The organism is Wocania arenilitoris (genome assembly GCF_021728535.1).
In the GTDB taxonomy this organism is placed as follows: Bacteria; Bacteroidota; Bacteroidia; order Flavobacteriales; family Flavobacteriaceae; genus Wocania_A; species Wocania_A arenilitoris.
In genome coordinates this window covers 1-57,671 of the sequence record NZ_JAKKDU010000009.1, presented here as the reverse complement: position 1 = coordinate 57,671, position 57,671 = coordinate 1, and the positions used below count along the sequence as shown (strand labels likewise).

At 32.1% G+C, this 57,671-nt stretch carries 53 protein-coding genes and 1 tRNA gene (1 of these 54 running past the window's edge); 26 read left to right on the top strand and 28 right to left on the bottom strand.

Features of this window, described 5'->3' with window-relative positions; all coding sequences use genetic code 11:
* The 14 genes from L3X37_RS08985 to L3X37_RS08920 form a co-directional block, all read right to left on the bottom strand.
* Window positions 1-819, bottom strand: partial view of an MBL fold metallo-hydrolase gene (locus L3X37_RS08985; protein WP_237239842.1) — the 5' portion only. It extends 594 nt beyond the left edge of the window; 819 of the gene's 1,413 nt are visible here — the first part of the coding sequence; its start codon is at window positions 817-819; the stop codon falls past the left edge of the window.
* A 92-nt stretch (window positions 820-911) separates the two neighbouring features.
* Entirely contained in the window at window positions 912-1,712 is an 801-nt protein-coding gene (locus tag L3X37_RS08980; protein WP_237239841.1) for a sulfite exporter TauE/SafE family protein, read from the bottom strand.
* A complete protein-coding gene (locus L3X37_RS08975) occupies window positions 1,713-2,126 on the bottom strand; it encodes a DUF6691 family protein (RefSeq protein WP_237239840.1) in 414 nt (137 codons plus the stop codon).
* 3 nt (window positions 2,127-2,129) lie between these two features.
* The gene (locus L3X37_RS08970) at window positions 2,130-2,687 is read right to left on the bottom strand and encodes a YeeE/YedE family protein (RefSeq protein ID WP_237239839.1); all 558 of its coding nucleotides are present in this window, start codon (window positions 2,685-2,687) and stop codon (window positions 2,130-2,132) included.
* A gap of 117 nt (window positions 2,688-2,804) precedes the next feature.
* A complete protein-coding gene (locus L3X37_RS08965; protein WP_237239838.1) occupies window positions 2,805-3,434 on the bottom strand; it encodes a Crp/Fnr family transcriptional regulator in 630 nt (209 codons plus the stop codon).
* 100 nt (window positions 3,435-3,534) lie between these two features.
* Complete coding sequence (locus tag L3X37_RS08960) at window positions 3,535-3,720, bottom strand: YgaP family membrane protein (protein WP_237239837.1); 186 nt, start codon at window positions 3,718-3,720, stop codon at window positions 3,535-3,537.
* Window positions 3,721-3,739: 19 nt separating this feature from the next.
* Window positions 3,740-4,045 (bottom strand): hypothetical protein, encoded by a 306-nt coding sequence (locus L3X37_RS08955; protein WP_237239836.1) that lies wholly within the window; start codon window positions 4,043-4,045, stop codon window positions 3,740-3,742.
* A gap of 152 nt (window positions 4,046-4,197) precedes the next feature.
* Window positions 4,198-7,392 carry an efflux RND transporter permease subunit gene (locus L3X37_RS08950; RefSeq protein WP_237239835.1) on the bottom strand — a complete coding sequence of 1,065 codons (3,195 nt, stop codon included), beginning with the start codon at window positions 7,390-7,392 and terminating at the stop codon, window positions 4,198-4,200.
* Window positions 7,393-7,499: 107 nt separating this feature from the next.
* Window positions 7,500-8,576 carry an efflux RND transporter periplasmic adaptor subunit gene (locus L3X37_RS08945; RefSeq protein WP_237239834.1) on the bottom strand — a complete coding sequence of 359 codons (1,077 nt, stop codon included), beginning with the start codon at window positions 8,574-8,576 and terminating at the stop codon, window positions 7,500-7,502.
* A gap of 8 nt (window positions 8,577-8,584) precedes the next feature.
* Window positions 8,585-9,895 carry a TolC family protein gene (locus tag L3X37_RS08940; protein WP_237239833.1) on the bottom strand — a complete coding sequence of 437 codons (1,311 nt, stop codon included), beginning with the start codon at window positions 9,893-9,895 and terminating at the stop codon, window positions 8,585-8,587.
* Between the two features lie 542 nt (window positions 9,896-10,437).
* Complete coding sequence (locus L3X37_RS08935; RefSeq protein WP_237239832.1) at window positions 10,438-10,584, bottom strand: hypothetical protein; 147 nt, start codon at window positions 10,582-10,584, stop codon at window positions 10,438-10,440.
* A 232-nt stretch (window positions 10,585-10,816) separates the two neighbouring features.
* Entirely contained in the window at window positions 10,817-10,957 is a 141-nt protein-coding gene (locus L3X37_RS08930; protein WP_237239831.1) for a hypothetical protein, read from the bottom strand.
* Between the two features lie 23 nt (window positions 10,958-10,980).
* The gene (locus L3X37_RS08925) at window positions 10,981-11,142 is read right to left on the bottom strand and encodes a hypothetical protein (protein ID WP_237239830.1); all 162 of its coding nucleotides are present in this window, start codon (window positions 11,140-11,142) and stop codon (window positions 10,981-10,983) included.
* Between the two features lie 12 nt (window positions 11,143-11,154).
* Window positions 11,155-11,313, bottom strand: coding sequence for a cytochrome c family protein (locus tag L3X37_RS08920; RefSeq protein WP_237239829.1), 159 nt, complete (start codon window positions 11,311-11,313; stop codon window positions 11,155-11,157).
* A gap of 304 nt (window positions 11,314-11,617) precedes the next feature.
* Between L3X37_RS08920 and L3X37_RS08915 the strand changes: the two genes are divergently transcribed.
* Window positions 11,618-11,691 (top strand) — tRNA-Arg (locus L3X37_RS08915).
* Between the two features lie 504 nt (window positions 11,692-12,195).
* Here the strand turns inward: L3X37_RS08915 and L3X37_RS08910 are convergent.
* Window positions 12,196-13,539 (bottom strand): OmpP1/FadL family transporter, encoded by a 1,344-nt coding sequence (locus L3X37_RS08910; RefSeq protein ID WP_237239828.1) that lies wholly within the window; start codon window positions 13,537-13,539, stop codon window positions 12,196-12,198.
* Between the two features lie 277 nt (window positions 13,540-13,816).
* On the opposite strand from L3X37_RS08910, the gene sqr reads away from it, so the two are divergent.
* The 4 genes from sqr (at window position 13,817) to manA (ending at window position 17,460) form a co-directional block, all read left to right on the top strand.
* Window positions 13,817-15,058 (top strand): type III sulfide quinone reductase, selenoprotein subtype, encoded by a 1,242-nt coding sequence (gene sqr / locus L3X37_RS08905; RefSeq protein WP_237239827.1) that lies wholly within the window; start codon window positions 13,817-13,819, stop codon window positions 15,056-15,058.
* A gap of 23 nt (window positions 15,059-15,081) precedes the next feature.
* Window positions 15,082-15,390: a TusE/DsrC/DsvC family sulfur relay protein gene (locus L3X37_RS08900; RefSeq protein WP_237239826.1), complete on the top strand. Its 309-nt coding sequence runs from the start codon at window positions 15,082-15,084 to the stop codon at window positions 15,388-15,390.
* A gap of 23 nt (window positions 15,391-15,413) precedes the next feature.
* Window positions 15,414-15,887 (top strand): DsrE/DsrF/DrsH-like family protein, encoded by a 474-nt coding sequence (locus L3X37_RS08895; protein WP_237239825.1) that lies wholly within the window; start codon window positions 15,414-15,416, stop codon window positions 15,885-15,887.
* A gap of 370 nt (window positions 15,888-16,257) precedes the next feature.
* On the top strand, window positions 16,258-17,460 hold the full coding sequence (gene manA / locus L3X37_RS08890; protein ID WP_237239824.1) for a mannose-6-phosphate isomerase, class I: 1,203 nt from the start codon (window positions 16,258-16,260) through the stop codon (window positions 17,458-17,460).
* Between the two features lie 19 nt (window positions 17,461-17,479).
* On the opposite strand, the gene L3X37_RS08885 is transcribed toward manA, so the two are convergent.
* The 3 genes from L3X37_RS08885 to L3X37_RS08875 all read right to left on the bottom strand — a co-directional run bounded on the left by L3X37_RS08885 (window position 17,480) and on the right by L3X37_RS08875 (window position 20,766).
* Window positions 17,480-17,632, bottom strand: a complete 153-nt coding sequence (locus L3X37_RS08885) for an SsrA-binding protein (RefSeq protein ID WP_237239823.1) — start codon at window positions 17,630-17,632, stop codon at window positions 17,480-17,482.
* A 669-nt stretch (window positions 17,633-18,301) separates the two neighbouring features.
* Window positions 18,302-20,404: a M56 family metallopeptidase gene (locus tag L3X37_RS08880; protein ID WP_237239822.1), complete on the bottom strand. Its 2,103-nt coding sequence runs from the start codon at window positions 20,402-20,404 to the stop codon at window positions 18,302-18,304.
* Window positions 20,405-20,406: 2 nt separating this feature from the next.
* Window positions 20,407-20,766 (bottom strand): BlaI/MecI/CopY family transcriptional regulator, encoded by a 360-nt coding sequence (locus L3X37_RS08875; protein WP_237239821.1) that lies wholly within the window; start codon window positions 20,764-20,766, stop codon window positions 20,407-20,409.
* A gap of 190 nt (window positions 20,767-20,956) precedes the next feature.
* On the opposite strand from L3X37_RS08875, the gene L3X37_RS08870 reads away from it, so the two are divergent.
* Both L3X37_RS08870 and L3X37_RS08865 read left to right on the top strand, forming a co-directional pair.
* Window positions 20,957-21,907 carry a calcium/sodium antiporter gene (locus tag L3X37_RS08870; protein WP_237239820.1) on the top strand — a complete coding sequence of 317 codons (951 nt, stop codon included), beginning with the start codon at window positions 20,957-20,959 and terminating at the stop codon, window positions 21,905-21,907.
* A gap of 149 nt (window positions 21,908-22,056) precedes the next feature.
* A complete protein-coding gene (locus tag L3X37_RS08865; RefSeq protein ID WP_237239819.1) occupies window positions 22,057-22,407 on the top strand; it encodes a ribose-5-phosphate isomerase in 351 nt (116 codons plus the stop codon).
* A 124-nt stretch (window positions 22,408-22,531) separates the two neighbouring features.
* Here the strand turns inward: L3X37_RS08865 and L3X37_RS08860 are convergent, their stop codons facing one another.
* Together L3X37_RS08860 and L3X37_RS08855 are read right to left on the bottom strand one after the other, a co-directional pair.
* The gene (locus L3X37_RS08860) at window positions 22,532-22,828 is read right to left on the bottom strand and encodes a putative quinol monooxygenase (RefSeq protein ID WP_237239818.1); all 297 of its coding nucleotides are present in this window, start codon (window positions 22,826-22,828) and stop codon (window positions 22,532-22,534) included.
* Between the two features lie 124 nt (window positions 22,829-22,952).
* Complete coding sequence (locus tag L3X37_RS08855; protein WP_237239817.1) at window positions 22,953-23,975, bottom strand: glutamine synthetase beta-grasp domain-containing protein; 1,023 nt, start codon at window positions 23,973-23,975, stop codon at window positions 22,953-22,955.
* Between the two features lie 271 nt (window positions 23,976-24,246).
* Here L3X37_RS08855 and L3X37_RS08850 point away from each other — a divergent pair, with 271 nt between their 5' ends.
* Window positions 24,247-26,433, top strand: coding sequence for a glutamine synthetase III family protein (locus L3X37_RS08850; protein WP_237239816.1), 2,187 nt, complete (start codon window positions 24,247-24,249; stop codon window positions 26,431-26,433).
* A 235-nt stretch (window positions 26,434-26,668) separates the two neighbouring features.
* On the opposite strand, the gene L3X37_RS08845 is transcribed toward L3X37_RS08850, so the two are convergent.
* From L3X37_RS08845 to L3X37_RS08830, 4 genes are all read right to left on the bottom strand, one after another.
* On the bottom strand, window positions 26,669-27,532 hold the full coding sequence (locus L3X37_RS08845) for a class I SAM-dependent methyltransferase (RefSeq protein WP_237239815.1): 864 nt from the start codon (window positions 27,530-27,532) through the stop codon (window positions 26,669-26,671).
* An 8-nt stretch (window positions 27,533-27,540) separates the two neighbouring features.
* A complete protein-coding gene (locus L3X37_RS08840; RefSeq protein ID WP_237239814.1) occupies window positions 27,541-28,032 on the bottom strand; it encodes a DinB family protein in 492 nt (163 codons plus the stop codon).
* 12 nt (window positions 28,033-28,044) lie between these two features.
* Entirely contained in the window at window positions 28,045-29,001 is a 957-nt protein-coding gene (locus L3X37_RS08835) for a carbon-nitrogen hydrolase family protein (RefSeq protein ID WP_237239813.1), read from the bottom strand.
* An 81-nt stretch (window positions 29,002-29,082) separates the two neighbouring features.
* The gene (locus L3X37_RS08830; protein ID WP_237239812.1) at window positions 29,083-30,138 is read right to left on the bottom strand and encodes a nickel-binding protein; all 1,056 of its coding nucleotides are present in this window, start codon (window positions 30,136-30,138) and stop codon (window positions 29,083-29,085) included.
* 271 nt (window positions 30,139-30,409) lie between these two features.
* Here L3X37_RS08830 and L3X37_RS08825 point away from each other — a divergent pair, with 271 nt between their 5' ends.
* Both L3X37_RS08825 and L3X37_RS08820 read left to right on the top strand, forming a co-directional pair.
* Complete coding sequence (locus tag L3X37_RS08825) at window positions 30,410-31,588, top strand: AIR synthase related protein (protein WP_237239811.1); 1,179 nt, start codon at window positions 30,410-30,412, stop codon at window positions 31,586-31,588.
* A gap of 73 nt (window positions 31,589-31,661) precedes the next feature.
* Complete coding sequence (locus tag L3X37_RS08820; RefSeq protein WP_237239810.1) at window positions 31,662-32,633, top strand: DUF3078 domain-containing protein; 972 nt, start codon at window positions 31,662-31,664, stop codon at window positions 32,631-32,633.
* On the opposite strand, the gene L3X37_RS08815 is transcribed toward L3X37_RS08820, so the two are convergent.
* Window positions 32,630-33,292, bottom strand: coding sequence for an ATP-binding cassette domain-containing protein (locus L3X37_RS08815; RefSeq protein ID WP_237239809.1), 663 nt, complete (start codon window positions 33,290-33,292; stop codon window positions 32,630-32,632). The two genes, L3X37_RS08820 and L3X37_RS08815, sit on opposite strands and share 4 nt — an antisense overlap.
* Window positions 33,293-33,698: 406 nt before the next feature.
* On the opposite strand from L3X37_RS08815, the gene prfA reads away from it, so the two are divergent.
* The 3 genes from prfA (at window position 33,699) to L3X37_RS08800 (ending at window position 36,520) form a co-directional block, all read left to right on the top strand.
* The gene (prfA, locus tag L3X37_RS08810; protein ID WP_237239808.1) at window positions 33,699-34,775 is read left to right on the top strand and encodes a peptide chain release factor 1; all 1,077 of its coding nucleotides are present in this window, start codon (window positions 33,699-33,701) and stop codon (window positions 34,773-34,775) included.
* Between the two features lie 13 nt (window positions 34,776-34,788).
* Complete coding sequence (pyrF, locus tag L3X37_RS08805) at window positions 34,789-35,610, top strand: orotidine-5'-phosphate decarboxylase (protein WP_237239807.1); 822 nt, start codon at window positions 34,789-34,791, stop codon at window positions 35,608-35,610.
* Between the two features lie 94 nt (window positions 35,611-35,704).
* Window positions 35,705-36,520: an ABC transporter substrate-binding protein gene (locus L3X37_RS08800; protein WP_237239806.1), complete on the top strand. Its 816-nt coding sequence runs from the start codon at window positions 35,705-35,707 to the stop codon at window positions 36,518-36,520.
* Between the two features lie 178 nt (window positions 36,521-36,698).
* Here the strand turns inward: L3X37_RS08800 and L3X37_RS08795 are convergent, their stop codons facing one another.
* Complete coding sequence (locus L3X37_RS08795; protein ID WP_237239805.1) at window positions 36,699-36,896, bottom strand: Lacal_2735 family protein; 198 nt, start codon at window positions 36,894-36,896, stop codon at window positions 36,699-36,701.
* A 182-nt stretch (window positions 36,897-37,078) separates the two neighbouring features.
* On the opposite strand from L3X37_RS08795, the gene L3X37_RS08790 reads away from it, so the two are divergent.
* Window positions 37,079-37,585 carry a hypothetical protein gene (locus L3X37_RS08790; RefSeq protein WP_237239804.1) on the top strand — a complete coding sequence of 169 codons (507 nt, stop codon included), beginning with the start codon at window positions 37,079-37,081 and terminating at the stop codon, window positions 37,583-37,585.
* Window positions 37,586-37,620: 35 nt separating this feature from the next.
* Here L3X37_RS08790 and L3X37_RS08785 read toward each other — a convergent pair whose 3' ends face one another.
* A complete protein-coding gene (locus L3X37_RS08785; protein ID WP_237239803.1) occupies window positions 37,621-38,325 on the bottom strand; it encodes a DUF4197 domain-containing protein in 705 nt (234 codons plus the stop codon).
* 260 nt (window positions 38,326-38,585) lie between these two features.
* On the opposite strand from L3X37_RS08785, the gene L3X37_RS15265 reads away from it, so the two are divergent.
* The 3 genes from L3X37_RS15265 to L3X37_RS08775 all read left to right on the top strand — a co-directional run bounded on the left by L3X37_RS15265 (window position 38,586) and on the right by L3X37_RS08775 (window position 40,114).
* Window positions 38,586-38,828: an MBL fold metallo-hydrolase gene (locus tag L3X37_RS15265; RefSeq protein WP_262910800.1), complete on the top strand. Its 243-nt coding sequence runs from the start codon at window positions 38,586-38,588 to the stop codon at window positions 38,826-38,828.
* Window positions 38,829-38,904: 76 nt separating this feature from the next.
* On the top strand, window positions 38,905-39,243 hold the full coding sequence (locus tag L3X37_RS15260) for an MBL fold metallo-hydrolase (RefSeq protein WP_262910799.1): 339 nt from the start codon (window positions 38,905-38,907) through the stop codon (window positions 39,241-39,243).
* Between the two features lie 229 nt (window positions 39,244-39,472).
* Window positions 39,473-40,114, top strand: a complete 642-nt coding sequence (locus L3X37_RS08775; protein WP_237239802.1) for a TlpA family protein disulfide reductase — start codon at window positions 39,473-39,475, stop codon at window positions 40,112-40,114.
* 12 nt (window positions 40,115-40,126) lie between these two features.
* Here the strand turns inward: L3X37_RS08775 and L3X37_RS08770 are convergent, their stop codons facing one another.
* A complete protein-coding gene (locus L3X37_RS08770) occupies window positions 40,127-44,233 on the bottom strand; it encodes a hybrid sensor histidine kinase/response regulator transcription factor (RefSeq protein WP_237239801.1) in 4,107 nt (1,368 codons plus the stop codon).
* A 274-nt stretch (window positions 44,234-44,507) separates the two neighbouring features.
* Between L3X37_RS08770 and L3X37_RS08765 the strand changes: the two genes are divergently transcribed.
* The 9 genes from L3X37_RS08765 to L3X37_RS08725 all read left to right on the top strand — a co-directional run bounded on the left by L3X37_RS08765 (window position 44,508) and on the right by L3X37_RS08725 (window position 57,588).
* Entirely contained in the window at window positions 44,508-45,875 is a 1,368-nt protein-coding gene (locus L3X37_RS08765) for a choice-of-anchor J domain-containing protein (protein WP_237239800.1), read from the top strand.
* A 16-nt stretch (window positions 45,876-45,891) separates the two neighbouring features.
* Window positions 45,892-49,050 (top strand): SusC/RagA family TonB-linked outer membrane protein, encoded by a 3,159-nt coding sequence (locus tag L3X37_RS08760; protein ID WP_237239799.1) that lies wholly within the window; start codon window positions 45,892-45,894, stop codon window positions 49,048-49,050.
* A 10-nt stretch (window positions 49,051-49,060) separates the two neighbouring features.
* Complete coding sequence (locus L3X37_RS08755) at window positions 49,061-50,644, top strand: RagB/SusD family nutrient uptake outer membrane protein (protein WP_237239798.1); 1,584 nt, start codon at window positions 49,061-49,063, stop codon at window positions 50,642-50,644.
* Window positions 50,645-51,070: 426 nt separating this feature from the next.
* Window positions 51,071-53,068, top strand: a complete 1,998-nt coding sequence (locus L3X37_RS08750) for a beta-N-acetylhexosaminidase (protein WP_237239797.1) — start codon at window positions 51,071-51,073, stop codon at window positions 53,066-53,068.
* A gap of 14 nt (window positions 53,069-53,082) precedes the next feature.
* On the top strand, window positions 53,083-54,483 hold the full coding sequence (locus L3X37_RS08745) for a Gfo/Idh/MocA family protein (RefSeq protein ID WP_237239796.1): 1,401 nt from the start codon (window positions 53,083-53,085) through the stop codon (window positions 54,481-54,483).
* Window positions 54,484-54,510: 27 nt separating this feature from the next.
* Window positions 54,511-55,437, top strand: coding sequence for a phosphodiester glycosidase family protein (locus L3X37_RS08740; RefSeq protein WP_237239795.1), 927 nt, complete (start codon window positions 54,511-54,513; stop codon window positions 55,435-55,437).
* Window positions 55,438-55,439: 2 nt separating this feature from the next.
* Window positions 55,440-56,309, top strand: a complete 870-nt coding sequence (locus L3X37_RS08735; protein WP_237239794.1) for a nucleoside phosphorylase — start codon at window positions 55,440-55,442, stop codon at window positions 56,307-56,309.
* Window positions 56,306-57,034 (top strand): sugar-binding protein, encoded by a 729-nt coding sequence (locus tag L3X37_RS08730; protein ID WP_237239793.1) that lies wholly within the window; start codon window positions 56,306-56,308, stop codon window positions 57,032-57,034. The genes L3X37_RS08735 and L3X37_RS08730 overlap by 4 nt, the downstream gene beginning before the upstream one ends.
* Window positions 57,035-57,054: 20 nt before the next feature.
* Window positions 57,055-57,588 (top strand): sugar phosphate nucleotidyltransferase, encoded by a 534-nt coding sequence (locus L3X37_RS08725; protein WP_237239792.1) that lies wholly within the window; start codon window positions 57,055-57,057, stop codon window positions 57,586-57,588.
* The last annotated feature ends 83 nt before the right edge of the window (window positions 57,589-57,671 follow it).

The following is a 57,671-nucleotide window of genomic DNA, read 5'->3' as shown; positions in this document are numbered from 1 at the left end:
TAAAGCGTCTTCTTGATTGGCAGTGATTTCAAAATCTTCAGCACTTAAAGCTACATCTCCCTTTTGCAAAACCGTTTCAAAATTATCGTAGCCAGATTTGTTCATCATGGCATTTTTTGCAAAATATTGTGGTGGCGGTGGAATACCATCAAGCACTTCTTCTACAAACTCTTCCTTAGTCATATCTTCTCGTAATGCATAATTAGTTTGCTTCTGCTCACCAAGAACACCAACAGTTTCTTTGCTTAAATTTTTACCACAAGCCGAACCTGCACCGTGAGCTGGATAAACTATAACATCATCTTCTAAAGGCATTATTTTATTACGCAACGATTCGTATAACATACCTGCTAAATCTTCTTTAGTGAGGTCTGATTTTATGGCTAAATCTGGTCGTCCAACATCACCTAAAAATAAGGTGTCTCCTGAAAAAATGGCGTGATTTTTCCCGTTTTCATCAATTAAAAGAAAGGTAGTAGATTCTAAGGTATGCCCTGGCGTGTGCAAAACTTTAATAGTTACATTGCCTAGTCTGAAGGTTTCATTGTCCTCAGCTTCATGAATGTCATATTCGGTTGTAGCACCAGGACCAAAAATAATTGTTGCGCCTGTTTTTTTTGCTAGATCGACGTGGCCAGAAACAAAATCTGCATGAAAATGTGTTTCAAAAATATATTTAATTTTTGCATTTTCTTTATTAGCTTTATCAACGTATTGCTGGGTTTCGCGCAATGGGTCAATTATTGCAACCTCGCCATTAGATTCGATGTAATAAGCGCCTTGAGCTAAGCAGCCTGTATAAATTTGTTCTATTTTCATTTTTAAACTTTTTTCATTTCCTCTAAAGCGAAAATTATTTCAATAAATCATTCAAAAATATAAAACCTAAATGGTTTCGTTTGTGACTTTTATCACATTAATAAATTAGTTTCTTTGTATATAATATAAATAGCCATAATTAATGTAAAAAAACCAAAGCTCTTTTTAAGCTTATTACCACTTATAAATTTTGAAAGGAAAACACCTAGTATAATTCCTATTACAGATATAAAAGTAAATAAAAGTAGAAAAACCCAATCAATTTCTAGTGTTTGCATATCGCCTGTAAACCCAATTAGTGAATTAATAGTGATTATAATTAACGAGGTACCTACTGCTTTTTTCATGGGGATATTTGCCCAAATTACAAGTGCAGGAACATATAAAAAACCACCGCCAGAGCCTATTAATCCTGTTATTGTTCCAATTATTAATCCTTGTATAAAGGTTTTGTAATAAGCTTGTTTTTCTGGAATTGCATCTATTTCTTTTTTCTTTTTAATCATTGAAATGGAAGCTAAAAGCATAATAATGGCAAAAAATACCATGATGCCCATTTCTTTAGTTAAAGAAAAATTATTAATACTAAAAAGGGTATCTGGAATTCTAGGTACTAAATATCGTCGAGATAAATAAACTGCTAAAAATGAAGGAAATGAAAATGCTAACCCTGTTTTAAAATCAACTAAACCTTTTTGATATTTTTGGAATGTGCCAACCATTGATGTTGCACCAACAACAAATAACGAATATGCGGTTGCAACAATTGGGTTGTAGCCTAATAAGTAAACTAATAAAGGTACGGTAAGTATTGAACCACCGCCACCAATTAGCCCTAAAACTAATCCTACTATTAAAGCGCCAATATATCCAAGGAGTTGGGTGTTATCCATTTAGTGAGGTAGTTTGACTTTTAAAGCACCATAAATGAATGTGCCCAGTAAAGCTGCAGCTATTACAATAAGCATACTGTAAATACCTGTACCTAATAAAATGTACATAGGCCCTGGGCAAGCGCCTATTAGCGCCCATCCTAAACCAAAAATGGTGCCGCCAACAATATATCTAATAAGACCGTTTTCTTTTTTAGGAACAAAAATATTAGCGCCTTTGATGCTTTTTATGTAACCTCTTTTGGAGATTTGTAAAAAAAGAATACCTGTCGCTATTGCGGTGCCAATAATACCATACATATGAAAAGACTGGAAACGAAACATCTCGTAAATACGGTACCAAGAAACGGCTTCGGATTTTACTAATACAATTCCGAAGAAAATACCAACTAATAAAAATTTTAGAAACTTCATAATTTAAAATATTAAGGGTAAAATGAAATTAACCATAATAAGACCTCCAATAAAAAAGCCAATAACAGCAATTAAAGAGGGTTTTTGTAAGCTGCTTAAACCTGTTATGGCATGCCCAGATGTACAGCCATTGGCATAGCGTGTACCGAAACCAACCAGCAAACCGCCTAAAACGATAATTATTAAGGCTTTAGGAGATACTAAAACATCTAAATCGAAAATTTCGTTTGGCACTAGTGTTTTTCCTGGGTTATTAAATCCTATATTTTGTAGTTCTGTTATTGTTGTTGGATTTAAATCTGTCCTAGCATCATTGGATAGAAAGTTAACAGCAATGTAGCCACCAACTATTGAGCCAAACACTACGGTTAAATTCCAAATTTGATCTCTCCAGCTAAAATTGAAAAAATCAACAAATTTACCTGCTCCAGCAATAGTACACATGGTTCTTAAATTTGAAGACATACCAAATGTTTTACCAAAGTAGAGTAGGAGCGCCATAACTAAGGCAATAAGCGGACCTGAAATATACCAAGGCCATGGGTTTAATATATAATTCATATTTAATGTTTGTATGCAAATTTACATTGAAGTTTACTTTTTACGTGTTAATTGTGGTATTAAAAACTTTTTTAAGAATTTTAATGAACGAAAAAAGACCTTTTAAAAGTGAAAAACTTATATCATAACTATTTTATTTCGTCCCAATTTAATTTTACGTTCGTTCTCTAATTTCTTTAAAAGTCTAGAGATAACCACACGAGAAGTATTTAAATCTTCGGCAATATCTTGATGTTTTATGAATATGGTATTAGATTCATCAATCATAGCCATGTTTTTTAGATATTTGTATAAACGTTCATCCATTTTCATAAAGGCAAGACTATCTATAGCTTCAAGCATTTCTTCAAAGCGAATTTGGTAGCTTTGTAAAATAAAGTTTCTCCAACTAGCATTACTGTCAAACCACTTTTGCATATTATCAACAGGAATCATAATTAAACTAGAGTCTTTTTCGGCTACAGCTCTAATTTTACTCTTTGCGATACCCAAGCAGCATGTTAGAGACATAGTGCAAGTCTCCCCAGCTTCAAGAAAATATATAAGAATTTCATTGCCATCATCATCTTCTCTAATGATTTTGATATCTCCAACTAGTAATAAAGGAATGAAATTTAATGGTTGATCAATATCAATTATAATATCATCTTTCTTGAAGTTTTTAAATATCCCTTTTTTTGAAATTTCAACTATTAATTCGTTATCAAAAATATGGGAAAACTTTTGTTGTAATAAATTATAATCCATACCCAAAAATAACAATTTAAAATGTATTAAATTATTATTTGGGTTTAATAACAAACGTAGTAATATAATTGCTGATTATAAAGAAGTACGGGCGCAGATCTTATTTTTTTACTCCTAATTTTTGCAATATAGTTTCTAATAAACACCATTTTGTGAACGCCGATTGCATCATATTTACGCCAATAAATACTGTAAACCAAACCCAATTTGGATGTAAAAACACGGTTAGAACTACACTTAATAGTATCATAAAACCAACAATTACTCTAAAATATGTATTTAACATTTTACTTAATTTTTTAAGATTATATAATTTTTTCAATAGGAACTACAACCGCTCTTAAGGGATTATTAGTTTCTAAGTTTGTATTAAATTTTTTAATTAAATGGAATAATGCATCAATGTTTTTGTCTTCTGTAAATGAAAAAAATAGACTTGATTCATTACTTCCTTTTTTACCTGAAAACCAATTAGAGGCCATTAATAATGAGGTGCCACTTTTGTATCCATCAATTTCCGAACTACTAAAGTTTTCAATATTTGCTTTCTTAAAAAGTTTCAAAACATCTTTTTGAAACTGCTCTACTGCTGTAACGATGACTAATTTCATGTGTTTATATTTATTGTTATTCAACGGTCACATGTAACATCCTAAATAATCATTCCGCTGTGTGTCTAAAAATTAGACATGGATGTTTCATTGTTATTTAATTTTATATCAATTTAGTTATAGGTCCCTATCGTGCTCAACCATACAAGTTATTATTTATAATTTTTTTTCTCTATCATATAATAAACAAGTGGTACAACCAATAAGGTTAAAACTGTTGAAACTATAGTGCCTCCCATTAGCGATATAGCTAACCCTTGAAATATAGGGTCAAAAAGTATAACAAACGCTCCAATTACAACCGTACCTGCTGTTAACAGAATGGGTGTTGTACGTACTGCTCCAGCTTCAATTGCGGCTTGTTTTAGCGGAACCCCTTCTGCAGTTCGTAAGTTGATGAAGTCAATGAGTAATACCGAATTCCTTACCATAATTCCTGCCAAAGCAATCATTCCAATAAAAGACGTAGCTGTAAAAAAAGCGCCCATGAGCCAGTGCCCTAAAATAATTCCGATTAAGGATAACGGTATAGCCACCATCATAACTATTGGTGCTTTAAAATTTTGAAACCATCCTACAATTAAAATGTAAATAAGAATAATAGCTCCTAAAAATGCGATGCCTAAATCTCTAAATACCTCTAAGGTGATTTGCCATTCGCCATCCCATTTTACAGTGTAATTATCTTCAAAATCTGGCTGACCTAAATACATTTCGTTAATCTCGTAACCTATTGGTAATGGAATGTCTTTCAATTTTTCTTCCATGCCTAAAATGGCATACGCAGGACTTTCCAATTCTCCAGCCATGTCTGCCATGACGTAGACTACACGTTTTTGGTTTTTACGGTAAATATTTTTTGCAGTGGTTGTTTCAGAAATCTTTACCAAGTCTGAAATTGGCACCATATTACCTTGTTTAGATTTTACCTTTAATTGTGAAATATCATTAATTGTAGATTTTTCTTTTTCATCTAAAGCTAACAATAAAGCAACTTGATTAACAGCATCTTCATCATATAAGTTTGTTAGCATTCTGTTAGACAGAGCTATATTCATGGTATAAACTATTTGTTGTGGAGTAACTCCATATAACATCGCTTTTTCTTTGTTAATTTCGAATTGATATTCGGTCTGATCCGCTTCTACCATCCAATCGATGTCCACAACATCGTTGGTGCTTTTCAAGATACCTTTTATGCTGTTTGCAATTTCAATTTGCTTGTTATACTCGGGACCATAAACTTCTGCTACTATTGTTGATAAAACCGGAGGTCCTGGAGGTACTTCAACTAACTTCACGTTTGCATTATATTTTGAAGCTATTTTTTGAATGTCTGGGCGCAATAACTTAGCAATATCATGACTTTGAGAAGAGCGTTCTTTTTTGTCCAATAAGTTTACCTGAATATCGGCCATATTGCTTCCGCCACGTAAATCATAATGACGTACCAGTCCATTAAAGGTTATTGGTGCTGAGGTGCCAATGTAGTTTTGATAATTCACTACTTCTGGTCTTGTTGATAAAAACTGAGCAATTTCTTGAGCAACAACACCAGTTCTTTCTAATGTTGTGCCTTCAGGCATGTCTATGACTACTTGGAATTCATTTTTATTATCAAAAGGCAGCATTTTTACTGCAACCGATTTTGTAAAAAATAAAACCATGGTTCCTATTAATAACAAAAATGTTCCTCCTAAAAACATCCAACGTTTTGCTTTGCTTTCTAATAATGGTCTTTCATACTTGTTATATATTCTATAAATAAGGATGTCCTCAATTGCTTTTTCTGGTTTATCTTCAACGCCTTTTTTATCTTTTTCTTTCAAGAAAATATAACCTAAATAAGGTGTAATTGTTAACGCTACGAATAAGGATAATATCATTGCAATGGAAGCTCCAATGGGCATTGGTGCCATATATGGCCCCATTAATCCAGAAACAAACGCCATAGGTAAAACGGATGCTATTACGGTAAATGTTGCTAAAATGGTTGGATTTCCAACTTCGTTTATAGCATATAATGCAGCCTGTTTAAAAGGCAAGCGCTTCATTTTGAAATGCCTGTGCATATTTTCGGCAATAATTATGGAGTCATCCACCACAATTCCGGTTACAAAAACTAAAGCAAATAGGGTAATTCGGTTTAATGTGTAATCCAACATATAGTAACTCAAAAGTGTCAAAGCAAACGTAATGGGTACAGATAAAAACACAACCAATCCTCCTCGCCAACCCATGGCTAGCATAACCACAATAGTAACGGCAATAATAGATCCTATAAGATGTAAGAGCAATTCTGATACTTTGTGTGAAGCCGTTTCACCATAGTTTCTTGTAATTTGAACATGGACATCATCTGGGATTAAAGTTTTTCGAAGATGTGATACTTTATCAATAATAACTTCGGCAATTTTCATGGCATCAGCACCTTTTCTTTTAGCAACAGAAATGGTAACTGCAGGATACTCAGATTGGTATTCTGAAGCTTTTTCACTGCCTTTACCAAAGCCTAAACTTACATAGTTTTGTGGTACTTCTGGTCCGTCAATAATAGTAGCGATTTGCTTTAAATAAATAGGCTGATTTTGTTGTACACCAACCACCAAATTCTCTACATCGGCAACCGATTCTAAAAACTTTCCGGTATTTACTAAAAATTCGGTGTCATTCTTATCAAAACTCCCTGAGTTTAATTGACTGTTGTTGGCGTTAATCATTTCAGAAACCATCAAGAAATCTAGTCCACTTGCGGCCAGTTTGTCTTTATCTAAAACTACACGTAATTGGCGATTTCTTCCGCCAATTTTATGAGTTATGGCTACATCGTTTATCTTTTTAATTTCAGCTTCAAGCTCTTGTGCTATTTGGCCTAATTGGTAATCGTCGTAGTTTTTACTCCATAAGGTTAAGCCTAACATCGGCACATCGTCAATGGCACGTGTTTTAACCAATGGAAATGTTACACCTGCAGGCATTTCGTCCATGTGTTTATTAATTTCGTTGTAAAGTTTTACGAAACTACGCTCAATATCTTCACCAACATAGAACTGCACGATTACCATACCTTGCTCTTTCATAGCTGTAGAATAAACATATTCTACACCTCTAATATTCGAAATGAGTTGCTCTAAAGGCTTAATAACGCGAGATTCTACTTCCGTAGGGCTTGCTCCAGGATACCCCACAAAAATGTCGGCCATAGGTACATTAATTTGTGGCTCTTCCTCTCGCGGAATTAAAAACGAACTATATACACCAACTACCATAAAAACAATCATTAACAAAACTGTTAACTTCGATTGTATAAAGATTTTAGCAATTTTACCTGCGATTCCTTCTTTCATAATTAAAGTTCCTTTAAATTTTCCCAAAGAGGAAAAATTATTAGGGGATATTTATTAGTTAATACTTATATTTTCAATCTTAAATGGATAATGGTAAATGCAACTGCTTATTGAACACTTACTTTTGCGCCATTAAACAATTTTCCTTCGGCAGAAACAATGTAAGCTTCGTCTGCTTTTAATCCAGATAATACTTCTATTTGATTACCAAATGTTCTGCCTAAACGCAGCCAACGTAACAAGGCTGTATTGCTTTGGCTTACAGTATAAACTCCAGATAGTTGCCCATTTGTTACAATAGCGTCTTGAGGTATTAAAACCATAGGTGATTTAGTTTTCTTTTCTACTGAAAATTGTACGGTAGCAAACATGCCAGATAAAATATTGGTTTCTGTTCTGTCTAAATCTATTTTAACTAAATATTGCCCTCCTGTATTTTTTGCAGATGAACTTACTTCTGTCACCTTTCCTTTAAGAGTTTTGTTGACGGATTTCACCAAAACATTAACGGGTATTCCTGTTTTAATGCTTGAAATTTCTGTTTCAGGCACCATAGCCATCACTTCGAAAACATCTGGTGTTTCTATGCTTATTAAGGGCATTCCAGGATTTGCCATATCACCAACTTTTACATTTTTGCTAGTAATAATACCGTTAAAAGGAGCAGAAATATTACTGTATGTAAATTGTGCCTTAATTTCGTTTTTCATTTGGTTTGCAGCTTCTAAACGTGCTTTAGCTATTTCAAAATTAGCGGTAATATCGTCCATTTCTTTTTGTGATGCACTACTGCTTGCAAATAAGTTTTTAAAACGGTTATAATCTTTTTGGGCATTGTTAAAAGCAGCTGTAGCCTCGGTAATTCTGGCATTGACTTGTGCTTTTTTAGCTTGTAAATCGGCATTATTAATAGATACTAATAATTGCCCTTTGCTCACTTGGTCTCCAACATTTACATGTACTTTATTAACGTATCCCATCATTCTAGTGCTTAAATCGGCACTATTTTTAGCTTGTATTTTTCCGCTAGCAGATAAAAACGGACTATTTCCACTTGCTTCCACTTGGTTTACTTTAATAATAATTGCTGGTGAATTATTAGCAACGTTATTTTTGTCTTCGCTTTCACAATTTGATAATATTAGTGTTACCAAGAGTGTTAGGATTGTATATGTTTTTTTCATTTTAAAAATTATTCTTTAGTTAAAAAATGTAAATACGCTTGTGTATAATTGTATTCAAAAATCGTTTGATAATATTCTAATTGTTTTTGGGCGTATTGTGTTTCTGCCATTAATAAATCGGATGTTTTTTCTAAACCTTCTTTAAATCTGTTTGTTCGTATTCGTAAAGATTCATCTGATTGTTGTAATGCTAATTCAGTAAGTTTTAATTTGTTTTCTGCATCTAAAAATGCGCGTTTTACTTTATTTAATTCTAATTGACTTTGTGATACATATTGCTTATATTCTAGCTTAGATTTTTCGAATTCTGCTTTGCTCTTTTGTGTTTTTCCAAAACGTTTAGAGCCTTGAAAAATATCCCAACTTATTTGTGCTCCAAATAAATAGCCATTAGCATTTGCTTGGAATATTTGATCGTCATACATCTCATAACTACCGAAGGCATTTAATTTTGGTAGGAATGCCATTTTATCTGCTTTATTCATGGCTTCAAAAGCGTTTGATGTAAATTGCATCGCTTTAATATCTGAACGGTTTTCTGAAACTGTTTTGTCTTCCAAAGTAGAGGCAGATACAGTTAATTCTTCTGTTGACACGTAAACAACAAATCTTTCATCATTCATTAAAAAAGACAAATAATTTGATGCGTTTCGCACGTTACTTTTTGCCATTTGTAACTGGTTCTGAACTTCGGTTACGCGTACTTCTACATTAAGAACATCGGCGCGTTGTAAATAGCCTTGTTTAAAACTATCATCTGCTAAATTTTTGTTGGCATTAGCAGCTTCTAGTGCTTTTTCTAATACATCAACCGCTTTATAAGCTAATTGTAATTGCATGTAAGCCTTATCTACTTCTAAGGATAAATAATCTTGCGTGCGTTCTGTTTTTAAAGCCATAGCCTCCATTTTAGATTTGGAAGCTTTTCGTTGAAACATACTTTCTAGATTAATTAAAGGTTGCTGAATTTCAAGTTTTGTTGCGAAATTTTCAATTTGAGATGGATTGTTTAACAATGTAGAATTAAAATCGTTTTGCGTTAAAATTTCCTGATTTAGTTTAGAGCCAAAAGCCATTAACGGATTAGTAGTTGCTATTGCTGTATGACTTGCAGTAATATTTGGTAAAAACACAGCGTTTGTTTGTCTGTAATCTGCTCGAGCTTGTTTAAATTCTTCTTTAGAAATTTTAATACTAGTATTTCCTTCAAGTACTTTATACAAAACCTCTGTTTTGGTAATAGGTACTATAACTTGAGCTATTAAAAATGTATGTCCAGAAAACAGAAGCACTAGTGCGATATGAATCTTGTTTTTCATTGATTAAAAATTTATAGCGCAAAAATACATCTAGCTAATAGGGAAATATGTAACCTATGTTACTTACTAAAACAATCACTTATATAAAAAAAGCACTCCTTTTACAGAATGCTCATCATCAAACCAAATCATAAGAATGGCGTTTTTTTAATCTAAAAGAATTCTCCGAGGCTTACCTCGTGGGCAAAAGACGAAAGTTTGAAAACCTAATGATTTCATCAAACTAAAAATAAATTTTTCTCCGTTGAATACCTCGTGGGCTTGCCTCGAGGGTTATTTATTACCTTTTCTTTGTCTCATCACTACCCTTATTACCACTCATCATAAATTTTACTAAAAAATCAATAAGGAATAAACAAGCAAGTGCAAAAACAGCTATTATTAATACACCATTTCTCTAGTCGAACAATACTATGTTTTTAGTTATCATAATTATATATTTTTTTAACTAGGCTGAAAGTATTAATTAGGTATTATGAAATATGATATTTGTCAGCATGTAACAACTTAGATGAAAATTTATCAAATTATCATTCTTAATTTTACTTAGTAAAACTAATACGCCAAATTCCCTTTACTTTATTAATATCATATCTAATTGCTTTGTAAATCGGATATAGTTTTTTCAGTTTATCTAAAGAGGTTATTTCTAAAGATTCACTTGTTTTTTTATGACATTGAAAACACATTGCGTTTGTAACTATTGGATAGTAAACAAGTATGCTATATTCTATTTCTTTAACAACAGGTTTTGGTTCATTATTATTAGAAATTACTTCATTAAAATTTTAATATAGTCCAACTCTTCAGGGTTAGCGGTATTGTTATTATTTCTTGGTTTATTTGAAACTCGTTTTATAAAAGTATTATGCATCTTAGTCATACTATCTGTTAATGGGTATGCGCGTTCATTACAAAATGCTATAGCTTTAATGTTCCTTTTTTTTGAGTGGTACCCATTAAATTCTTTCCAAGTATTGCTTTTGTTGAAAGAGCATATTTTAAACCTCGTTCAGCATATGGTAAATCTTTAAAGTTTGTTTGCATGTGTTTTTTACTCATATTGTTTTTCTTGCCTTTTCCTGTTATTTACCCTGTTGCTTTCCTTTTTTCTCGTTAAAATAATCTTCAAACCAATCCGGGTGTTTATTATTATTGTGGAACATATAGTCTGTAATTTGTCGAATGGTTTCTTCAGGGTAAGGTGTTTTGCGCATTACACCAAACCTTCTTGCAGCTCCGAACATTTAGCATTTTTATCATTTGGTTTTTTTTAATCCAAGCTTGTAACGATTCAATAAATTGTTCTTTTGTGTAGCATCATCTATATAGTGCTTTTTTATGGCTATCATTGGCGGTGCTATTCTGTTACCGTGGTTCACTGAAGGACTATGGCACAAATAGCAATTGGTTTCCATTAATTTTTTTTCAGGAGGTTGTTAGCTTTATTCTGTTTATTATTGATAGAATAATTTGACTTATTAGAATTATTACAACTTAAAAACAAACTAAGAAAAAGAAGGAGTAGGGGAATACAAGTTTTTTCATTCTTCTAATATTAAAACTTAAAATTAGTATATTATTTAGTGATACATTGTAGCTTTAGTTACTTATAGATTATTTTATTTCAGTAAATATTAGTAATCAAAATTTTATTGAAATTGAAAGAAATTGTTTGGTAGTGTTTTAATAAAAAATGTATATTTGCAGCCACTTAAAAAAGGCCACGTGGCGCAACTGAATAGCGCACTTGATTACGGCTCAAGAGGTTGCAGGTTTGAATCCTGCCGTGGTCACGAATTATTAATCCCAATTAACTGATTTCAAGTCGATTGGGATTTTTTGTGTTTTGAATTGAGTCATTTATCGTGATACTTTTCACGAGATTGGTTATCTAGCTTAAATATTATCAAGTAATTTAATAGGAACAGCTAAGAAATAAACTTCGGACATTTTTTATTTAACAAATTTTATTTATTAAGCTTTTCTAGGATAAATACTCCTGACAAAGGAGAATTCATTTCAAAAAAAAATTCTGGTTCGAAAAGTTCATTTTTTTTGAAGGGGAATGGTTAAAAAATTGGTAAGATGGGGCGCCTTTTATTTTGGGGGTCTTTTTTGTCATGTATAATAGCTACTTAAAAAAAATTGAAATTACTATATTAGACTGGACATCAAGATGCGAAAAAGCAGTAAAAACTATGATTGAATCAACGTTTTACTGCTTGTGTTTTTTATGTTACTTTTTCAGTCCCCTCTTTTCAGACAGCCTTCTTTTTATTTGTTATTAAAAATTTGTATCACTTTTTTTTTGTAAAAGTATAACTAATACCAAATTGTAACATTGATGTAGTCATATTATAGGTTACAGATGATTTTGGAAATGCGCCTAAAGGGTTGTTTTGAGAAGACATAAACGGAGATAGGATTTTACCTTCTGTTTTACCGTTACTATCTCCATAATGATAAACTGCATCGACTTTCCATGTGCTATTTACTGCATAGCTCAACCCAAATTGGCAAGCATTTTTTATAATAGCTGTAGCAGGCACATTAAAAAACACCACTTCTTCTGGAATAGGGTTTGAACTATAGGTGTATCCAACACGTAACGGTAATTTGTTAATCCCCTTATATTGAAAACCAGTTGAAATAATAGAAATATTCTTCCAACCAAAACCAGAGACAGCACCTGTATGAGTCCATCCTGTTTTTGAGAAGCCATCAGTGTTTTCATAATCAACTCTTCTAAAATCAAAAGCAAAATCGAAAACATCTGTTGAGTATCCAAGTCCTAGAGAGAAAATAGCTGGATAGTCCATTTGAAATTCGCTATTATTTTTTGAGTTATCTAAATAGGTGTTATCAAATTTAAAGTCATTAAATTTTTGAGTTGTTTTGTAAGAAGTTCCCATTTTTAATCCAACCCCAGTATCATAAAAGAGTCCAAATTGCGTGCCAAAACCTATTGCAGAGGCTTTGTTTGTTGATGGATATCCTGCCGTTTGAGACGGGTTAGCTGTTGGATTTGGTATTAATTCTAAAGTAGCATAATCTATATTTGGTTGTATACCAATAGATAGTTTGTTAGTAACTTCATAAGCATAAGATAGTCCAATTTGTAATAAAATATAATCAGATTCTATATGCCCAAAACCACCTGCCGTTTGTGGAAAATTAACAGGGTTTGAAGACTGTGCTGAATTATAATTAGGGTTTGGGGTACCTATCATATCTTGAGGATAGTTTGAATCCTCTGGAAAGGTTACACCAAAGCCACTAATGCCAAATGCAGAAACCCCAAAAGTATGTTTGCTTTCAGCTTTACCCCAAACTATGGCTAACGCGGGCATAGGAGAGGCTCCTCTATCATCTTTTGTAGTACCAGATAAAGATCCAATAGAAGACGATAATTCTGGAGAAGAAAAAAACAAGCCAACATCAAGTTTAATAATCTTGTTATTAAAAACCGAGGTAGAAGCGGGGTTCCAGTGTAATGCTCCAGAAATGTCTAATGGTTGAGAAGTTGAGGCTCCACCCATAGACATATTAGTTGCACCTACGCCTTGCATAATATGACCAGCTTGCGAAAAAATTGCTGTATTAAACAGCAAAAACAGATAACTAATAAGATTAATTTTCATAATTAAAATATTTAGTAACATTCTGTAAAATAATCAGAATAGTAAAATATTTTTACAGAATATAGAAGTTAAATAGTTGTAAGTCAAAGTTACTATTAAGATCTAATTTTAATTATGACTTTTGTCAGCTTTTAATTAATCCTGAAATAACAATTGTTTGTGTAACCTTTGTTACACAAGGGTTTTCATGATTTTTGTCATGTTTTTTAAAAGTTATTTGATTTAATTTAGCTCAAAACAAAAATCACAGTAGTAGTTGATTTTAAATGTATAAAAAATGAAAAGTTTACTAATATTAGGAGCAGGCACATCAGGAACTATGATGGCGAATCATTTGGTATCTAAACTTCCCAAAAAAGAGTGGAAGATTACTATTATAGATCAGCATAAAACACATTACTATCAACCTGGTTTTTTATTTCTTCCTTTTGATATTTATACAACAAAGCAAATTAAGAAAAACGGTAAAAAGTTTATTCCAAAAAAGGTTAATTATATTCAAGAGAAAATTGAACTAATCAAACCAAAAGAAAATAAGGTAATCTTAGGTAATGGGGATGTTTTAAATTATGATGTATTGATTGTTGCTACTGGAACTGATATAGCACCTGAAGAAACTGAAGGTATGAGTGGACCGGAGTGGCATAAATCTATATTCGATTTCTATACTTATAAAGGTGCCAAAGCCTTACGAAATAAACTAAGAGATTGGCAAGGGGGCAAACTAGTAGTTCATATTACAGAAATGCCAATTAAATGTCCTGTAGCTCCATTAGAGTTTGCTTTTTTAGCTGATTCTTATTTTAAGCATAAAGGGATTAGAGATAAGATTGATATTACATTTGTAACCCCCTTAGATGGTGCATTTACTAAACCAAAGGCTACCGAAGCCCTTCATTATTTGCTAGAAGAAAAAGATATTAAAGAAGTAACCGATTTTAATATTGAACGAATTGATTATGAGAATAACAAAATAATTGACTATGCAGATATTGAAGTAGCGTATGATCTTTTAGTCACTGTTCCAACAAATATGGGAGATTCTCTTATTCAGCGTTCTGGTATGGGAGATGATTTAAATTATATTCCTACAAATAAATCGACATTGCAAACCAAAGATTATGAAAATATTTTTGCTATTGGTGATGCAACAAATCTACCAGCATCAAAAGCAGGATCTGTAGCGCATTTTGAAGCAGAAATATTAACAGAAAACATACTTCGTTTTATAAAGGGAGAACCTTTGAAAGAAGAATTTGATGGTCATGCCAATTGTTTTATTGAAACTGGAGAAGGAAAAGCGTTATTAATTGATTTTAATTATAATCAAGAACCCGTTAAAGGCACATTTCCGTTTCCTGGAGTTGGTCCTTTGAAATTGTTAGAAGAAAGTAGAACAAACCATATGGGAAAAATGGCTTTTAGATGGATTTATTGGAATATGTTAATAAAAGGTATTCATATTCCATTTGTGTCAGCAACTATGAGTAAACAAGGAAAACAATTAGATGAAGCATAATAATAAATTTAAATATTTAAATAATGAAAAAAATAATAGCAAACAAAGAAATTGATGTAAACGAAGAAGGATACTTAGTAGACTTTAGTCAATGGGATAAAGAAGTATCTGAATGTATTGCAGGTGAGTGTAATATAGTAATGACAGATAAACATTGGGAAGTTATAGAGTATTTACAAGATAAACATCATAAAGAAGAGGCGTTATCAATAAGAGGTATAAAAAAGAGTGGTGTTATAAATATTAAAGAGTTTTATAATTTATTCCCAGGAGGACCTTTAAAAAAGTCAACGTTAATTGCTGGAATTCCAAAGCCAAAAAGTTGTATTTAGTTAAATTTTAAAAATTTCAAACCATGGAATCAAAAGTTAAAAAGATGCTTTTCATATTATCTAAAGCTACAATTGAGAATGCCTATGCAGCATTTGTAATGGCTAATGGAGCTAGAATGGAAGGTATAGAGTCCGAGATATTTTTCACGTTTTTTGGGCTAGAGGCTATACAAAAGAAAAAATTAGAGCATTTGCATGTTGCCACTGTTGGTAACCCTGCAATGCATATTCCAACAATGTTAGGCGGTTTACCTGGAGTCGAGGCGCTTGCAACCAAAATGATGAAAAAAGAAATGGAAAAACTTGATATGCCCCCAATAGGTGAGTTTTTAGAAATATTATCAGATTCTGGGTGCAAACTATGGGGGTGTAAATTAGCAGTAGATATGTTTCATTTAAAACGAGAAGACCTAATTGATGAGTTAGATGGTATTTTGACTATTGGCGATTTTTATAGTAGAGCAGATCAAGAGGGGTGTCAAATAGTTTTTATCTAAAAAGATTGATTTATCATATTTAATTAAACGGAAGAGACTTTCTAAAAAGCTGAATATAAACAAGAAAATTTATTGGTTTTTTAGAGAGTCTCTTTTTTTTTGTGCTGATTTTTTTTTAGAACTTATCTTGACTTTTTGTTTTTAACCGAAAATGAGTTGAAATTTGACCAGATGAGGCATTTTTTGAAAGCCATAGCAGTCCTACGGGTAAGAAAAGTAATAAAATATGGGTGAATTTCAGCCATTTTTTTAGGAAATAGAAAAAGTCAAGATGAGTTCTTAATATAATTTTCAATGTATTATTCTAATTTTTTTCCTTATTAATGGCTTTAGTTTAAATTTGCTGGTAACTAATCAATAACACAAAAGTATGCCAAAGTTATTTGCTCTTAAAGGAAAAATTCAAAATTACGCTTGGGGCGGAACCCATTTTATTCCTGAATTATTAGGAATTAAAAGTAATAATATAAAATGTGCAGAATATTGGTTGGGCGCTCATGTAAATGCACCTTCTGTAGTATCTACACCAAATGGCAATCAGAATTTAGATAGTTATTTAAAACATAATATAACAGAAAGTTTAGGTGAAAAGGTTGCTGAAAAATTTGGACGTTTATCTTTTTTATTCAAAGTATTAGATGTACACGATATGCTCTCAATTCAAGTACATCCAACTAAAATAGAAGCCGAAAAAGGCTTTAAGCTTGAGAATGAATTGGGCATTCCATTAACTGCGCCTCATAGAAACTATAAAGACGATAACCATAAACCAGAAATTATGGTAGCATTAAGCGAGTTTTGGTTGTTACATGGGTTTTTGACTGAAGATAAATTAATTGAGAGATTAAAAGAAACTCCGGAGTTTGCTGATTTACTTTCTGTATTTAAAAAAGCAGGATATTATGGTTTATATAAAAAAGTGATGGAGGAATCTTCTGAAGACACTAACCGTATTTTAGCACCATTATTAAAACGTATTATGCCTTTGTATTTACAGGGAAAATTAGATAAATCTAGTCCTGATTATTGGGCTGCTAAAGCTGTAGATTCATCGGAAGATAAAAACCTTTTAGATAAAGGTATTTACTCCATCTATTTCTTCAATATCGTTAAAGCTGAAAAGGGTGAAGCCGTTTTTCAGGATGCAGGAATTCCGCATGCTTATCTTGAAGGCCAAAACATGGAGCTTATGGCAAATTCAGATAATGTATTGCGTGGTGGCTTAACACCAAAGCATGTTGATGTTCCTGAACTCTTGAAACACGTTGCTTTTGAAGAAACTATACCTCATGTAATGCAGGGCGATATGCAAAACGATGGTATTGAACGCATTTATAAAACACCAGCTCCAGATTTTGAGTTGAGTAAGATTGATTTAAAGCAAGAACAAATCTATCAGTCTAAAACAAAAACAGCACAAATTTTAATAGTTATAGAAGGTGATGCCAAAATAGTTGAAGGTGATAATGCCTTGAAGATTAGTAAAGGTGAATCAGTTTTTTTAGAAGCCCATTGTAAATATAATATATCTACATCATCTATGGCAACTATATATAAAGCTACAACACCTTAAAGCATAATTGTTTTAAAAATCAATCCAAAGCATTTTTTGTAACAAACCATCTCCAGCCTATAATTGCCATTTGTAGTTTTGTGGCTTTTGTTAAGTCCAATTCTTTTTTGGAATAACTCGGTAAGATAACTTTATTAACCTTTGCTAAAAACTTAAATACTTGCTTTTTCATATTTAAAAACCCTTATTAAAAGGTAAAAATAGTAAAACTTATTCTAGACTAAGTTTTACTTGTTTTTTTGGATTTATATAATCGAGAAAATAACAAAGATAATATCGATTATAAACTTAGCAAGTGTCATCATAATTTCAAGATTTTAAAGGTTAGTAAATGGTTGATACCATTTCTAACTCAAAATAATTTGTTAAAAATTGTTCTTTTTTCCTGATGCTTCAAAATAAAAAGAAACCGTAGCTTGGGCTATGCTTTCATTTTCTTTATCGCCTAATAAAAAAATAACTACTTTTTATTCAAGTCATTTTAAATCAGAAATGGTATTATTTTATCAATGTTTTTTGAAGATATATTTTTTCGAATATACCCGCCAAATGTTATTAAATAAATCTGTGAAATTGGATATAGATTTGTAAGTAAAAAAATGATTTATATTTCAATATTTATGTGAAGCTCTTAATATAAGTTTTAAAATGTAATTATAAGTTGTTGTAATTATTATAATTTATAATAATTGTAGGCACTTTTTGTGGTTATTTTTATAATCCAAGGGCTTTTTTGTTAAAAAAATAGATGTTTTTAGCATTTTCATCTTTTAATTTTAAAATAGGGCATAAAAAAAGCACTTTTTAAAAGTGCCTTTTTTGTATTGGAAAAGTTGTAGATTTAGTTTTTCTTTTTGGTGGTAATTTCTATAACACCTTTTTTTGCTTTTTTGCCATATTTTTTAATGGCTTTTTCTCCTTTTAAAACGGATATGCTTTCGATGTTTTCAGCAGGGATTTTTTCTGCCTTTTTTAAAGAAGATTTTTTCCCGTCAATAAATATTAGTCCAATATTACTTTCTTTAACATCAAGCATCGCATGACCTCTTAGACTAAAGCTTCCTGTTTTTTCATCTAAATAGCCTTCGGTACGTTGATTACTATTGTTCATTTCAATGGAGTAGGCTTTATTAGAATTAAAAGGTTTTCCAACTTTAAATTCAGTATCCCAATCTTTTTTTGTGGTAATAATTACTACACCATCTTTTGCTTTTTTGCCATATAATGCAGTAGTAGTTTTATCCTTGAGTACAGTTACTGATGCAATTTTACTTGGATTTATGTTGTGAATTTCCTCTTCAGAAATTTCAATATCATCTAAAATATAAAGTGGTTTTTCTCCATTTATTAATAAGGAATTACCAAGAGTTTTTGTATTTGGAATTGGGTGACCTGTTTTCCAAGAAATGGAATCAGTAGTGATGGTATTTCGGTCAAAATAAATACTATCAGTTGAAATAGTTTTTCTGTCAACAGTGTAAAAAATAGAATCTGAAATTGTATAAGCAAAACCTTGTTTGTTGTTTGAATATATGGTATCAGTGATTTTGCCATTTTTAGATACTATATACTTGCTTTTTATCTTTATAGTATCATGTGGTGTTGTTTGACCGACAGAATATCTGTAAACTGTTTTTGTTGAATCTGGTGCTAATATGTATGTATGTGTGCTTTCGGTAGTTTTCTTGTTGTTTAAGTTTGAATTAAAATTATAATCTAAAGTTTTGGAGCCACTAAAGTCAAATTCTTTATCAACTTCCTTAAGGTCTTCTAAACGCCCAACTCCACTTGTTTTTCCGTGTCTAAAATAATAAAAAGGCTCTATTGGAGATTTATCTGAACTGTAGATACAATGGCCTCCCTTAGTTTCAAATTTGGCTATAATTTTAGTAATTTCTCCTTTTACATTTCGATTTAATTCTTTGTAAGTAAAAGTAATATTCATTTTCTGTAACTTTTTCTTAATCTTTTGTAAATCGTTGACAGATAAGTCTTTTCTAAAAATAATTTTGATTTTATCATCATTAGAAGTCATTTCGTGTTGTTCTGTTTTATTCTCAGTTTCAACAGAATTAGCATCCTCTAAAACCTTAGCAACATATACTTCCTCAGTATTAAAGCTCATTAAAAAGATTGCAAGCAAGGGCAGTACTAAAGCATACTTAAATAGGTTTCGTTTTTTCGATTTTGATTTGTGTAACATAACGATTCGTTTTTTAGTTAATGATGAATAAAAATTATTGGTTAAAGCCATGTACTGACTAGATAAGCTTGTTTTTAATAATAAATGTTGATAGCTTTTTTTGCAGCTTGTAGAGTTTTGAGCTTTATTATCTGCAATAAACTCCAGGTTTTGCTGTAAATCTTTTTTGTAAAACCAAGTAATGGGGTTAAACCAAAACACAATGGCGGCCAGTTGTGATAGTATAATATCTATAGAGTGGTACTGGTTTACATGCACTTTTTCGTGGGCGATAATATGTTGTAAATCGTTGCCGTTAAACAGAGATGGGTTGTAAACTATCCATCTAAAAAATGAAAAAGGCAGTGCATTGTTATCTGTTTTTACATAAGTAAATCCGTTTTGCTTTTCACGTTTACTTTTTATAATAAGTAACCCTAACGATAGTAATTGTACACAAAACCGAATAGCGAAAATAACAACGCCAATACTGTATGCAGTAAAGAGATAGTTAAAAATATTAAAAGGTTCTTCTTGGGTAATTTGAATAGGGGCAGACTCGCTAATGGCAAAATTATGTATAGGCATTGGGGTGTATTCAATGTAAATAGGAATCACCACATAAGGTAAAGTAAAAGCAGTAATTAAACCAAGCAATAAAAACCAGCGGTTAGACTCAAAAAAGGTGTCGCGCTTTAAAAACAATTTATAGCACACATAAAAAATGGTAATAACAGCACTAGCTTTAAGTAAATATTCCATGGTTATTTTTGTTTTTCAATTAATGCAATAATCTCTTTAAGTTCCTCGACACTTATTTTTTCCTCTTTAGCAAAAAACGATACCATATTTTTGTAAGAGTTGTTAAAATAGTTATCAATTGCTGCCGTCATAAAACGTTTTCTATAGTCTTCCTTTTTAATAATTGGGTAGTATTGGTGCGTTTTACCATAAGCATTATAAGCCACAAAACCTTTCTCCTCTAAATTCCTAATAATTGTAGATAAAGTGTTGTAATGTGGTTTGTCTTCCTTAATTTCAGCAAGTACATCTTTTACAAAAGCCTTTTTAAGCTTCCATAGAATATGCATAATTTCTTCCTCTTTGTTTGTTAGTTTTTGCATGGGTTTAATTTTACTTTCCAAACTTATAACTATTTTTATAGTTATACAACTAAATTAGTAGTTATTTAACTAAATTTTAAGTTTTAAGGTTGGTTAATAAGTAAACATCGTTGTGTTTGGGTTAACAAAAACTTTTAACTTTTAACTTCTAACTTTTAACTTTAATTTATCTTCGCAAAAAATAATAGTTATGAGCTTACTTTGGGTTATACTAGGGTTTATATTATTGGTAATAGGGGGCGAGTATTTAGTACGATCGTCTGTTGCCTTGTCATTTAAATTTAGCATATCTAAAATGGTAATAGGTATGACGGTGGTTTCATTTGCAACTTCGGCACCAGAGTTGTTGGTAAGTTTGCAAGCGGCACTATCAGGTTCTCCAGCAATAGCTATAAATAACGTAGTAGGTTCTAATATTGCTAACATAGGTTTGGTGTTAGGTATTACAGCTATGGTTGGTGCTATTTCGGTTGATAAATCGTTTTATAAAGTTAATTGGCCAGTAATGATGTTGTTTTCGTTAGCACTTTATTATTTTTTAAAAAACGATAGTTTACTAACTGCTTTTGAAGGTTCAATTTTATTTATCGGACTTATTTTATTTCTATATCTATTAATTAAAAACACAAAAAAAGACATAATTGTTGAAGAGGTAGATGACAGTTTAGCAATAGTTTCTAACTTTAAGATTTTGCTATGGTTGGCTATTGGTGCTACGGCTTTATATTTTGGTAGTGAATGGTTAGTTTTTGGTGCTAAAGATATTGCTACTTCTATTGGAGTAAGCGAAGCTGTTATAGGCGTGTCTTTAATAGCAATAGGCACTAGTGTGCCAGAGTTAGCAGCATCTGTTATAGCTGCAGCAAAACAAGAAAAAGCTATTTCGTTAGGTAATTTAATAGGGTCTAATATATTTAATATAGGGTCTGTTTTAGGTTTAACATCTATTATTAAACCAATTCCAGTTACAGAACCGCAAATACTAACAAGCGATATTTTTTGGATGCTTGGTTTTTCGGCAATTTTAATACCATTGATTTTTATACCAAAGCGCATGAAAATAAGTAGAGTTAAGGGATTTTTACTTGTATTTGCTTATGGAGTATTTATGTTTTTGGTGTTTACTAAAGGTAAGTTTTAGTTTGTAAAATATTCGAACGATTCTGTAACCGAATCACACAGCCTAGACTTTGGTAATTAGCAAAAAAACAGACAAATGACCGAAGGGGAGTTAAAAAGAAATTTCTGAAACGGTAAAATTTAAAAGCGGATTAAATAATTTTTATAGAAATGCCCAAAGTCGAGTATAGAATATATGTGATAGAATTATCAAAACGAGTTTTTTCTGAAAATGCGAGGTTTAGGGCATCAAATCCACAATTTAATGGAGTTTTACAATGCCTATATGTTGGAATGACTAGTAAAACTCCCAAAGAAAGATTTCTACAACATAAAACAGGATATAGAAATAAGAAAGGTTATAAACTTTCTTCAAATATAGTTGAGAAGTATGGTATGTATTTAAGACCTAGTCTATATAATCATATTGATCCATTGCCTACAAGAGCTGAAGCACTTAAAATGGAAGAATTGCTTGCGCTAGAATTAAGAAGACAAAGATATGCCGTATGGTTTAATTAAGTGTGAAAACATGTTTATCAATTAAAGGCCAGTTACCAATAATTCTTATAAATTATTATTACAAATTTTATATGAAATCTTCCTTTTTAATTATGTCTTGATAAGCAAAGCTTAACAAATAGGATTACCCAATATGTGTCATTTCATTTAAAATGACTTTTTCTATTGCTCCATCTGTTAATTTCTGAAAATCTGCCAAATGTTTACTATTCATATGTAATTGCCATAAGACCTTACTTTCCCAATTCTCATAAAACAAAAACAGATTTTTTTCTTGATTATCTTGATGTAAATCATAGTTAATACATCCTTCTTCAGCTTTTGTTAAAGTAATTAATTTAAGGAGTTCTTTTTTTACTAAATCTAGTTTTTCAGGTTTTACCAAAATTTTTGCAATTATTGTCAGTTTCTCATTTTTCATTTTCCCTAATTTTTATTCTGTGTTTTATGGTTTAAATGTAATTGTAATTTTGTTCATAAAAAAAGCACTTAAAATATAATTCTAAGTGCTTTTTTTATGAACAAAATTATTAATCTAACAATAATTAAATTTTAGCAGATTTAACAGTTTCAATAATTCTACCTGCAATTTTATACGGATCTCCGTTTGATGCAGGACGTCTGTCTTCTAACCAACCTTTCCAGCCTTTTTCAACGGTAATAATTGGAATTCTTATTGACGCCCCTCTATCAGATACTCCATAAGAGAAATCTGTTATGGCAGCAGTTTCGTGTAAACCAGTTAAACGTTGGTCGTTAAACTCGCCATAAACAGCAATATGTTCGCTAACAACTGGACGGAAAGCTTCACAAATTTTCTCGTAAACTTCTTGAGAACCACAAGTTCTTAAGGTTGTGTTAGAGAAGTTGGCGTGCATACCAGAACCGTTCCAATCCATTTCTTTACCAAGTGGTTTTGGATGATACTCAATGTAGTAGCCATATTTTTCGGTTAATCTGTCTAGTAAATATCTGGCAATCCAAATTTCGTCTCCGGCTTTTTTAGCGCCTTTTGCAAATAATTGAAACTCCCATTGTCCTGAAGCTACTTCTTGGTTAATGCCTTCAAAGTTTAAGCCAGCTTCTATACATAAATCTGCATGTTCTTCAACTAAATCTCTTCCATGAGTGTTTTTACCACCAACAGAGCAGTAGTACATACCTTGTGGTGCAGGGTACCCGCCAATTGGGAAGCCTAAAGGAAGCTGAGTTGCAGTATCCATTATAAAATATTCTTGCTCGAAACCAAACCAAAAATCGTTATCATCATCATCAATAGTTGCTCTTCCGTTTGATACGTGAGGTGTTCCATCTGCATTTAAAACCTCCGTCATAACTAAATAACCATTTTTTCTTGCTGGATCTGGGTAAATAGCAACAGGCTTGAGTAAACAATCTGACGATCCGCCTTCTGCTTGACGCGTAGAAGATCCATCAAAAGACCAATTACCAATTTCTTCTAAAGTTCCTTTAAAATTTTCATGCTCTTCTACTTTGGTCTTACTTCTCATGTTTTGAGTAGGGAAGTATCCATCTAACCAAATGTATTCTAATTTAATTTTTGCCATAATGAATAATTTATAAATACTATACTAAATATTAAAGAAGCAAATATAAAATATTATAAGTATGCATGGTATTTTGTAGGGGTGTTTTAGTTAACAATGTGCATATTTTTATTTAACCCCTATTTTTTGTGGGTTTATTTTATAAAAAAGCTATAATTTTATAATAAAAATAAAAAATTGTTAATAAGAAAGTTTTTTGTTTTATGCTTTTGTTGTTTTGGGTGATTATTTTTGCCCTGTGTTTTATTACAACCTTTTAAAAATTTTATAAATGTCAACTTTAAGATTTCATGCTGTAAAAAAGTCGCTTTCGTCTAAGCCTATAATTGTAGAGGAAAAAGAACGTCGTTCAGATTTATTTGGTAAAAATGTGTTTAATGAAAATACCATGCGCCAGTATTTAACTAAAGACGCTTTTATTGGTGTAATGAATGCCGTACAATATGGTAAAAAAATTGACAGAACTATTGCCGATCAAGTATCTTCTTCAATGAAAGATTGGGCATTATCTAAAGGTGTAACACATTATACACATTGGTTTCAGCCATTAACAGGTACAACTGCCGAAAAACACGATGCTTTTTTTGAAACTATTGGTAATGGTATGTCTATAGAAAAATTTGGAGGCAGCCAATTAGTACAGCAAGAGCCTGATGCCTCAAGTTTTCCTAGTGGAGGTATTCGAAATACGTTTGAAGCTCGTGGATATACAGCTTGGGACCCTACATCGCCCGCATTTATTTACGGAACCACTCTCTGTATTCCAACTATTTTTGTAGCGTATACGGGTGAAGCTTTAGATTATAAAACACCATTATTAAGAGCATTACACGCTGTTGACGATGCTGCAACGGCAATTTGTAAATATTTTGATAAAAATGTAAAAAAGGTAACCTCGTCTTTAGGTTGGGAGCAGGAATATTTTTTAATCGATAAAACACTGGCAGCAAGTCGTCCAGATATTACGCTAACCGGCCGAACATTATTAGGGCATTCGGCTGCAAAAGGACAACAGCTAGACGATCATTATTTTGGCTCAATCCCTACTAGAGCTTTAAGTTTTATGCGCGAGTTAGAAACCGAATGTATGCTTTTAGGCATTCCTGTAAAAACCAGACATAATGAGGTGGCACCAAACCAATTTGAGTTGGCGCCAATTTTTGAAGAAGCTAACTTAGCAGTCGATCATAATTCCTTACTTATGGATATTATGGGTAAAGTAGCGTCTCGCCATAATTTTAAGGTGTTATTTCATGAAAAACCCTTTGCAGGAATAAATGGTTCTGGTAAGCATAATAATTGGTCGCTAACAACAGATACAGGTGTTAATTTGCTGGCTCCAGGAAAAACACCAATGAGTAATTTACAGTTTTTAACATTTTTTATTAATACTATAAAAGCGGTAAATACACACGAAGCACTTTTAAGAGCAACCATTGCATCAGCTAGTAACGACCACAGATTGGGAGCTAACGAAGCGCCACCAGCAATAATTTCTGTATTTATTGGTGAGCAATTAACCAAAGTTTTAGAAGAGTTAGAAGGTGTTACTAAAGGTAAATTATCTCCAGAAGAAAAAACAGAACTAAAATTAAATGTTGTTGGTAAAATCCCCGATGTTTTATTAGATAATACAGATAGAAACCGTACATCGCCATTTGCATTTACAGGAAATAAATTTGAGTTTAGAGCAGTAGGATCTAAAGCTAATTGTGGCGACCCTATGACGGTTTTAAACACCATTGTCGCAAAACAATTAAAAGATTTTAAAGTTGAAGTTGATAAGCTTATAGATGAAAAAGGGTTAAAGAAAGATGAAGCTGTTTTTAATGTTTTGCGTGAGTATATAAAGTCTTCTAAACGTATTTTATTTGAAGGAAATGGCTATGGAGAAGCTTGGGAAAAAGAAGCCGAAAAAAGAGGTTTAAGTAATAATAAAACCACGCCAGAAGCTCTAAAGGCAAAAATATCAAAAGACAGTATTTCTTTATTTGAAGAGATGCAAGTTATGAGTAAAATTGAAACCGAAGCACGTTACGAAATTGAGGTAGAGGCTTACATTATGCACATCCAAATAGAAGGTCGTGTTTTAGGTGATATAGCTCGTAATCATATTGTACCTACAGCGGTAAAATATCAAAATACATTAATTGAAAATGTAAAAGGCTTAAAAGAAATTTTCGATAAAAAATTTAAAGAAGTATCTAAAGAACAAATCAATTTAATCGAAGACATATCAAGTCATATAGAAGGTATTAATGCCAATGTTACAAAAATGATTAATGAACGAAAAAAAGCAAACGCCATTAATGATGCCGATAAAAAAGCACATGCCTATTGCTTTAATGTAAAACCGTTGTTTGAAGATATTCGTTACCATTGCGATAAATTAGAATTATTGGTAGACGATGAGGTTTGGCCGCTAACAAAGTACCGCGAGTTGTTATTTACTAGGTGATTTTTTATTTGGGCGTTACCTAAAGGTCGGGCTTTACGTTACAAGTCCGCGCTCGTACCTCGCTGTGGGCTTTCCACTACAATCCCTAACGCACTTTTTTGCTAGTGTGAGTTTTTAAAACGTAACGCTGTTTTGTTTTTGGGAAGGTTCGTTTAGCGGTCAAGGCTATACTTCTGTGCCGTTTCTCGAATATAGGAAATTTACGGCATGAAGTATAGCTAATATTTAGGTAGTTTTATTCTAACGGTTTTTGCCCAACCCCAACTACTAGTTCACACGGACCTGAGAATCCATTTTCATCTTCAAATTTCGATAATTCAACACGTATTTCTTCCCACGCTGCAGTTTTTTCACGGTCTGACAATCCACCAAGCATTTGGTGTAACGCAGCAAAAGACTCATACTCAAATCTCACGCAATCTTCTGCTTTTTCCATTTTAACTGGAGCACTAACGATTTTTGACTGAACATTGGTAAAACCAGCTTGCTTGAAAGCATCGTCCAACACTCCTTCCGCGCTTAAACTAAAAGGACCTGGTTGTCCAGCTAATGGTGGAGGTAATTGTGCACGTCTTCTAATTACGGAAACTGGAGTTGAAAAGAATTGATTTTTATCTACAGTGGAATAAACAATAGCCGCTACGAATCCACCAGGTTTTAACACGCGCTTTATCTCTTTCAGCGCTTTTTGCTGGTCAGGAAAGAAAATCAACCCTACTCTGGAAATTACAGTGTTGAAAGAATTATCAGGAAGCGTCAAGTTTTCACCATCTATTTCTTGAATTTCAATATTGTTGATTCCTTTTTCATTTGCAAGCTCTAACGCGTAATCCAGAATCTTTGGGGCAAGGTCGGTCGCCAGTACATATCCGTTTGGACCAACTTTTTCAGCTGCAGTGATTGATTGTTCTCCTGCACCTGCTGCGATATCCAATACACGGTATCCTTCTTTGACCTCTGCCATATCAAGCATAAGATCTGTTGCAGGTCCTAGCCAGCTTTTTAGTGTTGGATGCCATCGATGCCATGCTTCTGCGGCTGTTTGCCATTGTTCTCTAGTTGTTGTTTTATAATGCTGTGGGTCAAATACTTTTTTCATAATTGAAATTATTTTTTAATTGTGTTTTTAATTTTTTCGAAATGGTGAAAGCTATGCCGAAGCGCGTGATCTTCAATAAAGAACTGAGCTGTCAATGGTGCATTTGCGTTCAATGATACCTTAGCTGACTGATCTAATTCTGCATCCGTGAATGCCCGAATCGATTCTGCAGCGATCTTACTGTTTTGTCGCAATAATGCAATAGCTTCTTGTTTGTTTACTCCTGCGAATTCCTTCGCGTGATCAGCATTCATTTGATTTACTACCTCCATTGTTGCTTCTGTAATTGGATTTCCAGAGGCTAAAACCTGTGCTAGTTCTATTTCCAGTGGATAAACATTTGCAACGTGGTGAACTACAACTCCAATGGTTCTCCCATCACCCAAAACGGGTTGGTTCCATTGTGCATCGGATAATCCTTCAGCGAATGTGGCAAGTGTGTTGGCTCCTAAAAGTAGTCGCTCAGCTAGTGCGTTCGCTCGAGTGTTTGAATTTGTCATTTTATGGTTGATTTATTGGTTATTGTTAACTGAGAAATTGAATACATCAGGTCTTGCATAATGCCCTACAACGTCGAACATGCGTTTAGCCTCTGTAATCGTGTTGAGATCAATATCGGCATAAATAATTCCTTCCTCAGCTTCTAATGGGCCGGCAATTATTTGCCCTTTTGGATCGATGATACAGCTATTGCCAGTGTTTATCCATTCTCTTCCTTCTGGATATAAATTCTTGAAATCGTATTCATCAGGGATGTCATTTTTACGCAATGCCATACATGTACTTACTACAAATAAGCCGCCTTCTCTAGCATTGTGTTGCATCGACTGCAACCAGTTTGGACTTTTGTCCCATGTAGGTGCTGCCAATATTTGTGCACCTGTTTCATAAACTGCGTTTCGAGCGAGAGGCATGAAGTTTTCCCAGCAGATTAGACCTGCGATTTTACCTGCTACTGTGTCGTAAGATTTAAATGTAGTTCCATCACCATGAGCCCAAATTAAGCGTTCACCTCCTGTTGGCATTAATTTGCGGTGTTTACCTGTTATTTCTCCCTGATCATTAATGAATAGGATACTATTGTATAAACTAGTTCCGCTCGTTTCTGAGTTGCGTTCATGCATGCCCATTACGACACTCACACCAGATTGTTTAGCTGCTTCACATAATTTGTTTGTTGAGTTGTCTGGAATTGTAACTGCGTTCTCAACGAGATCGATGTAAAGAGCATTCAACTCTGCACCTTTGCTATTTGGGATAAGCCAAACCCAATCAGGATAGCCTGATATAAATGCTTCTGGAAATACAATTACCTTAGCTCCATTATTTCCTGCTTCTATAATTGCTTCACATGCTTTTTCTACCGTTTTCTCTTTGTTAAGGAATACTGGCGTCAATTGTGCTGCTGCTATTTTTGTTTTCTTCATCATGTTGTTTCTTTTAGTTGTTAATGAAACTCTATGATGCAAAGTTGCAACACGTAAGGGCAGAACTATTTCACGATTGATTCAAAAGATGAAACAATTGATTCAAATTCTATTTTTTAGGTACTATGCTAGTTGTTTGGAGAAGTCTGTTGGAGAAACACCAAATCTTTTCTTGAACACACGGGTGAAATATGTTGGACTGTTGAAGCCAGATTCATAACCAATTTCGGCTATGGTCTTATTGGCTTTAATCATGGTGCTAACAGCTCTCAGTAATCTTGATTCTTGGATTAATTGATTCGGCGCCATGTTCGTTAAGGATTTAATTTTCCTGCTAGCTTGCGATTTGCTAAGGCCTAAGGCGTTGAATAAATCTTCTGTGGTGAAATCAGAACGAGTGAAGTTGTCGCTCACAATCTTGGACAAATTCATCGAAAAAAGAAGATCATCACTGTCAAGAATGGTGAAGTTGTTTTGTTTTTCTTTTTGATCTGACATTTCTTTATCAGATAAGACGATAGTTTCTTTATCAAGGTATAATTGACTGTTGAGTCCAAGAGCGCAAAGCCCATTTACTCTCAACTTTGTTTCTTCAAAGAATGTCTCACCTTCTTCATCAACTGGTTTACCACTAACAACCGCTAAGTTGAATTCAAGATTATCCGAAGCTTTATCGAGCAAGTTTTTAATTGATGTAGCACATGAGATTGCATCGTTGGCATACATGAAAGTTGCCATAGTTTGGTGATCTGGTTCACGAACAATAATACCGTTGTGCTCTTTGATGACTTCCATTATTCGCTTTAGGTGATCTTGTTCTTTCTTTGTAAAACTGACAATGTTTGTCAAAAGAATAGTTCGATAACCAGGATCCAGTTCGCCAGAATCAGTTTTGGCGAGATCATCAACATCTGTACCTTGCCCCATGAACAAATTATATTCGTTGTCTGCTACTTCAATAATATTACACGCGGTATTTCCATGAGATTGTAGATGTACCTGATTACAGGCATCCTTGTCCGGACCCTCCATTAAACAGAAGATTGTTTTCGCCTGTTCATTCACCCAATACTTCAATTGTTTAACACCAAATTGATCTTGAATAGCAAGGTCTTCCATATGAGCTTTAACAACATCTTCTGCCGAAAATTCGTCAGAATCAACTGTGTGGATATCCATGTATAGTGGCATTCTATTTTTTGTTTACTGTTATCGTTTAATTACCTACAATGATTTTAGGATATAAACTGTCTGCTAATATGGTTTATATCCGCCGTTAAACGAAGGTCGGCAATTTTTCTGATAAAGTCAAGAAAATATATTCTCTGTAAATGGTTTTATTTCAATTCATAGTTTGTTTGAAAAACCGTTAATAAATACTTGTTTCATTTTTAATGAAAGAGCGTCAATTTTAAAATATTACTTTACTTTTGCATCACAATAATTTATTATGAGTCAAGAAGTTTCTAAACGATATGCACAACGCGGTGTTTCGGCATCAAAAGAAGATGTGCACAATGCTATAAAAAATATAGATAAAGGGTTGTTCCCAAAGGCATTCTGTAAAATTGTTCCAGATTATTTAACAAATGATGAAGATTATTGCTTGATAATGCATGCCGATGGCGCAGGAACTAAATCATCGTTAGCTTATATGTATTGGAAAGAAACTGGAGATATTTCAGTTTGGAAAGGCATTGCACAAGATGCACTTATAATGAATATAGACGATTTGTTGTGTGTTGGCGCGACCGATAATATTATGCTGTCTTCAACCATTGGAAGAAACAAAAACTTAATTCCAGGAGAAGTTATTTCAGCAATTATTAATGGTACTGAAGAGTTACTTGAAGATTTAAAATCGTTTGGAGTAACCATTCATTCTACGGGTGGAGAAACTGCCGATGTTGGCGATTTGGTGCGCACCATTATTGTAGATTCTACCGTTACTGCACGCATGAAACGAAGTGATGTTATAGATAACGCAAATATCAAATCTGGAGATGTTATTGTTGGTTTAGAAAGTTTTGGGCAAGCTACTTACGAGAAAGGATATAATGGCGGCATGGGAAGTAATGGTTTAACATCGGCAAGACACGATGTGTTTAGTAAATATTTAGCTGAAAAATACCCTGAGAGTTTTGATGCTTCAGTTCCAGAGGATTTAGTGTATTCTGGTGGTGTTAAATTAACTGATAAAGTTTATAATGCGCCAATTGATGCAGGTAAGCTAGTATTATCTCCAACGCGTACTTATGCGCCAATAATTAAAAGTATTTTATCAAAATATAATGCTGAGACCATACATGGTATGGTGCATTGTTCTGGTGGTGCACAGACTAAAATTCTTCATTTTGTTGATGAATTTCATATTATAAAAGATAATATGTTTCCTATTCCTCCATTATTCAAATTAATTCAAGAGCAAAGTAAAACAGATTGGAAAGAAATGTATCAAGTGTTTAATTGTGGGCACAGAATGGAGCTTTATGTAAGCCCAGAAATTGCAGATGATATTATTGCAATATCAAAATCTTTTCATGTTGATGCTAAAATAATTGGTAGAGTTGAGGCTTCTAAAACCAAGAAGCTTACAATAAAATCTGAATTTGGAGAGTTTAATTATTAGAATCCCTTATTTTTTGTTAAACTGGAATGATTTTTGATATGAATCGTAATTTAAATTATATCCAACACTAATTATGAAAAAAACGCTTATAGCTTTATTTTGCTTTTGCATTCAATTTGCTTTTGCTCAACCAGATTCTTTATTTATTAAACCTATTCAACCTAAAGACGAACTCAAAGAATTGAGACCAGAATGGACAAGAAAAAATAGGGCTACTTTCGATTTAAGCGAAGTTGCTTTTGTTAATTGGAATGCTGGTGGTAGTAACTCGATTTCTGGTTTGGTTGGATTTAGGTCTGAAGCTAATTACAAAGACAAGTATTTTTTCTGGACTAATAATGTTTTAACGCGCTACGGAATAAACAAACAACAAGGTAGAGAGATAAGAAAAACTGATGATTTGTTCGAAATCAACTCTAATATTGGTTATAAGCCAGATGAAAAATCTAATTGGTTTTATTCGGCAAAGCTTAATTTTAGAACACAGCTAACAAACGGTTATAAATATCCAAACACCGATAATCCAATTTCTAGGTTAATGGCTCCGGGTTATTTGTTTTTTGGTGGAGGAATGGAGTATGGTAAAGACATTGAAGAGTTATCTTTTTATTTCTCGCCAATAACATTAAAAGCAACATTTGTTTTAGATGAAGATTTAGCAAATGCAGGGTCTTTTGGTGTTACACCAGCTGTTTTAGATGTCAATGGTGATGTAATTGTAGATGGTGAACGCATAAGAGAAGAGGTAGGTATTTTGTTAACAAACAGCTACAAAATGCAAGTAGCGGAAAATGTAACCATGGTGCATCAAGTAAATTTATATACCGATTATATTAATAATTTTGGTAATGTTGATATGGATTGGCGCGTAGATTTCGACTTTAAAGTAAATAGTTTTATAAGAGCTACTTTTGGCTCTCATTTAAAGTATGATGATGATGTAAAAACTACACAGCCAACAGATGTTGAAGGTGAGTTTGAAGAAGCTGGAGCAAAAATACAATGGAAACAGTTTTTAGGTGTTGGTTTTGCTGTAGATTTTTAGTTTATTGTTCCTGAACTTAAATATTTATAATCTTCAAGTTCTGTTAAATCATTAATAAGTTTGGTGTGTCCGCCTTTAATAAGGTAAATGTTATCTGATGTATCAATAATATGGCGATACATATGATCGGTTATTATAATAATTTTATGTTGTTTTTCTTTTGAAATTAAAGCTTTTACTTTTTCAATATGTAAAGGTGCTAAATGAGAAAAAGGTTCATCTAACAAAATGATTTTTTTATCACTTTTTAGAATAATATAAGTTTCTATTAAACGGCGCTCTCCACCCGATAGTTTATTAAAACTAACGTTTTTGAAAATCGAAAACGATTCAAAATCAGCTATAAAGTTATTCCAAGACACCTTAAAAAGCTTAAAAGCCGTTTTAATTCTCATACTATTTGGCACAAAATGATGCTGAGGTAAATAGGCTACCAGTTTTGTTTGATAAAGCGGTTTTAAAATAGGTTTACTATCTATTCTTACAAATTTGTATTTTGGTTTTAAACTCCCAAAAATTATTTTTAACAAGCAACTTTTTCCACATCCGTTACTTCCTAAGATTCCAGTTATTTTTCCAGTTTCAGTTTTTAAATAAACACCATTAAGAATTCGTTTGACTTTAAAATAAAGTTCAACATTGTCTATTTCTAAAATCATAAAAACTCTTTAAAAATTAAAAGAAAAGGAATACTTAAAAGTAAATCGATAAGGTATAAAAAAGAGAATAATTTTAAAGTAGAAACCCCTAAGTTTTTATAGAAAACGAGTAGTCGTTTTGCGGTTGTTTCGTTTATAATGTACCATAAAAAACATACAAGAATCAGCTTTAAGCTCAAAACTAATAAAATATCACCCTTGCACCAAAGAAGCAGTATAGGGTTTAATACTAAAGACATTATTACAAAACGTTTGTAAAATGATAATATGGAAAATAATTGTTGCATAGCCTAGTATAATAACGTACATATTTAAAAATTATTCTAACAATTACCCTATAACAATGTGCTAATAGTACTAAAAATTCATAAATTATCGTATTTTTGGCTACCAATAAAAAAGGCAGATGCTAGAGAAATTACAAATAGTAAAACAACGTTTTGATGAGGTTAGCGATTTAATTATCCAACCCGATATAATTACCAATCAAAAGCGTTATGTAGAGCTTAATAGAGAATATAAAGACTTACGAATTCTTATGGATAAGCGCGAGCAATACATAGAACTTACAAATAATTTAACAGAAGCAGAAGCTATCATCGCTGATGGAAGTGATGATGAAATGATTGAAATGGCTAAAATGCAGTATGACGAAGCTAAAGAAGGCATTCCTAAATTAGAAGAAGAAATAAGATTGCTTTTAATACCTAAAGACCCTGAAGATTCTAAAAACGCAGTAGTAGAATTGCGTGCTGGAACAGGTGGAGATGAGGCAAGTATTTTTGCTGGTGATTTGTTTAGAATGTACACCAAATATTGCGAGAGTAAAGGCTGGAAAGTAAGTACAGTAGATTTTAGCGAAGGTACAAACGGTGGTTTTAAAGAGATTCAATTTGAGGTTTCTGGTGAGGATGTTTATGGCACATTAAAATTTGAGGCAGGAGTACATCGAGTACAGCGTGTACCACAAACTGAAACTCAAGGACGTGTGCATACAAGTGCAGCTACCTGTATGGTGTTTCCAGAGGCTGAAGAATTTGATGTAGAAATCAATCCTAAAGATGTAAGAATAGATTTTTTCTGTTCGTCGGGTCCTGGTGGGCAGTCGGTAAACACAACCTATTCTGCGGTGCGATTAACACACGAACCAACAGGATTGGTGGCGCAGTGTCAAGACCAGAAATCACAACACAAAAACAAAGAAAAAGCTTTTAAAGTATTACGCTCAAGGTTATACGATTTAGAATTGGCTAAAAAACAAGAAGAAGATGCTGCTAAGCGTGGTAGTATGGTAAGTTCTGGCGATAGAAGTGCTAAAATCAGAACCTATAACTATCCACAAGGGCGTGTTACCGATCATAGAATTGGTTTAACGCTTTATGATTTGCAGAATATTATAAATGGCGATATTCAAAAAATAATAGACGAATTGATGTTAGCTGAAAACACTGAGAAGTTAAAGGCTAATGATGATGTAATATGACAAATTATATTAAGTGAATACAACACAACTAGTTCAAGAAATTAAAAAAAAGAAATCCTTTCTATGTATAGGATTAGATGTCGATTTAAATAAAATACCACAATATCTTTTAGAGGAAGAAGACCCCATATTTGCATTCAATAGAGCTATTATTGATGCCACACATCATTTATGCGTAGCTTATAAACCCAATACAGCGTTTTATGAAGCATATGGTTTAAAAGGGTGGAAATCTCTAGAAAAAACGATTAATTATTTAAACAAAAAGTATCCTGAAATCTTTACCATAGCTGATGCAAAACGTGGTGATATTGGCAATACAAGTACCATGTATGCCAAAGCTTTTTTTGAGGATTTAGCTTTTGATAGTGTTACTGTAGCTCCATATATGGGGAAAGATTCTATAGAACCGTTTTTAGCGTTTGAAGATAAGCATACAATTCTTTTAGCGTTAACATCTAATCAAGGTGCATATGATTTTCAAACCAAAGCTGTTGATGGAAAAGAATTGTACAAGCAAGTTTTAGAAACATCAAAAACATACAAAAACTCTAAAAATTTAATGTATGTAGTTGGTGCTACCAAAGCAAAGTTTTTAGCAGATATTAGACAAATTATACCAGATAGTTTTTTACTGGTTCCTGGAGTTGGAGCACAAGGCGGGAATTTACAAGATGTTTGTAAATACGGAATGAATTCCCAAGTAGGACTACTTATTAATTCTTCTCGAGGTATTATTTATGCATCTAAAGAAAAAGATTTTGCACAAGCCGCAGCTTTAAAAGCGGAAGAACTTCAAAAGCAAATGGCTGTGGAATTGAACCGTCATTTTTAAGAGTGATAAAAGCTTGCATTGAGCGCAGCCGAAATGTGGGAATCTTTACAAACGATTGTGAGATAGCCACAGAAAATTATAAATTTTCTTCGCTATGACGAAACAAATTCAAGACCAGCTTAATCGTAAACTTTATCTAAAAAATACACCAAAACGAATCGTATCTCTAGTGCCAAGTCAAACCGAATTGTTGGTAGATTTAGGTTTAGAAACTAGTATTGTTGGTGTAACTAAATTTTGTGTGCATCCTATTCATCTAAAAAAATCGAAAACAATAGTTGGTGGTACAAAGCATATTAACATTGATAAAATACAAAGTTTAAACCCAGATATAATTCTTTGTAATAAAGAAGAAAACACAAAAGAAATTGTTGAGGCTTGCCAGAAAATATGTAGCACACATGTATCAGATATATTTAATATTGAAGATAGCTTGCAGCTTATAAGTCAATACGGATCACTTTTCGATAAAAAAGAAGAAGCTTTAAAAATTGTAAACAAAATTCAAAAAGAAGCGGACGATTTTAAAACATTCATTCAAAAAAAACCAATATTAAAAGTAGTTTATTTTATTTGGAAAAACCCATGGATGGTTGCCGCAAATAGTACTTTTATTAATTATGTTTTGGGCTTAAATAACTTTGAAAATGTTTACGAAACTAAAACGCGTTATCCAGAAATAGAGTTGAATAACTCAACAATTTACAAAGATGTAGATGTAGTTTTATTATCAAGCGAACCTTTTCCTTTTAAAAATTTGCATAAAAAAGAACTGCAAACATTTTACCCCAATGCAACTATAGAATTAGTAGATGGAGAAATGTTTTCGTGGTACGGGTCTAGGCTTACAAAAGTGTTTACTTATTTTAAAAACTTGCGCTTAAATCTTGAGGCGTTTCAAGCTTTGTAGTATCCTCTACAAAATTTGCAATTTTAATTTCTAATTCCTTTAGACTCATAAATTTACTTAGGTTGGGTTTAATTTTTCCAACTTTACAAAAATGTTGACTCATAACGTTCTTTTTTATATATAAAGTACGTGTAAATCAGTTTTTTAGATGTTGTGTAAACGTTAAAAAATTGCAAAACTAAGCAGGAGTTTGCGTTAGTTCTCTTGATAAATACTTAAGTCTGTTAAGTTTATTTAGAAGTTTTATAGCTTTATATTCAGAAATATCACTCAAAGCAGAATCAGTTTGACGAAAATTATAGGCTTGCTCAATAAGTTCTTTATAACGTTCATTAAGCTTTGTTTGATTGCTCTTTATAATATCAATTCTGTTCATTTTTAAGTGTGAAAGTAACGTTAATAAATATGCATTTTTTTATTTAAAACGAAGAAAAGGCTGGTCATTAATTTTTTTGATTTTCAAATAAATAAAGATGAATAGTGATAATGTTTTGTTAATATGAAGCCTTATTGCATGCCTATTTAATAACTTTAAAACACTAACTAAACTTGTTTTACATGAAAACTTTAGTAAGCTCTTTAATGATCTTGTTTGTATTGGTTTCTGGCTTTTCGCAAACTAACAATTGTGGGTGTTGTACCGAAAAACATGCAGAATTCGATTTTTGGATTGGCAACTGGAATGTTACTAATCCTGACGGGACTGCTGCTGGAACAAACCAAATTGATAAAATTCAGAATAACTGCATCCTTCGTGAAAATTGGATTAGTGCTAAAGGGAATTTCACAGGAACAAGCAACAATTTTTATAATGCTAAAACTAAGCAATGGGAACAAATATGGATTGATAACCAAGGAGGAAGCTTACATTTAAAGGGAAATAGAGTAGGCAACCAAATGATTTTAAAAACCGATATTGCCAAAAATCAAAAGGGTGAACCGTTTTATCATCGTGTAACTTGGACAAAAAATGATGATGGAACCGTACGACAGTATTGGGAAACCATTACCAATGATAAAGATATTACTGTGGCTTTTGATGGGTTGTATAAGAAAGAAAATTAAGTTCTTCCCAACGGGAAGGATTTTTAAAATGTGTTTTAATCCTGCAATGCAAACACACGCTTCAATAAATCGGTTGTTCTAGATGAGACTTTATTACGTATTTCTTTTTCTTCAACCGCAATCATGGTATATACACCTTTTAGTGCTTCACCAGTAACATAATCGGTTAAATCAGGATTCACATTATTGGTAAATGGAATACTGTTGTATCTGTTAATTAAATTCTCCCATATTTGGTCTGCTCCAACTTTACTAAACGAGTTTTTAATTACTGGATTAAATTTATCGTATAAAGCCATTTCTGTTTTGCTAGTTAAATATTGCGTTGCTGCATTATCAGAACCTAGCAATATGTTTTTAGCATCTGCAAACGTAATGTCTTTAACAGCATTTACAAAAATTGGTGTGGCTTCTTTAACGGCATCTTCAGCAGCTCTGTTTAGTACTTTTAAACCTTCATCGGCTAAATTTCCTAAACCAATATCACGTAATGTTTTATCTACTTTTTGTAATTCTTCTGGTAATAAAATCTTTACCAGTTTGTTTTTAAAAAATCCGTCTTTTTGTGTTAGCTTAGTTACTTGTTTGTCTATTCCAAAATCCAAAGCTTGTCTGAGTCCAGAAGCTATTTCAGCATTGCCTAAGCCTCCACTTTGAGGTAATTGTTTTGCTATTTCTTGTAATTCTGCACAAGCAGTAAGGTTGAATATTAAGAAGATTGCTAAAAACTTACGAATCATAATTTTATGTTTTATATATTTAACAAAGATATATTTTTAATAATGAAGTTATTTCAAATACTATGCCTAATATGTTGTGTCACTATCTTCAATTGTAAAAAAAACAAAAAGAATAGTATAGAAAACCTAGCCAAAAAAACAAAACAATATATTACAGTTTTAGGCATAGTCCAAGACACAAAGTTTTCTCAAATTAATTGTAATAAAATTTGTTGTGAGGCTTTTTACAACGGCAAAGAGCCAAAAAAATAATTTCATCTTTGGGTTTAATTGATTTAAGACAAAACACAAAATGGCTATTTGATGCTACTCCAGATATTACTGAGCAAATAAAAAGATTAAGCAACCATTTAGATAATATAAAAGTGATTGATGGTGTTTTTTTAATACATGCACACATTGGGCATTACACTGGGCTTATGTATTTTGGGAGAGAAGCTTTAGGCGGAAATAACATTCCTGTTTATGCCAATGCCAAAAATGAAAGCGTATTTAGAAGATAATGGACCATGGAGCCAAATTGGTAAGTTTAAAATAATATTAATTTAAATACTCCTTGAAAACGACTCTACAATTGTATTGCATTCAAATTTAAAAACCACCCCTTTTTTAGTGCCACATCTTGATGAATATTCTGAAACCGTTGGCTATAAAATTGAAGGACAAAATAAATCTGCGTTATTTATCCCTGATATTGATAAATGGCATGTTTGGCATAAAAATATTGTTGATGAGGTTAAAAAAGTTGATTATGCTTTTTTAGATACATCTTTTTTTAGAGACGCCAAACTAGATAGGGATATGAGTAAAATACCTTACCCTTTTACTACCGAGACAACAACATTATTTAAAAATGAATCAAAAGAAACAAAAAATAAAATTCACCTATCCATTTTAATCATACCAATCCTACATTAAAAAATAAACATAGATTAAAAGAGATCATTAAAAATCTTGGATTTAATTTTGCTAAAGAAGGTGGTGTTTATGGGCTTTAATTAATTAAACTCAAAATATTTTTATTTAAATACTATTTTAGCATAATAATTGTTATACAATTACCATCAATGAACTATAATAGTTTGTTTTAGCTAACAGTAACAAATTTTAAAACATAATTAAAAAAAGATATTTTAAATTTAAGCATGTGAAAAAGATAAAGCCTTTAGTTTGTTTGTTATGTGTTTTATACCCCATAATTTTTTTAGGACAGATAAAAGTTTCTGAAAAAATTCAAGATTCATATCTCGCTACCCAAGATGAAAATGCGCTTTATTTTATTGATTTTTGGGCTACTTGGTGCACACCGTGTATACATGTGTCAAAATATTTAGAGATATTACAAGCTCAACATCCCAATAACTTTTATATACTTTCGTTGTCGCAAGAAAACCCAGACATAGTTAAACGTTTTATGAAAAAGCATAAAATAAATTTAGCTGTAGCTATTGACTATAAAGGAGAAACATTTAAAAAAAATAATATACAAACTTTGCCCTACGGAATTTTATACAATGCACAAGGAAAAAAGCTTTGGGAAGGTCACCCAGCAGAGTTTAAGACATTTCATATTCAGAAGTTTTTAAATAAAAACATCAAAAAAATTACTGTAAGCAAAATGTTTGAGCTACAATCAGACTATACAGAGGTAACCTTAAAGCCCTTGGTGCCTAAAGCCGATTTTGAGTATGCTAATGTAATAACTGAAACTTATGGATTACAAGTTGCTAAAGAGCTTACTCATTTAGAGGTTCAAGGTACTTTACAATGGTGGCATGTATTGATATGAGAAAAGGTTAAATTAACCCTGATTCTCTTTAGAAAACTCACTTGGAGGAAAACCATGTTTTTTCTTAAAACAGGTACTAAAATAACTAGGATTAGAAAAACCAGTCATATCACTAATTTCATTAATATGATAATTGCTTTTAAGTAGAAGCTGTTCTGCTTTGGTTAGCCTTATAGATTTGATAAACTCGGTAATGGTTTGGCCAGTTATAGCTAAGGTTTTTCTATACAATACTGAGTGACTCATACCTATGCTTGAAGCGAAGTCAGATACTGAAAATTTTGAGTTTGAGATGTTTTCTTCTATAATACTAATTATTTTTTCGATAAAAACTTCATCAACATTGTTAATTGCAATTTCTTTGGGGTTTAATAGAGTCTCTTTTTTGAATTTATCTCTTAAAATTTGTCTAGATTTTATTAAGTTTTTAACTCGAACATTTAGAACGTCAATATTAAATGGTTTGGTTACATAGTCATCAGCTCCATATTCAAAGCCTTCAACTTTAAATGTGTGTGAACCTCTGGCGGTTAAAAGAATGATTGGGATGTGAGATGTTCTACTGTCAGATTTAAGTGTTTTGCATAATTCTAACCCATTAAGTTTTGGCATCATAATATCTGATATTATAATGTCTGGTATAGCGTCAAAAGCTTTCTCTTTACCTTCTAAACCATTAGTGCTAGTAATAACTTTAAAATGATTAGAGAAATTGTTTTTAATGAGGTTTCTTATTTCAAAATGATCTTCAATAATAAGGAGTATAGGCTTAGTTTTTAAAGAGTCACCTTCAGTATCTGTACTAAGGAGAAGCTCCTCTTCACTAGTATTATCAATTAATACGGTTTCAGAGTCAAGACTACTAATGTCTTTATCGTTATAATACGATTTTACTATAGGAATAATGACATTAAATATGGTATATACATTAGGTTCACTTTTAACTGTAATACTTCCACGATGCACATCTATAAGGTTTCTAGTTATGGCTAATCCTATACCAGTACCGGATGTAGAATCAGAATCGTCATTTATTTGGTAAAAATTTTCAAATATTTTTGTGACTTCCTCTTCGTTTATTCCTTTGCCATTATCTTTTATTTTTATAATAAGGCGTTCGTCCTTTTCATCTAAATCAATATTGATATCAATTTTATCTTTGGTGTGTTTAAAGGCATTAGATAAAATATTGTAAAGGATAATTTCTAGTTTATTTGCATCAAGCCATCCCTTTTCACAATTATTAGATACCGATAATTGAAATTTAATGTCTTTTTCTTCTGCATATTGATAAAAAGGAATGCATAGTTCTTTAAAGAAGGCTTTAAGATTAATTTCTTTAATGTTTAATTGTGTAGTTGACGATTCTATTTTTCTAAAATCTAGAATTTGATTTATTAAACTTAAAAGACGTTGACCGTTTCTGTTCATAGTCATAATTAAGTTTGTTGCTTTATTATTTGTTTTTACATTGGATAACTGTTGCAAGGGAGATAAAATGAGTGTTAAAGATGTTCTCAATTCGTGAGAAATAGTTGTAAAAAGATTGATTTTAGATTTATGCAATTCTTCATCTTTTTCGTGCTTGTATTTTTCAATAAGAAGTTCATTTTTTAATTGAACACGATCTCTTACACTCTTATAAATAAAATAAATGAAACCACTAATAAATAAAAGGTATACAAAGTATGCCAAGTTTGTTTGCCACCAGACAGGTGTAATTATAATAGCAATATGTTTTTCAGAAATATTATTAGAATCAAAATTGTTTTCATCAAAGGCTTTTACTTTAAACGTATAATTTCCGTGCGGAATATTTGAATAGTTTGCATAAGGAAGCTCAGACGATGTTGTAATCCATCGATTATCAATGCCTTCTAATTGGTACTGGTATTCAATATTATGCGGTGCGCTATGACCTGGAACAGCAAATTCAAGACCAAAATTATTAAGGAAATAGGGTAGTTTTAAGGTTTTTTTATGTGAAATAGACGAATCTAAAGGTTGATATTTTTCAATTTTATCTAATACATTTACAACATTGTTAAATACCTTTAAATTGGTTAATTTTAAATTTATAGGTCTTGGAGTGTTTATAAGTTGTTCAGGGTAAAAAGAAACTAGGCCTTTTTTACTTCCAAAAAACAATTTTCCATCTTTGGTTTTGGCATTAGCACCAGATTCAAAATCATTGGTTGGTAAACCATCATTAGTATTATAGATGTGTATTTTGTTGTTATCTAGATTATATGAAATAAGACCTTTATTGGTACTAAACCAGTAAGTTCCATAATTGTCTTGTATAATACCATAAAAAGCATTACTTGGAAAACCGTTTTCTGTATTTAAATGATTTATAGATTTTTCTTTTTTGTTAATATAAAAAAGACCTCCACCTTCGGTTGCAATCCATATTAACCCATGAGTATCTTCATAAATGTCTTTTATTGGAAATTTTAAGTTGGGATTAATCATTATTCCAATATCTGATAAAGAATAAAATGTATTGGTATCTTGATTGTAAATACTGATGCCTTTATCTAAAGTGCCTATCCATAAATTATTTGAAGAATCAGCAAAAATACTTAAAATGGTATCTGAATTTAATTGATTATTTGTGTTAGAATTAGTAAAATGTTGAAATTCAAATGTTTGTTTATTGTATTTAAATAAACCATGATTGTATGTGGCAACCCATATATTTTGAGTAGCATCTTCAAGCATATCAAATATAGATAAGGCTTCAAATTTTTGAGCAAAAGGAGAGGCTATTTTGGCTTTTAAAAAATCATCAGAGTTTTCTCTTTTGTAACCTACAATACTATTCTTAAAGTTTCCTGTCCAAACATTTTTTGCCTTGTCTTCAAATACATTCATCACAATATTTGACGGAATGGATTTGTCATTATTTAGATCCCTTTTGTAAATATAAAATGCACCTGTTTTTAAATCGAATCTATTTAGTCCGCCTGCACCTGTACCAACCCACAAATATTTGGTTCCCATATACAGTGAAGTAACAGCATTAAAACTTAAACTATTTAATTCTTTAGATAATGATGTTTGATAAATTTCGAAAGGCGAACTAGTAGTTTTGTTAACCGTTCCATCATTCATGCCCAGCCAAAGTGTATTGTTATCATCAACAAATAAAGAATAAGAAAGATTGTATGTAACGCTATATGGATTGTAATTATCTTTTTGATAACTAGTAACCTTATTAGTGCTAATATCAATAGCATTAAGTCCATTATAGGTTGTTACCCATATTATTCCAGAGTTAGAATATTTTATATCTGTAATACCGTTAGAGCTTAAAGTGTTTTCTATATTTCCTTGTTTAAAATGTTTAAATAATTTTGTTTTGATATCGAATTTATACAAACCATCATCTTCAGTGCCTATCCACACATTTTTTAAAGCGTCTAAACAAATACGCTGACCAGTTCTAGTACTTTGGTAATTGATATTATTGTAAGTATAATGAGAGAAAAATTTTGTTTTTGTATTATAATTATCAAGTGTTCCAGCTCTGGTGCTAATCCATACATCATTATTCTCTATAGCTATTGAGAATACATAATTGTTACTAATCGAATTTTTGTCAGTTTTATTATGGGAATATGTAATATGGGTATTGTCGGTTTTGTTTAATACATACATACCATCTCCATAAGAGCCAATCCATATAGTATTATCATTCCCTGTTATACAAGTAATATAATTCTCCTTGTAAATAGAATTTTTAGTGTTTTTATAATTTAAAAAGGTTTCGGTTTTTGGGTTGTATTTATTAATACCACCTTGTTTGGTACCAACCCATATATAACCTTCATTATCTTCATATAAAGAGATAATGTTGTTGTTACTAATTGCATAAATGTTATTAGGATTTACTTTAAAGACTTTAAATTTATAACCATCATATCTATAAAGGCCATGTGTGCCTCCAAACCACATAAAACCCTCACTATCTTTTAGTATACAATTAACAGAAGCCAAACCATCTTCAATAACAAACTCTTCAAACTTTAAAGTGCCGTTTTGAGAATAGGCAAAAGTGGATATAAAAAAAATATTACTTAAAAGCAGGATTAATATGTTGTGCTCTTTATGCATATACTAAAAGGTCTTTTATCTTCTTGTAATATAGTAAATACAGAGATTAGACGAATTATTTAAATAACGAATTTTTTACGTTTTTAGTAAATAGATGAAAAATTAAAAGCTTTTGATGAAAAATTAAAACTCGCAAACAGGTTCTTGCCTATAATTTTACAACATAAACTTAAAAATGAATATTAACCAAAAAAACATTTTGAACTATGACGAAACAATTACTTACAACTAAAAAAAATAAACTATGTTAAAACAATTTCTAAAACTAAAAAAAATGAAAAAGACTTTGACCTTAATAGCATGTATTGCATTGCTATATAATATATCATGTGATAAAGATGATGATATTGTTGTTGCACCAATAGCCTCACCAGAAAATGCAACAAACCTTCAAGCGTCTGAAGGAGACCGAAAAGTAACTTTAAGTTGGGCTAAACAAGAAAATGTTGTAGGTTATAAACTAACATATTCTCCTGGTGGTTCAGATCCTATATTTTTAAGAAGGGAAGTAACCTCTTATGAGATTATACCATTAGAAAACGATCAAGAATATACTTTTACACTTTCCTCAGCAGCAGGAGAAAGAGAACCTTTTGTTTATTCAGAAGGAGCAACAATTAGTAGCACTCCTGTAGCGCCTCCTAAACTTGCATCTTTTTCAGAAGATTTTGATGGCGCTTGCCCTGATTTACCAGAAGGGTGGGTAAGTTTTTCTGAAACCAGTAATAAAGATTGGCACTGTGTAGGTGATTTCGATGGAGGCTCTGCTTTTGAGGTAAATTCTTATGGAGGTGATGAGCCATCTAAAGATTGGCTAATTACACCAGCTTTTGAATTATCTGATGTGAATATCGCGGAGTTAAGTTTTGATTATTTTTCCAAATGGGGAGACGCAGATGGTTTTGGATTAGATGTAATGATTTCAGCAGATTATAGCGGTTTAGGAGACCCAACGGTTGCCACTTGGGAATCGATTGATGCTGATATAGATAATGCATTGAATAATAATACGGTTTATGCTAACTCTACAACATCCTTATCTCCTTATTCAGGAAGATCTTTGTTTATTGCTTTCGTTTATACTAGCAGTGGAACTGGAGGTGGACAAGGTGTTCAAATGAGAGTAGATAATGTAAGTCTTAAAGAGCCTTTGTTAGTAGAAAATTTTGATGCTACATGTCCTGATTTACCAGATTTTTGGACAAATTATTCTGAAGCCAGCAATAAAGATTGGCACTGCGTAGGCGACTTCGATGGTGGCTCTGCTTTTGAAGTAAATTCTTATGGAGGTGATGAGCCATCTAAAGATTGGCTAATTACACCAGCTTTAGAACTACCTACTGACAATGATATCAAATTAACTTTTGATTACTTTTCAAAATGGTCAGATGCAGCAGGTTTTGGATTAGATGCAATGATTTCAACAGATTACAATGGCTCAGGAGATCCTACTTCAGCCACTTGGACATCCTTAAATGCAAATATTGACAATGCGTTGAATAATAATACGGTTTATGCAAGCTCTTCAGCATCTTTATCAATGTATTCTGGAGAAGCTTATGTTGCCTTCTTTTATAGTAGTAGTGGAACTGGAGGCGGACAAGGAGTTCAAATGAGAGTAGATAACATAAAAATAAAATAATATAAATTATTTAGATATGAGAAAAATATATCAAAAAAGGGGGCTATTCTCTTTAATAGAAGTTAATTTAAAAATGAAATTAGCAGCTTTATTTACAGTAGCAATATTATTTACTATGAAAGCAAATAATAGCTATTCAGAATCTTTGATGTCTGAAATACAACAACATCAAGTGGTTGGTATTGTAGTAGATAGCAATGGGCAGCCCTTACCAGGAGCAAATATTCTTGAAAAAGGAACAGCTAATGGTGTTCAAACAGATTTTGATGGCAAGTTTTCAATTGCAGTTACAAATAAAAATGCCACACTTGTTGTATCTTATTTAGGGTTTTCAACACAGGAAATTGTTGTTAATAATCAATCAAATATTTCTGTGATATTGGTTGAAGACACTGCTTTGTTAGACGAGGTTGTTGTTGTTGGTTATGGTACCCAAAAGAAAGTTAATTTAACAGGGGCGGTATCCTCAGTAAGTATTAAGGATATTGAAAACAGACCAGCGCCAAATGTGTCAACATTATTGGCAGGACAAGTTCCAGGGTTGGCTGTTATACAACAATCTGGAAGACCAGGTGCGAGCGCAGGACAATTGAGAATTAGAGGGATTGGGACTTTAGGCGACGCTTCTAAAAACAACCCCTTAATTTTAGTAGATGGTATAGAAGGAGATATGCAAGATGTAGATGTAAACGATATTGAAAACGTTTCGGTATTAAAAGACGCATCGGCCGCTATATATGGTGTAAGAGCTGCAAATGGAGTTATTTTAATTACAACAAAAAATGGTCGTAAAGGAATTCCTGTAGTAAAATATCATGGCGGTGTAGGCACTCAAGAGGCTTTTAAAGTGCCAAACAGAGTTAACTCGTACAATTATGCTAAATTGTATAATGAAGCAAGAATAAACGATGGACAAGCTCCTTTGTTTACAGATGATGATTTGTCAAAATTTAGAGATGGTACAAGTCCTCAAACACACGCCAATATAGATCACTTTAAAAAACTGTTAGAAAGTGGTAGTCCATTGAAGTATTTTCATAATGTAAGTGTAGCTGGCGGTAATGATAAAACAACATACAATTTATCTTTTGGTTATCTTGATGAAGGTTCTTTAATTAAAACATTTGGTTATAACAGAAAAAACTATCGTGTTAATATAAACCAAAAAGTATCTAATAAATTAGATGTAGGTTTAAAGTTGGCAGGGTCTTTTGGAACAACAACAGGAAATATTCAATCGGTAGGTCAAATTATTACAGAATCATATAGAGAATTTCCTGGAGAAGTTGATCAATTTGAAAATGGTCTTTGGAAAAACATGGGAGAATTTGGTGTTGGTCGAAGAAATATGCTAGCTTATTTAGAATTACCATTAGGGACTGATGTCGATAAAAACACAGACTACGTAACTACTGCTTTTGCAGAGTTCAAAATAACTCCAGATTTAAAAGTGAGAGGTCAATTTTCTGCAAGAAACGACAATAGACTTCAAAATAGAAAAAGAGACGTGGTACAATGGCATAGATACGATGCTGCAACTGATACTTATAATGGTAGTAATATAGCCTCTGGTTATTTAGTTAGAAGAAATGAAACCGTTAAAGATTATACGTCTAATTTACTTTTAACTTATAATAAATCATTTAACAATCATAATGTAAAAGGGTTGTTAGGTTTTGAACAGCGAGATAGAAATTGGTCTATGGTTGAAGCAGGTAGGTTTAATCTTTCTTCAAGTAATGAGTTAACTGAATTAGATGGTGTTGCTGATGGAAGTGATGGTACTAAAGGTAATGCTACTGAATATACATTAAGATCAGTTTTTGGGAGAGTTAATTATAACTTTAAGGATACTTACTTTATTGAAGGCATAGTAAGATACGATGGAACGTCTAGATTCACAAAAGAAAACAGATTCGATTATTTTCCTTCATTTTCTGGAGGATGGAAAATTTCTAATGAGGAATTTTTTAAATCGGAAAGCATTAGTCATTTATTATTAAGAGGATCATGGGGAATATTAGGAAATCAAGAAATAGGAGATTATAAATTTCTAAATACATTTGGTCCAAGAAATAATTACAATTATTCGTTTGGTGATTCTTCAACTAATGGTGTTCTAGAGAGTGCAACTTTGGGGAATCCTAATATTTTATGGGAAAAGATTACAACAACAAATTTTGGTATTGATGCTAGATTCTTTAACAATTCGTTATCTGTTACTGCTGATTATTTTATAAAAACTACAGACGATATTCTAATAGGTTTAGATCAGTCATATCTTTTAGGAGCAAAGCCTCCGATATTAAATGCAGGATCTGTTGAAAACAAAGGATGGGAAGTTAATGTAAACTACAAAAATGCTATTAATAATAATTTTAATTATTATATAAATGCAAATGTTGGCTATGTAAAAAACCAAATAACAGATTTAAAAGGTACAGATAGTCCAGGGCGTTCTGTGGGAGATCCAATCCAAAACATTTATGGTTATGTAGCTGATGGTTTGTTTAATACTGATACGGAGGCAATTTTTGCTCCAGACCAATCAGCTTTGGGTGGTACTCCTAAAGCTGGAGACGTTCGTTATCTTGACTTTAATGGGCGTGATGCTAATGGAGAGTTAACAGGGCAGCCTGATGGTAAAGTGAATAGTGATGATAGAAAATCATTAGGAAGCTATTTTCCAAAATATAATTTTGGACTGAATTTAGGGTTTGATTGGAATAATTTCGATTTTTCTATGGCTTGGCAGGGGTTTGCAGGTCATAAGGTATTAACAAATGGACCAACAGTACGTCCATTTTGGGGAGATGCAGCACCAGTACAAAGTATGGTTGATAATTTTTGGACACCAACAAACACGAATGCAGATTTCCCTAGATTAGGTTTTGCTAACCAAGGAAGAAATTACCAAGCTAGTACGTATTGGGTTAATAAGGGTGATTTTGCTAAGTTGAGAAACATGCAAATAGGTTATACGATACCAAAAGAGGCTCTAAGTTCTTTAGGAGTTAATAAATTTAGAATTTATTTATCTGGAGAGAATTTACTATATATTTCTAAATTAAAGGATATTGATCCTGAATTTGCACATGGTAATGGCTTTGCTTGGAATAATAATAATTATCCAACAAATAGACAGTTTCTACTTGGGTTTAATGTAACTTTTTAAAACAAAAAAAATGAAAAAAATATTTATATTATATACTTTATTAGCTATAGGAGTCATAAGTTGTAATGACGATTTTTTAGATGTAGCTCCTGGTGATAAATTAACAGATGTATCATTTTGGAAAACAGAAAAGGAAGCTTTTGATGCACTTACAGCTGCATACGCTACTTTTGCAGAACGAGGAAGTGTTTGGAGCACGATGAACACCTATCTTTTTGCTGCAGGAACAATGACGGATGATGCCACAGGAACTTATAACGGTTTTCAAAATGGGTCTATAGGGGCTACAGATAGTAACGTAGGAAATATTTACAAAGAATTATATACTAGTATCAGGATTTGTAATGTTTTTTTAGCCAATATTGATAGACCAGAGATGGATGAAAATTTGCGTGCTAGATTTATTGCAGAAGCAAGGTTTATTAGAGCCTATCACTATTCAATATTAAGAAATAATTGGGGAGGTGTGCCACTTGTTACAACTCCGTTAGGAACCGATGAGTTAGGGGTTCCAAGATCTACAGCAGCAGAAATTACCGCATTTATTTCATCAGAATTAACTGAAGCAGCTGAAGATTTGCCTACATCATATGGAGCTTCAGATTTAGGAAGAGCTACAAAAGGAGCGGCATTAACTTTAAAAGCACGTACATTATTATACGCAGGAAATTATCCTGAAGCTGCTACAGCTGCACAAGATGTCATGGCTTTAGGTTATGATCTTTTTCAAGATGGAACTGGTGAAGGCTATTTAAATCTACATCAAAAACCTAACGAGGATAATGTAGAAGTTATTTTTTCAGTGAGATACAACAATCCTGATACATTTCATTATTATTTAGCTAGAGTATATGCTAATAACCATGTGATTGCTGGAAATGAAACTGGTGCAGTGAAAATAGCACAATCATTTGTAGATGCCTTTGAAACAACTGATGGGAAAGCCATTAATGATGCAACATCAATATTTGACCCGAACAATGAATTTAATAATCGAGACCCTAGATTGAATATGGCTGTGTTTAAAAAAGGAGATATGTTATCAGGAAGTCCTTTGACAGGGCCTAGTGTTGACGCTGCAAGTAATACTGGATATTATGCTCGTAAATTGATTCAAGATGCTGGCTATACTGGTTGGGGTAGGTATGATAGAGATATTATATTAATGCGTTATGCTGAGGTGTTATTAATCTTTGCCGAGGCTAATATTGAAAGTGGTTCTATAAACCAATCCGTGTTAGATGCAATAAATGATGTTAGAGCAAGAGCATATAATACAACACGTACTGGTGTTGGTAATTATCCAGCAATAACGACTACAAGTCAAAGTGAACTTCGCGAAATAGTTAGAAGAGAACGTCGTGTTGAATTAGGAATGGAACATGGAGATTTTAGACTTAATGATATTCGTAGATGGAAAATAGCAGAAACAGTATTAAATGGTGAGATGAAGGGTGCAAAAGATGCAGCAGGAGATTATAGGTTTATTCGAGATCTAAGTTTTGATGCTTCTAAGCATTATTTATGGCCAATCCCTCAGCATGAAATTGATTTAGTAGGCCCTGATATATTAGATCAAAATCCAGGATATTAACTTTAGTGTAATAGTTTTACTAATGTTGAATTTTGAAATCTTAGTTAGTTTGAGTTAGTTTTTTTTAAAAGGCTTAAGATATATATTTTAAGCCTTTTCTTCTTTTATTTTTTAATTATTTGTCGGAGAATATTGGCTTATTAATGAGTGTTAAGTTGACATGATATAAGCTTTTTAGAATGGTTGGAAGCATATTTCTCTTTTAGCCTCTAATTAGGCAGTACAACTTTTTTTAGATTTAATTTTATCTGTTTTACATAAAGGAAATTAGAATAAATGAAAGTAACGGAAAGCCAACACCTAGTTGTCAATTAGTAATGGCAAATATTAACAACAGAACTAATTTTCAAGAAAAATTAAATTATTTTTTTACAACTAAATAGGTATTTATTGAATAGTAATAAATTATAAAATGCAATTAGATTTATGAAAAAAATAATATTTTTAATGATACTGATAGGCTCGCTCAATCAGATAAATTCTCAAGAACCTCTAACCGTAGTTCCAGCAATACAAGAATGGACAGATTCTTTAACAAAATCTTATTATGATTGTATTACTATAATCTATTCAAAAAATATAAATTCAAATCAAAAATTATTGTTAGAAAGATTCCGAGAAGAATTAAAAGATATAGGTTTAAAAGTTAAGAACAAACCTAATAAATCCTCCATAGATATCTATTTTGATATTAATTATATAAAAGAAATTTCAAAAAAAGATTTGTATAAGATTAATTTAGGTAAGCAGACTCACGTTACAGCAGCTTCTTATAACGGAATGCTATATGCTACCAGAACGTTATTACAACTTTTTTCACAAAAAAAATATCATAAAAGTATTCCTAACGGATATATTGTAGATTATTCTTCATATGAAAAAAGGATGCTCCTTATTGATGTAGCTAGAAAATTTTTCAGCATTGAAGAATTAAAAGATTATATAAGAGCTATGGCTTGGGTTAAAATGAACGAGTTTCATATACATTTAAGTGATAATTCTGGACTTACTTATGGGGCTTATCGTCTTGAGAGTAATAAATATCCTCGTTTAACTTCAATAGATGGACATTATAGCTGGAAAGAAATTAGAGAATTACAAGATTTTGCTCATTCTTATGGTATTACCATAACGCCTGAGATTGATTCTCCTGGTCATTCATTGGCCTTTACCAACGTCCGTCCAGATTTAAAAAGCCCTTGGCTTACAGCTAAATATCTGGATATTACCAATAAAGATGTTTACCCTTTTGTAGAAGAAATCTTAGATGAAGTTATTCCTCATTTTGATGCACCAGATTTTCATTTGGGTACAGACGAATATAGGATAAAGAGTATTAAAAACGATTCTTTAAAAATTCATTTAGGAGAAACTTTTAGAAAATATATTAACCATTTTAATAAAGTAGTTAAAAAATATAACAAAACAACACGTATTTGGTCTGGCTATGAGCATATGCCAGGTCATACAGAGGTAGATAAGGATATTATTATAGATATGTGGGAAACCAATGACTCAAAAAATAAATCGGAAAATGGGTATCAATTTATTAATTCTGGTCATTATTTCACTTACATTGTTCCCGGAGCTCCGTACTATGGAGTAAAGAACAAGTTTATTTATGAAAAATGGACACCAGAATATTTTAGCCATAATGAGGATCAAAATTTATCAAAAGAAAGCCCAGGGTTGTTGGGTAGTAAATTACATATATGGAATGATTATGGACCTAGCGGATACACTATTTCTGAAATCTCTAGATTGAGCATTCCATCAATGATGGTGTTTTCTGAAAAAATGTGGGGAACTAAAGCTTATGATTCTATAGAAGAGTTTAATAAAGTGATGAGCAGTTTAATGAAAATTCCACAAACTAAATTTTTGAGTAGAAGTTTTTCAAAAGATAAAATACTTTATAAGTCGGCTAGATTAATTGATTTAGAACATAAGCCATTTTTGAAATTAAAAAGTAAAACAAAAAATGTGGAGTATCCATGGAAATTGAAATTGACTTTAAAACGAGCCTCTACATCTTTAGACAATCAAGTTCTTTTATCCTCTAGGTGGGCTACGGTTTATGCAAATTTAGAGCATGTTTTTACCGATAGAGATAAAAAAATAACAAAAAGAGGAATAGGCATTGTTCGTGCCAATAAATCTGAAGGAGTAACGCCACTTACATCACTTATCCCTAAGATACTCGTTTTTGATTATCAATTGCCTATAAATAAATCAGTAGAAATAACTATTGTAGGAAAAAAAGGAGAAACAAGTTTATATGCTGATGGAAAATTAATTGGTAGTGAAAATATTCAAATGCTTTGCCCAATGAAGTTTTTTGGATCAGCTATTGAAGAGTCCTTTAGTGGCGTTATAGAGAAGATAGAAATTAAGCAAGAAGCAGGAGAATTAGTAGAAAAATAATAAAATATTAATAAATGGAAAATAATAATTCAAGAAGAAAATTTTTAAGAAACAGCACTTATTTAAGTGCATTTATAGGTGCTTCAGCTTTTGGTTTAAGTAGTGAGGTTTCTAAAGAAAATATAGTAGAACAAATTTCAAAGGCAAGACCCACAACAAATAAGTCTGTAATGGGCTTAAAGGTAGCACCTATTAAAAAAGTTAGGATAGGTTTAATAGGTTGTGGAGATAGAGGTTTAGGCTTATTATACCAATTCAATGCCTTGTGTCCAGAAATGGCTGAGATTACAGCGATTTGTGATGTTCGTGAAAGTATGGTAGATCGCTCTTTAGAGTATTTAAAAAAGCATGGGAATGAAAAACCAAAGACATATACAGGAAGCCTCACTATTTGGAAAGAAATGGTAAAAAGAGATGACTTAGATTTAATTATTATAGCAACACCATGGGAAGACCATGTACCCATGAGTGTTTATGCTATGGAACAAGGAAAACATGTTGGGGTTGAAGTTCCTGCTGCTTACACAATTGACGATTGTTGGAAATTAGTAGATACTGCAGAAGCCACCCAACGCAATTGTATGATGCTTGAAAATGTATGCTATGGCGATGAAGAATTGTGGTTGTTAAATATGGCGCAAGCCGGTGTTTTTGGAACTCTTACCTATGCAGAAGCTGCTTATGTACATGATTTGAGAAAAGGACTTTTTAACAATGCAACATACAATAACTGGCGTATGAAGCATCATATAAAACGAGATGGTAATTTATATGCAACCCATGGTTTAGGACCCGTAGCTCAGTACATGGATGTTCAACGTGGTGATAAATTTGACTTTTTAGTATCAATGAGTAGCCCACAAGCTGCACTGTCAGAATATGCTCAAACAGTAAGTAAGGACAATGAGTTTTATGGAAAAACAGATTTTGCTCATGGCGATATGAATAATAGTTTGATAAAGACGAATAAAGGGCGTTCTATTCTAGTACAACATGATGTGGTGACACCTAGACCTTATGATAGAAAAAATGTGTTGGCAGGTACAAAAGCCTACCACCAAGGATATCCAAGTAAAATTTCTTTAGATGGAAAAGGACACCATTTTTTAAATGAAACTGAATATAAAGAATTGCATGCAAAACACCGTCATTCTATTTGGAATAAACTTCAAGAAAAAATAGATAAGCACAAAGGTGGACATGGAGGTATGGATTTTGTGATGGCATACCGATTAATAGAATGTTTAAATAAAGGATGGGCTCTAGATATGGATGTATATGATGGCGTTGCTTGGTCAGTGGTTGGACCATTATCAAAAATATCAGTAGAACTGGGAAGTATTCCTGTGAAATTTCCTGATTTTACTAGAGGTAAATGGGAAACCTCTAGGAAATTGGGAATGGCTAATTTGTGATTTATAACTATTAAAATATTTTAAAAGATGTTATTAAAATCAATAAAAATCCATGTTTATTTATTTCTAGTTTTTTTGATTGCTTCCTGCAATTCAAATAAAAACCTAGAATTAAAAGTAAACAATGGTTGGAGCACTTCCTCCTTGCAAAAAGGAATTATATGGAAGCAGTGGAAAGCATATTACCCCTTGTTTAGTTCAAATCAAACCATAAATGTTATTGATATTGATTTAGACAAAGCAGATGTGAAATTAGATTGGGTTAATTCAAAAGATAAATTTCAGCCCGTTTATAAACTGATTGAAGGGAAAGGAGCTCTTGTTGCTATTAATGGAACATATCCAGATAGAGATAAAGAAGGACGATGGGGTAGTTTTTTTAAAAGAAACGATTCTATATATCAGACTATTGAGTACCCTAAAGAACACCCTCTTTATTGGAAGTCAGAAGGGTTTATATCCATAAACAAAAAAGGCGAGATAGATATTCGTCTAGGCAATAAAGCATTATACGAACATACAGATACACCTTATGTAATGAGTTCATCACCTGTTCTAATCCAAGAAGGAGTGCCTGTAGGAAAGTACTTTGTAGAAGGTAATTATACTCAAAAAGAACTTAATGAATTGCATTATGAAGATAGAAACCGTCATCAGGGAGTTCGCCACCCTAGAACAGCTATAGGACTTACAAAAGATAATCATTTAATTATGGTTGTAGTTGATGGTAGAAGTGAACAAGCCAAAGGAATGAGTGCTAAAGAATTAACAACGTTGTTATTTGATATCTTTAAATGTAACAAGGCTCTTAATTTAGACGGAGGAGGTTCTTCAACGATGTGGATTAAAGATCATCCCTATAATGGTGTCGTTAATTACCCAACAGACAATGGTAAGTTTGACCATGAAGGCTGTAGAAATATTTCAATGGCATTAATTATTAAAGCAAAATAAGGATGTTATTAGATTCAGAGTTAATATTAAATCCAGATGATAGTATTTTTCATTTGCATTTAAAACCAGGACAAGTTGCAGATACCATCATTTTAGTTGGTGATCCTAAACGTGTTAATGTCATCGAATCTTTTTTAAATGATGTTGAATTTAAAATATCAAACAGAGAATATGTTAGTATTACAGGCAAATATAATAGCAAAAGAATTACAGTAGTCTCAACAGGAGTTGGAATAGGTAATATTGATATTATATTGAATGAACTCGATGCTTTAGTGAATATAGATTTTGAAAGCAGAAAGATTAAAAATAAAAGAAAGAAGTTAAATTTTATAAGAATAGGAACATCTGGAAGTTTGCAGAAAGATATCATTGTAAATTCTTATGTGATATCAAAAAAATCTGTAGGATTTGATAACCTATTATACTTTTATCTAAATAACGAAAAGATAATAAATAAGGAATATAGCGTAACCTTTAAGACACATCTAGGATCAGATCATTTATTTTTTTCTCCATATGTTATAGATGCTTCAGAAGAATTATATGATATATTAAACAGTAAAGAAACTCATTCAGGCATAACAATTACTTCTCCTGGATTTTATGTTCCACAAGGGAGAGAACTAAGGTTAAATTCTAAGTTGAAAAATATAAACAACAAGTTGTCTAGTTTTTTTTATGAAGACCATAGAATAACGAACTATGAAATGGAGAGTTCTGCTATGTATGGTTTGTCAAAATTATTGGGTCATGAGGCTATTGCTATTTGTTTAATCATTGCAAATAGACTAAATAAAAATGCAAATCCAAATTACAAAAGTGAAGTTGAGAAACTAATAAAGTATGTTTTAGACAAAATTACAAAATGATAATTAAAATTAGATGTTTAAGTGTTGGAACTAGTCTTTTATTTTTTATTCTATTGAGTTGTAATAAACCACTAAACTATAATAGTTATACAGTTGAGAAAATAGGTTATAAAGTCAAATCTATTAACGACTTTATACCAGATAGCGTATGGAATTCTGTTCAATGCTTAAATGATTTTTCGAACCCTTGGAATAAAGATTATCCTTTTGACATGAGCTTTAAGGCTATTCATACTGGCAAGTATCTATATTTAAGATATGATGTTAAAGATTCAAATGTATTGATTTATGATAAGATGAAGAGCGAATTAGATGTAGCTCAATCCGATCGTGTAGAAATATTTTTTAGGAAAAATAAAAATATGAATCCATATTTCTGTCTAGAAATTGACCCTAAAGGAAAAGTATTAGATTATAAGGCTGAATTCTATAGGAGGTTTGATAATTCTTGGAATTGGCCCAATGGTCATTTATTTGCAAAAGGAGTGACCATAAAAAATGGATATAGAGTAGACGTAATACTTAGTTTAGAATCCTTGAAAATGTTAGGCTTATTAAAAGATAATAAGATGGAAGTAGGTATTTATAGAGGAGATTGTACTAGGCTAGCAGAAGATTTAAAGAGTGAAGCTAAGATTGAATGGATTACATGGGTGGATCCAAAAACAGATGAACCAGATTTTCATGTACCTACTTCATTTGGGAAAATAATATTAAATAAATAAAATAATTATAAAATAAAGCAATGAGTAAAATAAGTAAACCTACACTAGTCATATTAGCAGCAGGTATGGGAAGCCGTTATGGAGGTTTAAAACAGATTGATTCTTTTACACCTGAAGGCGATACAATTATAGATTTTTCTATATATGATGCTCTACAGGCAGGTTTTGGGAAATTCGTGTTTATAATAAGAAAAAGTTTTGAAAAGGAATTTAAAGCCATTTTCAACAAAAAACTTTCTGGACGAGCAGAAGCCGATTTTGTTTATCAGGAGCTGGAAAACGTTCCTGAAAGATTTTTAAATCCCGAGCGTACCAAGCCTTGGGGTACGGGGCATGCACTTTTAATGACAAAAGACATCGTAACTGAAAACTTCGCCATCATTAATGCAGATGACTTTTACAGTCGAGAGGCTTTTCAGGTCATGGCAGATCATTTAAAACAGACTGATAAGAAATCGTACAATTTTAGTACTATGGCCTACTTGTTGAAAAACACGGTTTCAGATTACGGTTACGTTGTAAGTCTTCAGATAAATTTGAACTTTTTGGTTTAAAATTTAAGAGAGGGTTTAATGCTAATTTAAGCTAAATTTTTGATATTGTTTTTTTCTGTCGTTTAATGTTTTGATTTTCGTTT

Bases quoted from the DNA above. Each gene is read 5' to 3' on its own strand.
- L3X37_RS08825 (WP_237239811.1), top strand. From the start codon at position 30,410: ATGAGTCAAGAAGTTTCTAAACGATATGCACAACGCGGTGTTTCGGCA.
- L3X37_RS08965 (WP_237239838.1), bottom strand. From the start codon at position 3,434: ATGGATTATAATTTATTACAACAAAAGTTTTCCCATATTTTTGATAAC.
- L3X37_RS08820 (WP_237239810.1), top strand. From the start codon at position 31,662: ATGAAAAAAACGCTTATAGCTTTATTTTGCTTTTGCATTCAATTTGCT.
- manA (WP_237239824.1), top strand. From the start codon at position 16,258: ATGCCAAAGTTATTTGCTCTTAAAGGAAAAATTCAAAATTACGCTTGG.
- L3X37_RS08865 (WP_237239819.1), top strand. From the start codon at position 22,057: ATGCCCAAAGTCGAGTATAGAATATATGTGATAGAATTATCAAAACGA.
- L3X37_RS08730 (WP_237239793.1), top strand. From the start codon at position 56,306: ATGATAATTAAAATTAGATGTTTAAGTGTTGGAACTAGTCTTTTATTT.
- L3X37_RS08735 (WP_237239794.1), top strand. From the start codon at position 55,440: ATGTTATTAGATTCAGAGTTAATATTAAATCCAGATGATAGTATTTTT.
- L3X37_RS08855 (WP_237239817.1), bottom strand. From the start codon at position 23,975: ATGGCAAAAATTAAATTAGAATACATTTGGTTAGATGGATACTTCCCT.
- L3X37_RS08860 (WP_237239818.1), bottom strand. From the start codon at position 22,828: ATGAAAAATGAGAAACTGACAATAATTGCAAAAATTTTGGTAAAACCT.
- L3X37_RS08920 (WP_237239829.1), bottom strand. From the start codon at position 11,313: ATGGAAACCAATTGCTATTTGTGCCATAGTCCTTCAGTGAACCACGGT.
- L3X37_RS08940 (WP_237239833.1), bottom strand. From the start codon at position 9,895: ATGAAAAACAAGATTCATATCGCACTAGTGCTTCTGTTTTCTGGACAT.
- L3X37_RS08980 (WP_237239841.1), bottom strand. From the start codon at position 1,712: ATGGATAACACCCAACTCCTTGGATATATTGGCGCTTTAATAGTAGGA.
- L3X37_RS08830 (WP_237239812.1), bottom strand. From the start codon at position 30,138: ATGGATATCCACACAGTTGATTCTGACGAATTTTCGGCAGAAGATGTT.
- L3X37_RS08880 (WP_237239822.1), bottom strand. From the start codon at position 20,404: ATGGAATATTTACTTAAAGCTAGTGCTGTTATTACCATTTTTTATGTG.
- L3X37_RS08840 (WP_237239814.1), bottom strand. From the start codon at position 28,032: ATGACAAATTCAAACACTCGAGCGAACGCACTAGCTGAGCGACTACTT.
- L3X37_RS08770 (WP_237239801.1), bottom strand. From the start codon at position 44,233: ATGCATAAAGAGCACAACATATTAATCCTGCTTTTAAGTAATATTTTT.
- L3X37_RS08960 (WP_237239837.1), bottom strand. From the start codon at position 3,720: ATGTTAAATACATATTTTAGAGTAATTGTTGGTTTTATGATACTATTA.
- L3X37_RS08970 (WP_237239839.1), bottom strand. From the start codon at position 2,687: ATGAATTATATATTAAACCCATGGCCTTGGTATATTTCAGGTCCGCTT.
- L3X37_RS08875 (WP_237239821.1), bottom strand. From the start codon at position 20,766: ATGCAAAAACTAACAAACAAAGAGGAAGAAATTATGCATATTCTATGG.
- L3X37_RS08750 (WP_237239797.1), top strand. From the start codon at position 51,071: ATGAAAAAAATAATATTTTTAATGATACTGATAGGCTCGCTCAATCAG.
- prfA (WP_237239808.1), top strand. From the start codon at position 33,699: ATGCTAGAGAAATTACAAATAGTAAAACAACGTTTTGATGAGGTTAGC.
- L3X37_RS08945 (WP_237239834.1), bottom strand. From the start codon at position 8,576: ATGAAAAAAACATATACAATCCTAACACTCTTGGTAACACTAATATTA.
- L3X37_RS08790 (WP_237239804.1), top strand. From the start codon at position 37,079: ATGAAAACTTTAGTAAGCTCTTTAATGATCTTGTTTGTATTGGTTTCT.
- L3X37_RS08745 (WP_237239796.1), top strand. From the start codon at position 53,083: ATGGAAAATAATAATTCAAGAAGAAAATTTTTAAGAAACAGCACTTAT.
- L3X37_RS08845 (WP_237239815.1), bottom strand. From the start codon at position 27,532: ATGAAAAAAGTATTTGACCCACAGCATTATAAAACAACAACTAGAGAA.
- L3X37_RS08815 (WP_237239809.1), bottom strand. From the start codon at position 33,292: ATGATTTTAGAAATAGACAATGTTGAACTTTATTTTAAAGTCAAACGA.
- L3X37_RS08870 (WP_237239820.1), top strand. From the start codon at position 20,957: ATGAGCTTACTTTGGGTTATACTAGGGTTTATATTATTGGTAATAGGG.
- L3X37_RS08975 (WP_237239840.1), bottom strand. From the start codon at position 2,126: ATGAAGTTTCTAAAATTTTTATTAGTTGGTATTTTCTTCGGAATTGTA.
- L3X37_RS08885 (WP_237239823.1), bottom strand. From the start codon at position 17,632: ATGAAAAAGCAAGTATTTAAGTTTTTAGCAAAGGTTAATAAAGTTATC.
- L3X37_RS08925 (WP_237239830.1), bottom strand. From the start codon at position 11,142: ATGTTCGGAGCTGCAAGAAGGTTTGGTGTAATGCGCAAAACACCTTAC.
- L3X37_RS08910 (WP_237239828.1), bottom strand. From the start codon at position 13,539: ATGAAAATTAATCTTATTAGTTATCTGTTTTTGCTGTTTAATACAGCA.
- L3X37_RS08800 (WP_237239806.1), top strand. From the start codon at position 35,705: ATGACGAAACAAATTCAAGACCAGCTTAATCGTAAACTTTATCTAAAA.
- sqr (WP_237239827.1), top strand. From the start codon at position 13,817: ATGAAAAGTTTACTAATATTAGGAGCAGGCACATCAGGAACTATGATG.
- L3X37_RS08740 (WP_237239795.1), top strand. From the start codon at position 54,511: ATGTTATTAAAATCAATAAAAATCCATGTTTATTTATTTCTAGTTTTT.
- L3X37_RS08955 (WP_237239836.1), bottom strand. From the start codon at position 4,045: ATGAAATTAGTCATCGTTACAGCAGTAGAGCAGTTTCAAAAAGATGTT.
- L3X37_RS08935 (WP_237239832.1), bottom strand. From the start codon at position 10,584: ATGTGTTTTCAATGTCATAAAAAAACAAGTGAATCTTTAGAAATAACC.
- L3X37_RS08760 (WP_237239799.1), top strand. From the start codon at position 45,892: ATGAGAAAAATATATCAAAAAAGGGGGCTATTCTCTTTAATAGAAGTT.
- L3X37_RS08850 (WP_237239816.1), top strand. From the start codon at position 24,247: ATGTCAACTTTAAGATTTCATGCTGTAAAAAAGTCGCTTTCGTCTAAG.
- L3X37_RS08755 (WP_237239798.1), top strand. From the start codon at position 49,061: ATGAAAAAAATATTTATATTATATACTTTATTAGCTATAGGAGTCATA.
- L3X37_RS08725 (WP_237239792.1), top strand. From the start codon at position 57,055: ATGAGTAAAATAAGTAAACCTACACTAGTCATATTAGCAGCAGGTATG.
- L3X37_RS08930 (WP_237239831.1), bottom strand. From the start codon at position 10,957: ATGAGTAAAAAACACATGCAAACAAACTTTAAAGATTTACCATATGCT.
- L3X37_RS08795 (WP_237239805.1), bottom strand. From the start codon at position 36,896: ATGAACAGAATTGATATTATAAAGAGCAATCAAACAAAGCTTAATGAA.
- L3X37_RS08765 (WP_237239800.1), top strand. From the start codon at position 44,508: ATGAAAAAGACTTTGACCTTAATAGCATGTATTGCATTGCTATATAAT.
- L3X37_RS08900 (WP_237239826.1), top strand. From the start codon at position 15,082: ATGAAAAAAATAATAGCAAACAAAGAAATTGATGTAAACGAAGAAGGA.
- L3X37_RS08785 (WP_237239803.1), bottom strand. From the start codon at position 38,325: ATGATTCGTAAGTTTTTAGCAATCTTCTTAATATTCAACCTTACTGCT.
- L3X37_RS08895 (WP_237239825.1), top strand. From the start codon at position 15,414: ATGGAATCAAAAGTTAAAAAGATGCTTTTCATATTATCTAAAGCTACA.
- L3X37_RS08950 (WP_237239835.1), bottom strand. From the start codon at position 7,392: ATGAAAGAAGGAATCGCAGGTAAAATTGCTAAAATCTTTATACAATCG.